The organism is Xanthomonas sp. 60, assembly GCF_011761925.1.
Genome location: NZ_JAASQW010000001.1, coordinates 566,714 through 624,384, shown reverse-complemented (window position 1 = coordinate 624,384; position 57,671 = coordinate 566,714). Strand labels below are relative to the sequence as shown.

At 67.5% G+C, this 57,671-nt stretch carries 50 protein-coding genes, 1 tRNA gene and 1 pseudogene (2 of these 52 running past the window's edge); 21 read left to right on the top strand and 31 right to left on the bottom strand.

The annotated features are described in order from the left end of the window. On the bottom strand, positions 1-2,772 hold the 5' portion of the coding sequence (gene hrpA, locus FHY09_RS02960) for an ATP-dependent RNA helicase HrpA (RefSeq protein ID WP_166923953.1). It extends 1,320 nt beyond the left edge of the window; 2,772 of the gene's 4,092 nt are visible here — the first part of the coding sequence; the start codon lies at positions 2,770-2,772; the stop codon falls past the left edge of the window. Between the two features lie 89 nt (positions 2,773-2,861). Between hrpA and FHY09_RS02955 the strand changes: the two genes are divergently transcribed. The 5 genes from FHY09_RS02955 (at position 2,862) to FHY09_RS02935 (ending at position 8,943) form a co-directional block, all read left to right on the top strand. Continuing rightward, positions 2,862-3,446: a Dps family protein gene (locus FHY09_RS02955; protein WP_166923951.1), complete on the top strand. Its 585-nt coding sequence runs from the start codon at positions 2,862-2,864 to the stop codon at positions 3,444-3,446. Between the two features lie 389 nt (positions 3,447-3,835). Then, a complete protein-coding gene (recQ, locus tag FHY09_RS02950) occupies positions 3,836-5,647 on the top strand; it encodes a DNA helicase RecQ (protein WP_166923949.1) in 1,812 nt (603 codons plus the stop codon). A gap of 78 nt (positions 5,648-5,725) precedes the next feature. Continuing rightward, positions 5,726-6,124, top strand: coding sequence for a CopL family metal-binding regulatory protein (locus FHY09_RS02945; RefSeq protein ID WP_166923947.1), 399 nt, complete (start codon positions 5,726-5,728; stop codon positions 6,122-6,124). Between the two features lie 78 nt (positions 6,125-6,202). Further along, positions 6,203-8,023 (top strand): copper resistance system multicopper oxidase, encoded by a 1,821-nt coding sequence (locus tag FHY09_RS02940; protein ID WP_166923945.1) that lies wholly within the window; start codon positions 6,203-6,205, stop codon positions 8,021-8,023. Further along, positions 8,020-8,943, top strand: a complete 924-nt coding sequence (locus FHY09_RS02935) for a copper resistance protein B (protein ID WP_166923943.1) — start codon at positions 8,020-8,022, stop codon at positions 8,941-8,943. Before FHY09_RS02940 ends, FHY09_RS02935 begins: the two co-directional genes overlap by 4 nt. A 60-nt stretch (positions 8,944-9,003) precedes the next feature. On the opposite strand, the gene FHY09_RS02930 is transcribed toward FHY09_RS02935, so the two are convergent. Then, positions 9,004-9,324, bottom strand: coding sequence for a zf-TFIIB domain-containing protein (locus tag FHY09_RS02930; protein WP_166923941.1), 321 nt, complete (start codon positions 9,322-9,324; stop codon positions 9,004-9,006). 63 nt (positions 9,325-9,387) lie between these two features. Between FHY09_RS02930 and FHY09_RS02925 the strand changes: the two genes are divergently transcribed. From FHY09_RS02925 to yghX, 3 genes are all read left to right on the top strand, one after another. Beyond that, the gene (locus tag FHY09_RS02925; RefSeq protein ID WP_166923939.1) at positions 9,388-9,627 is read left to right on the top strand and encodes a hypothetical protein; all 240 of its coding nucleotides are present in this window, start codon (positions 9,388-9,390) and stop codon (positions 9,625-9,627) included. Between the two features lie 117 nt (positions 9,628-9,744). Beyond that, on the top strand, positions 9,745-10,158 hold the full coding sequence (locus FHY09_RS02920; protein WP_166923937.1) for a response regulator: 414 nt from the start codon (positions 9,745-9,747) through the stop codon (positions 10,156-10,158). Between the two features lie 111 nt (positions 10,159-10,269). Beyond that, positions 10,270-11,157 carry a YghX family hydrolase gene (yghX, locus tag FHY09_RS02915; RefSeq protein ID WP_166923935.1) on the top strand — a complete coding sequence of 296 codons (888 nt, stop codon included), beginning with the start codon at positions 10,270-10,272 and terminating at the stop codon, positions 11,155-11,157. Positions 11,158-11,238: 81 nt separating this feature from the next. Here the strand turns inward: yghX and FHY09_RS02910 are convergent, their stop codons facing one another. From FHY09_RS02910 to aspS, 20 genes are all read right to left on the bottom strand, one after another. Beyond that, positions 11,239-11,538 (bottom strand): hypothetical protein, encoded by a 300-nt coding sequence (locus tag FHY09_RS02910; protein WP_166923933.1) that lies wholly within the window; start codon positions 11,536-11,538, stop codon positions 11,239-11,241. A gap of 179 nt (positions 11,539-11,717) precedes the next feature. Beyond that, positions 11,718-11,790 (bottom strand) — tRNA-Lys (locus tag FHY09_RS02905). A 93-nt stretch (positions 11,791-11,883) separates the two neighbouring features. Then, positions 11,884-12,549 (bottom strand): 7-cyano-7-deazaguanine synthase QueC, encoded by a 666-nt coding sequence (queC, locus tag FHY09_RS02900; protein ID WP_166923931.1) that lies wholly within the window; start codon positions 12,547-12,549, stop codon positions 11,884-11,886. A gap of 72 nt (positions 12,550-12,621) precedes the next feature. Then, positions 12,622-13,320 (bottom strand): 7-carboxy-7-deazaguanine synthase QueE, encoded by a 699-nt coding sequence (queE, locus tag FHY09_RS02895; RefSeq protein WP_166923928.1) that lies wholly within the window; start codon positions 13,318-13,320, stop codon positions 12,622-12,624. 75 nt (positions 13,321-13,395) lie between these two features. Beyond that, a complete protein-coding gene (ybgF, locus tag FHY09_RS02890) occupies positions 13,396-14,202 on the bottom strand; it encodes a tol-pal system protein YbgF (RefSeq protein ID WP_166923926.1) in 807 nt (268 codons plus the stop codon). Positions 14,203-14,205: 3 nt separating this feature from the next. Continuing rightward, a complete protein-coding gene (gene pal / locus FHY09_RS02885) occupies positions 14,206-14,721 on the bottom strand; it encodes a peptidoglycan-associated lipoprotein Pal (RefSeq protein WP_166923924.1) in 516 nt (171 codons plus the stop codon). A 62-nt stretch (positions 14,722-14,783) separates the two neighbouring features. Then, positions 14,784-16,103 (bottom strand): Tol-Pal system beta propeller repeat protein TolB, encoded by a 1,320-nt coding sequence (gene tolB, locus FHY09_RS02880; RefSeq protein WP_166923922.1) that lies wholly within the window; start codon positions 16,101-16,103, stop codon positions 14,784-14,786. A gap of 161 nt (positions 16,104-16,264) precedes the next feature. Next, positions 16,265-17,335: a cell envelope integrity protein TolA gene (gene tolA / locus FHY09_RS02875; RefSeq protein WP_166923920.1), complete on the bottom strand. Its 1,071-nt coding sequence runs from the start codon at positions 17,333-17,335 to the stop codon at positions 16,265-16,267. Beyond that, the gene (gene tolR / locus FHY09_RS02870) at positions 17,325-17,750 is read right to left on the bottom strand and encodes a protein TolR (RefSeq protein WP_166923919.1); all 426 of its coding nucleotides are present in this window, start codon (positions 17,748-17,750) and stop codon (positions 17,325-17,327) included. The genes tolA and tolR overlap by 11 nt, the downstream gene beginning before the upstream one ends. Before the next feature lie 19 nt (positions 17,751-17,769). Then, entirely contained in the window at positions 17,770-18,552 is a 783-nt protein-coding gene (gene tolQ / locus FHY09_RS02865; protein ID WP_166923916.1) for a protein TolQ, read from the bottom strand. Then, positions 18,549-19,031 (bottom strand): tol-pal system-associated acyl-CoA thioesterase, encoded by a 483-nt coding sequence (gene ybgC, locus FHY09_RS02860; RefSeq protein WP_166924371.1) that lies wholly within the window; start codon positions 19,029-19,031, stop codon positions 18,549-18,551. Before ybgC ends, tolQ begins: the two co-directional genes overlap by 4 nt. Next, the gene (ruvB, locus tag FHY09_RS02855; protein ID WP_166923914.1) at positions 19,000-20,040 is read right to left on the bottom strand and encodes a Holliday junction branch migration DNA helicase RuvB; all 1,041 of its coding nucleotides are present in this window, start codon (positions 20,038-20,040) and stop codon (positions 19,000-19,002) included. Before ruvB ends, ybgC begins: the two co-directional genes overlap by 32 nt. A gap of 548 nt (positions 20,041-20,588) precedes the next feature. Further along, positions 20,589-20,843: a hypothetical protein gene (locus tag FHY09_RS02850; protein WP_166923912.1), complete on the bottom strand. Its 255-nt coding sequence runs from the start codon at positions 20,841-20,843 to the stop codon at positions 20,589-20,591. A gap of 168 nt (positions 20,844-21,011) precedes the next feature. Beyond that, the gene (locus FHY09_RS02845) at positions 21,012-22,931 is read right to left on the bottom strand and encodes a potassium transporter Kup (RefSeq protein WP_456362684.1); all 1,920 of its coding nucleotides are present in this window, start codon (positions 22,929-22,931) and stop codon (positions 21,012-21,014) included. Positions 22,932-22,970: 39 nt separating this feature from the next. Next, positions 22,971-23,564: a Holliday junction branch migration protein RuvA gene (gene ruvA, locus FHY09_RS02840; protein WP_166923910.1), complete on the bottom strand. Its 594-nt coding sequence runs from the start codon at positions 23,562-23,564 to the stop codon at positions 22,971-22,973. A 10-nt stretch (positions 23,565-23,574) separates the two neighbouring features. After that, positions 23,575-24,096 carry a crossover junction endodeoxyribonuclease RuvC gene (gene ruvC / locus FHY09_RS02835; protein WP_166923908.1) on the bottom strand — a complete coding sequence of 174 codons (522 nt, stop codon included), beginning with the start codon at positions 24,094-24,096 and terminating at the stop codon, positions 23,575-23,577. A gap of 7 nt (positions 24,097-24,103) precedes the next feature. Then, the gene (locus FHY09_RS02830) at positions 24,104-24,835 is read right to left on the bottom strand and encodes a YebC/PmpR family DNA-binding transcriptional regulator (protein ID WP_166923906.1); all 732 of its coding nucleotides are present in this window, start codon (positions 24,833-24,835) and stop codon (positions 24,104-24,106) included. 98 nt (positions 24,836-24,933) lie between these two features. After that, a complete protein-coding gene (locus FHY09_RS02825) occupies positions 24,934-25,566 on the bottom strand; it encodes an alpha/beta fold hydrolase (protein WP_166923904.1) in 633 nt (210 codons plus the stop codon). Between the two features lie 78 nt (positions 25,567-25,644). Continuing rightward, the gene (locus FHY09_RS02820; protein WP_166923902.1) at positions 25,645-26,178 is read right to left on the bottom strand and encodes a GNAT family N-acetyltransferase; all 534 of its coding nucleotides are present in this window, start codon (positions 26,176-26,178) and stop codon (positions 25,645-25,647) included. Next, complete coding sequence (gene aspS, locus FHY09_RS02815; protein WP_166923900.1) at positions 26,178-27,929, bottom strand: aspartate--tRNA ligase; 1,752 nt, start codon at positions 27,927-27,929, stop codon at positions 26,178-26,180. Before aspS ends, FHY09_RS02820 begins: the two co-directional genes overlap by 1 nt. Positions 27,930-28,086: 157 nt before the next feature. Between aspS and FHY09_RS02810 the strand changes: the two genes are divergently transcribed. Next, on the top strand, positions 28,087-28,878 hold the full coding sequence (locus tag FHY09_RS02810; protein WP_166923898.1) for a DUF3011 domain-containing protein: 792 nt from the start codon (positions 28,087-28,089) through the stop codon (positions 28,876-28,878). Between the two features lie 13 nt (positions 28,879-28,891). Here FHY09_RS02810 and FHY09_RS02805 read toward each other — a convergent pair whose 3' ends face one another. Beyond that, the gene (locus tag FHY09_RS02805) at positions 28,892-29,515 is read right to left on the bottom strand and encodes a hypothetical protein (protein ID WP_166923896.1); all 624 of its coding nucleotides are present in this window, start codon (positions 29,513-29,515) and stop codon (positions 28,892-28,894) included. 40 nt (positions 29,516-29,555) lie between these two features. Then, positions 29,556-29,795, bottom strand: coding sequence for an FmdB family zinc ribbon protein (locus FHY09_RS02800; protein WP_166923894.1), 240 nt, complete (start codon positions 29,793-29,795; stop codon positions 29,556-29,558). 122 nt (positions 29,796-29,917) lie between these two features. On the opposite strand from FHY09_RS02800, the gene FHY09_RS02795 reads away from it, so the two are divergent. Together FHY09_RS02795 and ggpS are read left to right on the top strand one after the other, a co-directional pair. Next, complete coding sequence (locus tag FHY09_RS02795; RefSeq protein ID WP_166923892.1) at positions 29,918-31,159, top strand: MFS transporter; 1,242 nt, start codon at positions 29,918-29,920, stop codon at positions 31,157-31,159. Between the two features lie 77 nt (positions 31,160-31,236). Continuing rightward, a complete protein-coding gene (gene ggpS, locus FHY09_RS02790) occupies positions 31,237-33,483 on the top strand; it encodes a glucosylglycerol-phosphate synthase (protein ID WP_166924367.1) in 2,247 nt (748 codons plus the stop codon). A 79-nt stretch (positions 33,484-33,562) separates the two neighbouring features. Here ggpS and bla read toward each other — a convergent pair whose 3' ends face one another. Then, positions 33,563-34,459, bottom strand: a complete 897-nt coding sequence (bla, locus tag FHY09_RS02785) for a class A beta-lactamase (RefSeq protein ID WP_166923890.1) — start codon at positions 34,457-34,459, stop codon at positions 33,563-33,565. 177 nt (positions 34,460-34,636) lie between these two features. Here bla and FHY09_RS02780 point away from each other — a divergent pair, with 177 nt between their 5' ends. Further along, on the top strand, positions 34,637-35,500 hold the full coding sequence (locus FHY09_RS02780) for a LysR family transcriptional regulator (protein ID WP_166923888.1): 864 nt from the start codon (positions 34,637-34,639) through the stop codon (positions 35,498-35,500). Positions 35,501-35,544: 44 nt separating this feature from the next. Here FHY09_RS02780 and FHY09_RS02775 read toward each other — a convergent pair whose 3' ends face one another. Then, positions 35,545-37,410 carry an ABC-F family ATP-binding cassette domain-containing protein gene (locus FHY09_RS02775; RefSeq protein ID WP_166923886.1) on the bottom strand — a complete coding sequence of 622 codons (1,866 nt, stop codon included), beginning with the start codon at positions 37,408-37,410 and terminating at the stop codon, positions 35,545-35,547. A gap of 324 nt (positions 37,411-37,734) precedes the next feature. On the opposite strand from FHY09_RS02775, the gene FHY09_RS02770 reads away from it, so the two are divergent. From FHY09_RS02770 to FHY09_RS02745, 7 genes and pseudogenes are all read left to right on the top strand, one after another. Beyond that, entirely contained in the window at positions 37,735-40,116 is a 2,382-nt protein-coding gene (locus FHY09_RS02770) for a TonB-dependent receptor (protein ID WP_166923884.1), read from the top strand. Between the two features lie 282 nt (positions 40,117-40,398). Next, complete coding sequence (locus tag FHY09_RS02765) at positions 40,399-40,803, top strand: hypothetical protein (RefSeq protein WP_166923882.1); 405 nt, start codon at positions 40,399-40,401, stop codon at positions 40,801-40,803. A gap of 66 nt (positions 40,804-40,869) precedes the next feature. After that, positions 40,870-41,274, top strand: coding sequence for a hypothetical protein (locus FHY09_RS02760; protein WP_166923880.1), 405 nt, complete (start codon positions 40,870-40,872; stop codon positions 41,272-41,274). A gap of 327 nt (positions 41,275-41,601) precedes the next feature. Next, positions 41,602-41,781, top strand: a pseudogene (locus FHY09_RS16415) (XVIPCD domain-containing protein); the annotation flags it as partial. Positions 41,782-41,938: 157 nt separating this feature from the next. Continuing rightward, positions 41,939-43,642, top strand: coding sequence for a YbaL family putative K(+) efflux transporter (ybaL, locus tag FHY09_RS02755; RefSeq protein ID WP_166923878.1), 1,704 nt, complete (start codon positions 41,939-41,941; stop codon positions 43,640-43,642). A 149-nt stretch (positions 43,643-43,791) separates the two neighbouring features. Next, positions 43,792-44,904: an NAD/NADP-dependent octopine/nopaline dehydrogenase family protein gene (locus tag FHY09_RS02750; protein WP_166923876.1), complete on the top strand. Its 1,113-nt coding sequence runs from the start codon at positions 43,792-43,794 to the stop codon at positions 44,902-44,904. A gap of 604 nt (positions 44,905-45,508) precedes the next feature. After that, positions 45,509-48,055 (top strand): M13 family metallopeptidase, encoded by a 2,547-nt coding sequence (locus tag FHY09_RS02745; RefSeq protein WP_166923874.1) that lies wholly within the window; start codon positions 45,509-45,511, stop codon positions 48,053-48,055. Between the two features lie 45 nt (positions 48,056-48,100). Here the strand turns inward: FHY09_RS02745 and clpB are convergent, their stop codons facing one another. After that, on the bottom strand, positions 48,101-50,686 hold the full coding sequence (gene clpB, locus FHY09_RS02740; RefSeq protein WP_166923872.1) for an ATP-dependent chaperone ClpB: 2,586 nt from the start codon (positions 50,684-50,686) through the stop codon (positions 48,101-48,103). A 192-nt stretch (positions 50,687-50,878) separates the two neighbouring features. Between clpB and FHY09_RS02735 the strand changes: the two genes are divergently transcribed. Continuing rightward, positions 50,879-51,589, top strand: a complete 711-nt coding sequence (locus FHY09_RS02735) for a glutathione S-transferase (RefSeq protein ID WP_166923870.1) — start codon at positions 50,879-50,881, stop codon at positions 51,587-51,589. Between the two features lie 66 nt (positions 51,590-51,655). Here the strand turns inward: FHY09_RS02735 and FHY09_RS02730 are convergent, their stop codons facing one another. The 4 genes from FHY09_RS02730 to FHY09_RS02715 form a co-directional block, all read right to left on the bottom strand. Continuing rightward, a complete protein-coding gene (locus tag FHY09_RS02730) occupies positions 51,656-53,263 on the bottom strand; it encodes a hypothetical protein (RefSeq protein ID WP_166923868.1) in 1,608 nt (535 codons plus the stop codon). A 111-nt stretch (positions 53,264-53,374) separates the two neighbouring features. Continuing rightward, on the bottom strand, positions 53,375-55,093 hold the full coding sequence (locus FHY09_RS02725; protein ID WP_166923866.1) for a thiamine pyrophosphate-dependent enzyme: 1,719 nt from the start codon (positions 55,091-55,093) through the stop codon (positions 53,375-53,377). Between the two features lie 75 nt (positions 55,094-55,168). Then, the gene (locus FHY09_RS02720; RefSeq protein WP_456362683.1) at positions 55,169-56,065 is read right to left on the bottom strand and encodes an SH3 domain-containing protein; all 897 of its coding nucleotides are present in this window, start codon (positions 56,063-56,065) and stop codon (positions 55,169-55,171) included. Further along, a complete protein-coding gene (locus FHY09_RS02715; protein ID WP_166923864.1) occupies positions 56,032-56,514 on the bottom strand; it encodes a DUF3574 domain-containing protein in 483 nt (160 codons plus the stop codon). Before FHY09_RS02715 ends, FHY09_RS02720 begins: the two co-directional genes overlap by 34 nt. Positions 56,515-56,784: 270 nt before the next feature. On the opposite strand from FHY09_RS02715, the gene FHY09_RS02710 reads away from it, so the two are divergent. Then, positions 56,785-57,671, top strand: the 5' end (the start) of a protein-coding gene (locus FHY09_RS02710) for a TonB-dependent receptor (protein WP_166923862.1). It continues 1,549 nt past the right edge of the window; the window shows 887 of its 2,436 coding nt (coding positions 1-887); the start codon lies at positions 56,785-56,787; its stop codon lies beyond the right edge, outside the window.

The following is a 57,671-nucleotide window of genomic DNA, read 5'->3' as shown; positions in this document are numbered from 1 at the left end:
CCGCGCATCGCCCAGCGCGAGATACTTGGGAAAGCGGTCTTCCTCGCTGCCTTCGCCCGGCAACAGGTCGACCAGCGACCACGTCAGCCCGCGCCGTTTTTCCGGCGGCAGCGTCTTCCACCACGCTTCCAGCCCACGGGTGGAATGGATCTCGCCCGGCACACGGTCCAGGTACCAGCGCGCCTGCCAGCCTTCATCGGCCACGATCCCGGCACGGCGCAGCTTGGCTTCCTCCTCGCGCGCCTGCTCCAGCACCTTCTGGTTTTCGGCCACGAAACCGGCGCGGGTCGTGATTTCACCGGTCACCAGCGCCTGGCGCACGAAGATCTCGTGCGCTTCCATCGGCGCGATGCGACCGTAGTGGACGGGCTTTTTCGGCGCCAGCACCAGCCCGAACAGGCTGATCTGTTCCGAGGCCAGCACCTGCCCTTGCGCACGCGACCAGTGCGGATCGGAATGCCGGCGCAGCAACAGGTGCGGCAGCTCGGCGATGACCCAGTCAGGCTCGATGGCGGCATTGGTCAGTCCCCAGATTTTCTGGGTGTCCAGCAGCGTGGCGGCCAACAGCCACGGCGGCGGCCGCTTGGCCAGCGTCGAGCCGGGGAAGGGCAGGAAGCGGCGCTGTCTCGGGGCCTGGAAATCGCCCTTCTCCGTGCGGTGCCCGATCTGCGTGGGCAGCCCGGCGATCAATGCCCGGTGCAGGGCCTGATAGGCCGCCGAACGCGCGCGCTCACTGAACCCCTCGCCGGCCGGCATCCGTTCGGGACCCCGCGCGGACGCAGCAACCGGCAGGGCGGTCGGCTCGGCCGGCTTGCCTTCGCGCGCCAACCGCGCGGCACGGTGCAGCTGGCCGCGCGTGGCCTTGACCGCGGTGGCGTCGTCGCGCGCCGGCGCCGGCGCCTTGCTGCCGGCGAGCAGGGGGGCCATCGACGCGTCCATGCCTTCTTCCTGCCAGCCCAGTTCCTCGCACAGCAGGCGCAGCTGCCGGTGCAGTTCGCGCCACTCGCGCATGCGCAGGAAGCCGAGGAAATTGCGTCCGCACCAGTCGCGCAGCTTCGATTGCGTGAGGTCCTCGTGGGCCTGCCGGTAGGCATCCCAGAGGCGCAGCACCCCGACGAACTCGGACCGGCCATCAGCGAACTGCGCATGTGCCGTATCGGCCGCGCCACGCGCTTCCGGCGGTCGCTCGCGCGGGTCCTGGATGCCCAGGAACGAGGCGATCACAAGCATCGGCCGCAGGCAGCCGGCCGCCTGCGCGGCCACCAGCATGCGTGCCAGCTTGACGTCCACCGGCAGCCGCGCCATCTGCTTGCCGATGTCGGTCAGCCGCCGCTCGCCGTCCACGGCCCCGAGCTCGGCCAGCTGCTGCCAGCCATCGGCCACAGCGCGCTCGTCGGGTGATTCCAGGAAGGGGAAATCCTCGATCCGGCCCAGGCCCAGCTGCAGCATGCGCAGGATCACCCCGGACAGGCTGGAGCGGCGGATTTCCGGGTCGGTGAAAGCGGGGCGCGCCTCGAAATCCGGCTCGGCGTAGAGGCGGTAGCAGATGCCCTCGGCCACGCGGCCGCAGCGGCCCTTGCGCTGGTTCGCGCTGGCCTGCGATATCGGCTCGATATGCAGCCGATCCAGTTTCTGCCGGGGACTGTAGCGCTTCACGCGGGCGAAGCCCGGATCGACCACGTAGCGGATGCGCGGCACGGTCAGCGAGGTTTCGGCCACATTCGTGGCCAGCACGATGCGTCGGCTGGACCCCGGGTTGAACACCCGGTCCTGGTCCTGGTTGGAGAGCCGCGCGTACAGGGGCAGCACCTCGGTCTGGCGGTATTTGCGGCGCTCCAGCGCCTGGTGGGCATCACGGATCTCGCGCTCGCCCGGCAGGAAGATCAGGACGTCACCGCGCGCATCCTGGCGTGTGATTTCGTCCACCGCCGCCACGATGGCATCGTTGACCGTCCGTTCGCCCTGCGATTCGCCCTCGCCTTCCAGCGCGCGATAGCGCACCTCGACCGGGAACGTGCGCCCTTCCACGCTGATGACCGGCGCGTTGCCGAAATGCTCGGAAAAACGCCCCGTATCGATCGTGGCCGAGGTCACGATCAGTTTCAGGTCGGGACGCTTCTTCAGCAGCTGCTTGAGGTAGCCCAGCAGGAAATCGATGTTGAGGCTGCGTTCGTGCGCCTCGTCGACGATGATGGTGTCGTAACGCGAAAGCCAGCGGTCGCTGGCGATCTCCGCCAGCAGGATGCCGTCGGTCATGAACTTGATGCGGCTGTCCTCGCCGACCTTGTCGTTGAAGCGCACCTGGAAGCCGACCAGCTGCCCGAGCTCGCTGTCCAGTTCCTGCGCCACCCGCGAAGCCACCGCGCGCGCGGCGATGCGACGTGGCTGCGTGCAGCCGATCATGCCCGCTTCGCCGCGGCCGGCCGCCAGGCACAGCTTGGGCAGCTGGGTGGTCTTGCCCGAGCCGGTCTCCCCGGCGATGACCACGACCTGGTGACGGCGGATGAGATCGATGATCGATTCGGCTTCACGCGCAATCGGCAGCGCCGGGTCCAGAGTGATGGGCGGCTTCTGGTTCGCCCGCTCCTGACGGCGCTGCAGCGATGCCTGCAGGGCCTGCTCGAACGCCTGCGCCAGGGCGGCATCCTGTGGCCTGGACTGCCAGCGCGAGAGCAGACCCAGCAAGCGGCCCCGGTCGCGGGTCATCGCGCCATCGAGGGCAGCACGCTGCGCTTGCAGTCGGGACGCCGGAGTTTTTTCAATAGAGTTCATCAATCGATTCAGTTTGTTTTTTGAAGGCGACCAGTCACAAGTTCTGGTCTATCGTGAAGATCATCGCATCCATAAGGAGAAACGTCCCCATGGCAAAGACCAAGAATCCGGCCAAGAATCCGCCCAAGGCCCCGAAGGTGCCCGCCGTCAGCGACAAGCCCAGCATGCAGACGCTGGCGGACGCGGCACCTTCCGCGCCCGGTATCGATATCGGGATCAAGGAGGGCGAGCGCAAGAAGATCGCCGATGGTCTGTCGCGCTACCAGGCCGATGCATTCACCTTGTACCTGAAGACCCATAACTTCCACTGGAATGTGACCGGGTCGATGTTCAACTCGCTGCACACCATGTTCGAGACCCAATACACCGAGCAGTGGGCGGCGCTGGATGAGGTTGCCGAGCGCATCCGGGCCCTGGGCTTCAACGCGCCGGGCTCCTACCGCGAGTTCGCCGCGCTGACGTCGATTCCGGAAGAAGAAGGCCTGAGCGACAGCGCCGACTGGCGTGAAATGGTCCGCCAGCTGGTGGTCGCCAACGAAGCGGTGTGCCGCACTGCCCGCCAGGTGCTGGACGTGGCCGATGACGCCGACGACGCCCCCACCGAAGACCTGATGACCCAGCGCCTGCAGACCCACGAAAAGTACGCCTGGATGCTGCGTTCGCTCCTGCAGTAAGTGTCCGGGGGCGCAGCCCGTCCACTCGCGCATTCCTCCTGTCCCCCCGCCTTCGGCGCGCCGCAGGAGCCTCTGGCTCCTGCCCACGCACACCTCCTATCCCCTCGCCTTCGGCGCGCCGCAGGAGCCTCTGGCTCCTGCGCGCGCATTCCTCCTGTCCCCCCGCCTTCGGCGCGCCCCCTTAACAAAGGGGGCTTGCACCCGGATGGGTGGCAGGTTGGCTTTGGCTGACCGGTGGGAGGTCGCTGGGCGGGACTGTAGCGCGCTGTGGATGGCGCGGCGCAAGCGCTACACGGACATGCTTGCGGGTGGTTCCCGCCCAGCGCACCTTCCGCCTCGACTGCTCCGCTTGATCCCGCATGCATCCCCACGCGGGGTAAACTAGTGCGATGCCTTCCAGTCCTGCGCACGAGCTGCTCCGCCGCGTCTTCGGTTACAACGATTTCAGGGGCCCCCAGCGGGACATCGTCGAGCACGTCGCAGCCGGCCATGACGCCCTTGTCCTGATGCCCACGGGCGGCGGCAAATCGCTCTGCTACCAGGTGCCCGCCCTGCTGCGCGAAGGCTGCGGCATCGTCATCTCGCCGCTGATCGCGCTCATGCAGGACCAGGTCGAGGCCCTGCGCCAGGTCGGCGTGCGTGCCGAGTTCCTCAATTCCACCCTGGATGCCGAGAACGCCGCACGCGTCGAACGCGAACTGCTGGCTGGCGAGCTGGACATGCTCTACGTCGCCCCCGAGCGCCTGCTGACCGGACGCTTCCTGTCGCTGCTTTCGCGCAGCCGCATCGCCCTGTTCGCCATCGACGAGGCCCACTGCGTTTCGCAGTGGGGCCACGATTTCCGCCCCGAATACCGCCAGCTCACCGTGCTCCACGAACGCTGGCCGGACATCCCGCGCCTGGCGCTCACCGCCACCGCCGACCCGCCCACCCAGCGCGAGATCGCCGAGCGCCTGGACCTCGCGCAGGCACGTCACTTCGTCAGCTCCTTCGACCGCCCCAATATCCGTTACACCGTGGTGCAGAAGGACAACGCACGCCAGCAGCTGACCGCCTTCCTGCGGACCCACCGCGACGAAGCCGGCATCGTCTACTGCATGTCGCGCCGCAAGGTCGAGGAGACTGCCGACTACCTCAGCAGCCAGGGCTTCACCGCCCTGCCGTACCACGCCGGACTTCCTGCCGAGATCCGCGCCACCCACCAGCGCCGCTTCCTGCGCGAAGACGGCATCGTGATGTGCGCGACCATCGCCTTCGGCATGGGGATCGACAAGCCCGACGTGCGCTTCGTCGCCCACATCGATCTGCCCAAGTCCATGGAAGGCTACTACCAGGAAACCGGACGCGCCGGCCGCGACGGCGAGCCGGCCGAGGCGTGGCTGTGCTATGGCCTGGGGGACGTGGTGCTGCTCAAGCAGATGATCGAACAGGGCGAGGCCAGCGAAGAACGCAAGCAGCTGGAGCGCAACAAGCTGGACCACCTGCTCGGCTACTGCGAGTCCATGCAGTGTCGTCGCCAGGTGCTTCTGGCCGGCTTCGGCGAAACCTATCCCGAGCCCTGCGGCAACTGTGACAACTGCCTGACCCCCCCGGCCGCGTGGGATGCCACCGTCGCCGCGCAGAAAGCGCTCAGCTGTGTCTACCGCAGTGGCCAGCGCTACGGCGTGGTGCACCTGATCGACATCCTGCGCGGCAGCGAGAACGAGAAGATCCGCCAGAGCAGCCACCAGCAGCTGAGCACCTATGGCATCGGCAAGGATCTCGATGCACGCACCTGGCGCAGCGTGTTCCGCCAGCTGGTGGCTACCAGCCTGCTGGAAGTCGATACCGGCGGCCACGGCGGCCTGCGCTTGACCGATCGCAGCCGCGAGGTGCTCAAGGGCCAGCGCCAGATCAGCATGCGCCGCGAGAATCCGGCCAGCAGCGCCGCCCGCGAGCGCAGCGCGCAGCGCTCCGGCAGCGGGCTTTCGGTCCTGCCGCAGGACCTGGTGCTGTTCAATGCGCTGCGCGGCCTGCGCGGCGAACTGGCGCGCGAACAGAACGTGCCGGCGTTCGTGATCTTCCACGACAGCACGCTGCGCAACATCGCCGAGCAGCGCCCGACCACACTGGACGAGCTGGCCCGGATCGGCGGCATCGGCGGCAGCAAACTGGCCCGCTACGGCCCGCGGATCGTGGAGATCGTGCGCGAACAGGGCTGAGCAGCCCGCATGTCCCCACGCTGACCCATGGCCAGCCGGGGGCTGCACCAACGCCCTGTAACCGCTATCGTTATGCCCATGTCACTGGCCTCGACCCTGCTCCGCGTGCTGCTCATGCTCAGCCTGTTGCTCAACGGCGCCCACGCCGCGATGGCGGGCGAGTACGTGCTGCATGCCGCGCAGGAAACGGACACCGCCGCTTCGCCGCCCTGCCACGGCATGCCAACCGCGGACGGAGCGGACGCTGCGGCGTCCACCGCCCACGGGCTGACTGGCGCGCACAGCGATGCGAAGGCCGGGGACGCGCATTGCCGCATGAAAGACTGCGCCCGCGCCTGCGCGCAGCTGCCGCTGATGGGCGTGGCCGCGCTGCCCCCGCTGCACGGACCGTGGCGCACCCTGGCACCCTCCACGGCGCTTGAGGCCGACCGCCCGGCGCCGCCACTGCCGCGCGCTGTGCGCCCTCCCATCCGCTGAGTCCACGCCCCGGGCACGCGCTGCGTGCCTGCCGCCGGCACCGCCTGCGTGCCGCCGTTCCTGCGTCTGGAGTCTTCCATGAACTACCGTTCCTCCCGCGGCACGGGCACGCCTGCCCTGCCGTCGCGCCGTCATTTCGTACAGGGGCTCGCCGCCGGTGGCGTGGTCGCCGGTCTGGCCGGCCTGACCCTGCCGCTGCGTGCCCGCGCCGCAGACCCCAGCGGCCTGGCCGCCGCCCCGCGCGTGCTTGCACACGAGCACCTTGCGCTGGCCATCGGCGAGTCCGCCGTCAACTTCACCGGCCGCACGCGCCCGGCGATCACCGTCAACGGCAGCCTGCCGGCTCCCATCCTGCGCTGGCGCGAAGGCCAGACCGTGGACATCCACGTGCGCAACACGCTGGCCCATCACCCCACGTCCATCCACTGGCACGGGATCCTGCTGCCGGCGAACATGGACGGCGTGCCGGGCATGAGCTTCAACGGCATCGCCCCCGGCGAGGCCTACCACTACCGTTTCACCCTCAAGCAATCCGGCACCTACTGGTACCACAGCCACTCCATGTTCCAGGAGCAGGCCGGGTTGTATGGCGCGTTGATCATCGACCCGGCCGCGCCGCCGCCGTATGCCTTCGACCGCGAGCACGTGGTGCTGCTCTCGGACTGGACCGACCTGGATCCGGGCGCGCTGTTCCGGCGCATGAAGAAGCTTGCCGAGCATGACAATTACTACAAGCGCACCCTGCCTGATTTCCTGCGCGATGTGCGCAGCGAAGGCTGGGCGGCAGCGCTGGCCGACCGGGGCATGTGGGGGCGCATGCGGATGACCCCCACCGACATCTCCGATGTCAACGCGCACACCTATACCTACCTGATGAACGGCACCGCGCCGGCCGGCAACTGGACAGGGCTGTTCCGCAGTGGCGAGAAGGTGCTGCTGCGCTTCATCAACGGCTCGGCGATGACCTACTTCGATGTGCGCATCCCGGGCCTGAAGCTGACCGTGGTGGCCGCCGATGGCCAGTACATCCACCCGGTGAGCATCGACGAGTTCCGCATCGCACCGGCGGAAACCTTCGACGTGCTGGTGGAACCCAGTGGCCAGGACGCCTACACGATCTTCTGCCAGGACATGGGCCGGACCGGCTTCGCCGCCGGTACCCTGGCCGTGCGCCACGGGCTGCAGGCACCGCGTCCGGCGCAGGATCCCCGCCCGCTGCTGACCATGGCGGACATGGGCCATGACATGGGCGGGCACGGGTCCGGCGGGCATGCCGCGCACACCGGCCCCGCGCATGGCGCCGCATCGCCCATGGACCACGCGATGCACGCCGGGCACGCCGGGCACGCGGGCGCGGCCGGGCCCGCCGCCGCTGGCGTCCGCCACCCGGCCAGCGAGAACCGCAATCCGCTGGTGGACATGCAGAGCAGCGCCACCGATCCGCGCCTGGACGATCCGGGCATCGGACTGCGTGACAACGGCCGTGACGTGCTGACCTACGGTGCGATGCACAGCCTGTTCGAGGACCCGGATGGCCGACCGCCGGGACGCGAGATCGAGCTGCATCTCACCGGGCACATGGAGAAGTTCGCGTGGTCCTTCGACGGCATTCCCTTCGCCGGTGCCGAGCCGTTGCGGCTGAACTATGGCGAGCGCATGCGCATCGTGCTGGTCAACGACACCATGATGCAGCACCCCATCCACCTGCACGGTGTATGGAGCGACGTGGAGGATGCGCAGGGCCGGTTCCAGCTGCGCAAGCACACCGTGGACATGCCGCCCGGCACCCGCCGCAGCTATCGCGTGCGTGCCGATGCCCTGGGCCGGTGGGCCTTCCACTGCCACCTGATGTATCACATGGAAGCGGGGATGATGCGCGAAGTGAGGATCGAAGAATGAGCACGCGAACGCTCGCCTGCACCGGGCTCCTGCTGGGTACCTTCACTGTGCTGCCTGCGCTGGCCCAGTCGCACCACGCGCACGCCATGGATCATGCTGGAATGGACCACGCTGCGATGGATCACGCCGCGATGGGGCATTCCACCCGCGACCGCGCGCCCACCCCGACCGATCACAGCGCCCACGCCCCTGCGGACCCCACTCCGCCACGCGAACCCGTCCCCGCCCTCACCGATGCAGACCGCGCCGCCGCCTTCCCGGTCATCGATCACGCCGCCATGCAGCACGCCTCCGCAGTGAACAGCCTGCTGCGCGTGGAACGGTTGGAGCAGTTCGACGGGCGCCACGGCCGTGGACAGGCCTGGGAGGCCAGCGGCTGGATCGGTGGCGACATCCACCGGCTGTGGATGCGCAGCCGCGGCGAACGCGAAGCCGGCCGCACGCAGGCTTCGAATGTGGAACTGGCCTACGGGCGTGCGGTGTCGCCGTGGTGGGATGCCCTGATCGGCGTGCGCCACGATGTCCGCCCCGCGCAGTCACGCACGTGGGCCGCCATCGGCCTGCAGGGGCTGGCGCCCTACAAGTTCGAAACCTCGGCCATGCTGTACGCCGGTTCGGGCGGCCAGGTGCTGGCCGAGGCAGAGGTCGAATACGAGGTACTGCTGACCAACCGGCTGATCCTGCAGCCGGTGATCGAGGCCACGCTGGCGGCACGCGATGAACCCGAACATGGGCTCGGCCGGGGACTGGGCAAAGTGGAAGCCGGCCTGCGCCTGCGCTACGAGTTCACGCGGCGCTTCGCGCCGTACATCGGCCTCAGCCACGAACGGCTGTTCGGCGATACGGCCGACTACCACGCGGCAGCCGGCGGATCCGCCCGCGATACGCGCTGGGTCGCCGGCGTGCGGCTCTGGTTCTAGGCCGCGGGCCACGCGTGCGGGAGGGCGTCGACGGCGCCCTCCCGCAGCGGCCCCTCCGGCTCAGAAATCGAACAGGTCAGCGAGGAAGCCTTCCTTCTTCTTCTTCCGGTAGCCCTGCTCGCTGTAGCCCTGCCTGCCATGCCCCTGCGGATCGCCATGGCGCTGCCCGAGGTGGCGCGTGTCGCGATGCTGCACGGCGACCGCCGGCGGTGGCTGCGGGGCAGCGACGGGCGCGACGGCAGGCAGGCCCGAGCGTTCGATGATCTTGTCCAGCTCTCCACGGTCCAGCCACACCCCACGGCATTGCGGGCAGTAATCGATTTCGATGCCCTGGCGTTCGGACATCTGCAGGGCCTGGGTCTTGCACACGGGACACAGCATGGAACATCTCCACAAGGGGGAAGCCCACTGTACCCCGCAGCCGATGAGCCTCCGGCAACCCCGATGAGCGAAGGCACCGGCACTGGTCCGGCTCGCCACCTCAACCGGCTGGACGGCTCCACGCTGCGGTGCGGTGCGGCGCTGCACGTCTCGCTCAACCTGGCCTGGAACGTGATGCTGCTGCCCGATGCGCTCGCGCTCGGCGGGCAGAGCATCACCCTGCGGCTGGGCTCGGTGGCTCTAGCGGTGCTGCTGGTCTGGCGCTTCGTGGGACGAAAGGGTGGCCGCCCCGAGGCCGCGTAACGGAACTTCAGCGCGACCTGCACGCAGGAATCACCCCGGCCCGCTGCATACTTGCGCGCCGTCGGGTCCACCCGCCCCGACGCGCATCGTGCCGAGGGTGCCCGGAGCCAGTGTGTCATGTTGTTGTCCAAGCAGAATGTGCAGCCGCGTGTGCTGCTGATCGAAGATGCAGAAGAAACCCTGGAACTCAGCCGTCTTACGCTGGAAAGCCAGGCCTGTGAAGTGGTGGGTGTGAGTTCGGCAGAAGCTGCGCTCGGCCTGCTCAATGCCGGCGAGCGGTTCGACATGCTGTTCACCGACGTGGTCCTTGGCGGGATCAGCGGTATTGAAACGGCCAACCGTGTGCGCGACGCATTTCCACGCCTGCCGATCCTGGTCACCTCCGGCATGGAGCCGCACCGGGTGGTGCCGGAACTGCGCGCAGGCATTCACTTCCTGCCCAAGCCGTACACCATGAGCGAGCTGCTCGATGCCATCCGCCGCTGTTTCAGCGATGCGCACCGCGATCCGCCGGATCTGCGCGCCGCCTGACCCACGGCGCGACGCGGCAAGCGCCTGCCGCCGCGGCGGATGCCGGCGCCGCCACCGGGACGGACACCGGGGATGCTAGATTCAACGCACTCCCCGCTGCCGAGATCCGCCGTGACCCGACTCACCGCCAGGGATTTCCACCCCGAACTGCTCGAACTGTACGACGGCTACGTGCACGGCCGCCTCAGCCGGCGCGATTTCCTTGACCGTGCCGCAGCGTTTGCGCTGGCCGGCCTGAGCGCCACCGCCCTGCTGGCCTCGCTGAGTCCGGATTACGCACTGGCGCAACAGGTCCCGTTCACCGATCCGGACATCACCGCCGACTACATCACCTACCCCTCGCCGAACGGGCATGGCCAAGTGCGTGCGTACCAGGTCAAGCCGGCAAAATCAGCCGGGCCCGTACCCTGCGTCGTGGTGGTGCACGAGAACCGGGGCCTCAATCCCTATATCGAGGATGTGGCGCGGCGCGTGGCCAAGGCCGGTTTCGTTGCGCTGGCACCGGACGGACTGAGTTCGGTAGGCGGCTACCCGGGCAACGATGAGCGCGGACGCGAGCTGCAGAAGCAGGTCGATCCGGAAAAACTCATGAATGATTTCTTCGCCGCCATCGAATACCTGCGCGCTTCGCCCTTGGGCACGGGGAAGGTAGGCATCACCGGATTCTGCTACGGCGGCGGCGTGTCCAATGCAGCGGCCGTGGCCTACCCGGAGCTCGATGCGGCAGTACCCTTTTACGGGCGTCAGGCCAGACCGGACGATGTCCCGAAGATCAAGGCACCGCTGCTGCTGCACTTCGCCGAGACCGATGACAATGTCAATGCAACCTGGCCGGCGTACGAAGCCGCGTTGAAGGCGGCCGGGACGCGCTACGAAGCCCCTGTCTACCCGGGTACCACCCACGGCTTCCACAACGACTCCACCCCCCGCTACGACGAAGCCGCCGCCAAGCTGGCCTGGGACCGCACGCTGGCGTGGTTCCGCCGCTACCTGGCGTAAGGCTTCAGGGGGGCGTTGCCAGGCACGGTGTGGGCCGTGCCACGAGGGACGGCGGTACGGTGCTGCGCCGCCAGCAAGGGATCAGAGCGCCACGCCGGGACGGGAGCCGAGCGCGCCCATGGTGAAGGTGTAGCCCTGCTGGATCAGGAACTCGCGCATGCGCATCTCCACAGCGTGCGGGGCAGTGAGGCTGCTGGGCCCGTAGAGCGCGTAGACCACCTGGTCGCCGTCCACATCTTCGCGTCGTACCGAGCTGCCCGCCACTGCCGAAGCGGCGGCCCAGCCGGCCTGCAGCTTCTCGCGGGCGATGGATTGTCCATTGCGCAGGCGAAAGCTCAGCCAGCGGATTTCCGAAGCGTCCTGCCGTTCGTATCGTGCCATTGCGCCCAGTCCTTACGAGTGAGCCTTGACCATACGCGCATAGCATTTCATGGCGGACTGAGACGAGCGTGTGGTGAGGGGATAAACCTGCGCAGTGCGGCACTTCGTCGCGCGGTGGTAGGGGGAGACGAAGTAGGGGTTTTTGCTGGGGCGCGGGAGGCGATGTCCTCGCCGCAATGTGGGCCGTGATGGATTCGAACCATCGACCAAAAGATTAAAAGTCTTCTGCTCTACCAACTGAGCTAACGGCCCATTGCACCCTCCGGCTTTGCACCGGAGGGCGTGCATTCTAACCCGATTCCGGCGCCCAGGTGAAGGGCTGCGTGCGATTGCCGGCCGTCGCCGTCAGGCGTACAGCGTCGGATCGGCCACGCCTGCTTCCGCGAAGCCCTGCGCCCGCAGGCGGCAGGCATCGCAGTGCCCGCACGCTGCACCGGAGGCATCGGCGTTGTAGCAGGAAACCGTCAGGCCGAAGTCCACGCCCAGGCGGACCCCTTCGCTGACGATCTGCGCCTTGCTGAGGAACTGCAGCGGCGCGTGCACGGTGATGCCCGCCCCTTCCACGCCGGCCTTGGTGGCCAGGTTGGCAAGCGCCTGGAAGGCGGCGATGAATTCCGGGCGGCAATCGGGATAGCCGGAATAGTCCACGGCATTGACACCGCAGAAGATGTCATTCGCACCCAGTACCTCGGCCCACCCCAGCGCGAGGGAGAGCATGATCGTGTTGCGCGCCGGCACGTAGGTCACCGGGATGCCCTCGCCGCCCGCTTCGGGCACCTCGATGTCATCGGTCAGCGCCGAGCCGCCGATGCTGCGCAGGTCCACGTCCACGGTCTTGTGCACGATCACGCCCTGCGCCGCGGCCACGCGCGCGGCCGCCTCCAGCTCTGAGGTGTGGCGTTGGCCGTAGCGAACGCTGAGCGCGTGGACGGCAAAGCCCTGTTCCTGGGCGAGTGCGATGACGGCGGCCGAATCCATGCCGCCGGAGAGAAGCACGACTGCCTTCTTCATGGGTGAATCATCCGGTTTGGGGAAAAGTGCCAGCACGCTGTCCCGCGCCGGGGTGACGAACAACGCGGCCGCTTACCTGCCCGGCTCGTCGTTCCAGAGAATCTTGTGCAGCTGCATCTGGAAGCGCACCGGCAACCGGTCAGCGACGATCCAGTCCGCCAGCTCGCGGGCGGTGATCTCGCCCTTGCTGGGGGAGAACAGCACCATGGTGCGCTCGGCCAGACCGTGCTCGGCCACCTGCGCCTTGGCCCACTCGTAGTCCTCGCGGCTGCAGATCACGAACTTGACCTGGTCGCGCGCGGTCAGCAACGGCAGGTTTTCCATGCGGTTGCGTGCCATCTCGGCCGAGCCCGGTGTCTTCAGATCGACCACGCGCGAGACGCGCGGATCCACTTCGGACACATCCAGCGCGCCGGAGGTTTCCAGCGAGACATCGAAACCTGCTTCGCACAGCTTCTGCAGCAGGATCAGGCAGCGCTTCTGAGCGAGCGGCTCGCCACCGGTCACGCAGACATGCCGCACGCCCTGCGCGCGCACTTCCGCGACGATCGCATCGATGTCCCACCAGGTGCCACCGTGGAACGCGTACGCGGTGTCGCAGTACTGGCAGCGCAACGGGCAGCCGGTCAAGCGCACGAACACGGTCGGCCAGCCCGCCGTATCGGCCTCACCCTGCAGCGAAGTGAAGATCTCGGTGATCTTCAGGCGCGGCAGCGGCGACTGCACGATGTCGCTGGGCGTTTCGACGGCGTTGAGGGGGATGGACTTCATAACGGGGATCATCGGCTCTGAAACGAAAACAGCCGAGCAAGGCTCGGCTCTGCGGTATTCACGGCGGGCGGGCGCTCAGCGGATCTGCTGACCCAGGCGGATCGACTGCAGCCGGTCCTGTGCGGTACGTGCGGCATCCGAGCCGGGATACTGGGCCACCACCGACTCCAGCGTCTGCTGGGCCTGCTCGACCTTGCCTTCGCCGAACTGTGAAAGGCCCACCTTCAACAGGCCACCAGAGGCCTTGTCGTGGGTCGGATAGCGCGAGATCAGCTCACGGAAGCGCTCTTCGGCCATCGGGAAATTGCGGGTGGCGTAATAACTCTCGCCCAGCCAGTACAGCGCGTTCGGTGCATAGACACCGTTGGGGTACAGCTCCAGGAAACTCAGGAACAGCTGCGCCGAATCATCGAACTTGCCGGCCTTCAACGCATCGAACGCCACGTTGTAGGTGGTGCGCTCGTCGCCGCTCGCCGAGAGGCTGCCGGCATCGCCATGGACCGACGGCGGCCGCTCGGAAGTGGCCGCTGCAGGAGGTGCCGCAGGAACGGGCGGCAGGGGGGCATTCGTACCCGGGACGGCCGGCGCTGCCCCACCTTCGAGGCGGTTCAGGCGTTCGTCGAGGTCCAGGAAGGCATCCTGGTTGGCCTGTTTGAGCTGGGCATTGTCGTGCTGCAGCTGTTCGATCGTGCCCTGCATCTGCCCGACCTGCTGGCGGAGCTGGGTGATCTGGTTCAACAGGTCCTGGTTGGCCGTGTTGTTGTACAGCTGCTGCTCGATCGAGCCGACGCGGTCAGCCAGACTCTGACGCTGTGCGTGCGCCGGAGCGGCAGCCACGAGGGCTGCCGCCACGACCAGCATCGCTTTGATGCCGATGCGCATGGATTACTGCGCGGTGTAGACGATTTCGACGCGACGGTTCTGCGAGTAGCAGGACTCGGCCGACTCGGTGCAGACCGGACGCTCTTCACCGTAGGACACGACGGTCAGCTGCGAAGCCGAACCACCGTTGGCCGCCAGAGCCGAGTTCACGCCGTTGCCACGACGCTCGCCCAGGGCCTGGTTGTAAGCGCGCGAACCGCGCTCATCGGTGTGGCCCTGCAGGGTGATGCGCGAGGACGGACGGTCACGCAGGTACTTGGCGTGGCACGCCATGATGGCCTGGAACTCCGGCTTGACCGAATCCTGGTCCAGGTCGAAGTACACCACGCGCTGGCGCAGGCAGGCGTCGGTGTCCAGGTCGCCCGGGCCGTACAGGCCGGAGGTCGACGGGCCGGTCGGCTGCGTGGTCGAACCGGTGTCCACCGGAGCGGCCGGCACTTCCTTCACTTTCTTCGAGCAACCGGCCAGGACGGCCACGGACAACAGGGAAACAAGCAGAACGTTGGAGGTCTTGTTCATGGCGGTACCTAATGGCTCCTAGCCGGTGAGTGGGTTAAATCTGAGGAAATATTAACACTCTTTTATCGCTTGGTACGGTATGGACCCCACGAAGGTTCGCGTACGTCGCCATCGGCCAGAACCAGTCGCTGGCGCACGCGCGCATCGGCCGAAACGGCATACAGGACACCGCGTCCGCCTTCGCGTGCGGCGTACAGCACCATGCTCGCGTTGGGCGCGAAACTCGGGGATTCGTCCAGCGAGCCGGTGGACAGCGTGCTCCAGCGCGGCGAGCCCAGCGAGCTGTCCATCATCGCCACCTTGTAGCTGTTGCCCGAGCCCTGGGCCACGACCACCTTCTTGCCGTCATAGGACACCGACGGCTTGGCGTTGTAGTTGCCCTGGAAGGTCACGCGCTCGGCGCTGCCACCGCCCGGGGACACCTTGTAGACCTGCGGACGCCCACCGCGATCGGAGGTGAAATAGACCGCGCTGCCGTCCGGCGCCCAGGTCGGCTCGGTGTCGATGGCCAGGTGGTTGGTGAGCTGGGTCAGCTGCTTGCTGCCCAGGTCCATGACGTAGATTTCCGGGTTGCCCGAACGCGACAGGGTCAGCGCCAGCTTGCTGCCGTCCGGCGAGAAGGCCGGCGCGCTGTTGATGCCGCGGAAGCTGGTGATCAGTTCGCGGGCACCGGTGGTGATGTTCTGGATGTAGATCGCCGAGTTGCCACGTTCAAAGCTGACGTAGGCCAGACGGTTGCCATCCGGGCTCCACGACGGCGACAGCAGCGGTTCGGCCGAGCGCACCACCACCTGCGGGTTGTAGCCATCCGAATCGGCGACCATCAGCGCATAGCGCATGGCATCGCCACGGCCGCTGGCGGTCACGTAGGCGATGCGGGTCCAGAACGCGCCACGCACGCCGGTGATCTTTTCATAGATGGCATCGGCCATCTGGTGGGCGACATCGCGCATGGCGGTACCGCGCGCGGTCATCGCCAGGCCGAGCAGTCGCTCACCCTTGGGCACGTCGTACAGCTCGTACTCCACCCGGTAGGCACCGGCGCCGGCATCCATCACCCGGCCGACCACGATGTAGTTCTGCTTCAGCGCGCGCCAGGTGGGGAACTGGATGTCCGCACCGCGCGTGGGCTTTTCCACGATCTGTGCTTCAGGCAGGGTGCGGAACTGGCCGGAGCGGTCCAGGTCGCCACGGATCACAGCCGCGACGTCGGTCGAGGGGGCAGCGGCCGACCCTTCGTACGGCATGGGGATCACGGTGATCGGCGTCGCCGAGGCGCTGCCACCCACGATGTCGATTTCCAGGCCCTTCTGCTGCGCGAGCGCGGCGAAGGGAAGCAACAGGGCCGCGAACGCGACCAGCCAACGGGGCAGTTTCTTCATGGAGGGCTCAGTGTGAAAATCCACAACGATGGATAGCAGGGCGGAGGTGAATGGATTCGCAATCATGAACCACGCCGGTGTGAACGCGAAGTGGGCGCTGCATGCGGGGCCTTGACGGAGCGGCCGAGTGGCCTGCCGCCCGCCTGCCCCGCCCTGCGCCGTCAGTCCGGACGGAAGTTCAGGATCAGCTCGCGGTTGAACACGGACTCGAAACCTGCATAAGGCAGCGGCTGTGCGTTGAGCACGGCGGCTTCGATGGAGCGCTTGCCGGCCTCGTCGTACGGGCAGTTGCCGCTGACCTTCGCCGAAAGGACGCGGCCACCGCGCAGCTGGGTGATGACCACCTGGCAGCGCTGCCCGGAGGCGATGTTCTCAGGACGGATCCACGCGTCCTGCACCTTGGCCTGGATGGCGGCGGCGTATTTGGCGCTGAGGTCATCACTGGTCCCACCGGCGCCACCTGCGGCCTGTGCCGGGCTGTTGTTGGCGCTCGCGTTGGCCGCGGCGGCAGCACTGCGGGCGGCGGCGACCTGTCGCAGGCGCTGCTCGGCCAGCTTCGCTTCCTTCTCCGCCTGTTCGCGGCGACTGCGCAGTTCGGCCAGCTTCTTCTGCTTCTCCTGCTCGGCCTTGGTCTCGCTCGCCTTGCGCGCTTCCTCGGCCAGCTTCTTCTGCCGGTCCGCTTCCTGCTGCTTGGCCAGCCGGGCCTTCTGCTCGGCTTCTTCCTGGCGCTTGCGCTCGGTGAGGTCGATCTGTTCCTGGCGGCGCTTGGCTTCCTGCTCCTTCCTGGCCTTCTCCTGGGACAGGGCCAGGGCGTTGACCGCTTCCTGGTCCACCTTGTCCGGCTGGGCGATACGCTCCTGTGCCTGCGACTGCTGCGGCGTGGGGGCATCCATCGGGCGCGGCTCGGGCACCGGCTGCGGCGGCGGCACGGTGTCTTCGGGCTCCGGCTCGGTGATCGGTTCCGGCAAGGGCTCCGGCACCGGTTCGGGGAGGGTTTCCAGGCGCTCGGACTGGCGCAGCGCCTGGCGTGCAGCCGCTACGTCCGACGCGCTGGCCATCTCGGCCTGCACAGAGGGATCGCCGGCCGCCGCCTCCGTGGAGTGATCAGGCGACCACAGCCACGCCACGATGAAAACCAGCGCGACGAGCAGGTGGACGAGCACGGCAAGGCCGACCGGCCAGCCCCAGCCCGGTTCGTCGTCGCGCGGCGGCGTCATGGCATCACTTTGCATCGCTGGCCAGGCTGATTTTTTCGACCTTCGCGCGCTTGAGCGCGTCCATCGCCTCCATCACCTTCTGGTAGGCGACGGCGCGGTCGGCGGCCAGGACCACGCGCACGGCCTTGTCCTGGGCGACGATGCCACCCAGCCGGGCCTGCAGTTCGTCGGCGCCCAGCGCACGCGGTTCCTTGTCGTCGGGAAGCTTCAGGCTGAGCTGACCGTCTTCGCGCACGGACACGATGATCGGGTCCTGCTTGCTGTCCAGCGCCTTGGCCTGGGAACTGGGCAGGTCGACGTCATAGCTCAGCGTCAGCAGCGGCGCGGTGACCATGAAAATGATCAGCAGCACCAGCATGACGTCGATGTACGGCACGACGTTGATTTCGGATTTCAGCTTGCGACGCTTGCGGCGGCCGAGGCTACTCATGGCTCACTCCTCCCGGGCTTCAGTCGTCGACGCCGGTCTGGCGCTGCAGGATGGAGCTGAACTCATCGGCGAAGGTTTCGTAGCGCACCGCCATGCGCTCCACGCGCGTGGTGAAGCGGTTGTAGGCCCACACGGCGGGGATGGCGACGAACAGACCGATCGCCGTGGCGAACAGGGCTTCGGAGATGCCCGGGGCCACCGAGGCGATACCGGCCTGCTCACCGCTGTTGATCATGTCGTGCATGGTTACCATGATGCCGAACACCGTGCCGACCAGGCCCACGTAAGGCGCGGTGGAGCCGATGTTGGCCAGCAGCTCGAGATTGCGCTCCAGGCGATCGGTCTCACGGGTGTAGCTGGTACGCATGGCGCGCTGGGCGCCTTCGAGCAGCGCACGGCCATCCAGGCCGCGACGGTCGCGCAGGCGGTTGTACTCGCGGAAACCGGCTTCGAAGATGGCTTCCAGGCCGCTGACGCTGACGCTGCGGTTGCGGTCGGTCGCCGAGGCGTAGAGCTTGCCCAGGTCGGCGCCGGACCAGAAGCGGTTCTCGAAGTCGTCCGCTTCGCGCGTGGCCTGCGAGAACACGCGGGCCTTGCGGAAGATGATCACCCAGCTGATGAACGAACCTGCCAGCAGCAGCAGCACGATGAGGATCACCGGGATGCTGGCCTTGGTCATCAGCTCCCAGTAATTGATGCCGCTGCGCGAGGCCTGTACGGCGGTTTCGGCGGCTGCGTTGCTGACGTCCTCCGGCAGCGCCTCGACCACCGTGGCCTGCAGGCCCAGAAGCATTGCGATCATCGTTGTTCCTCAGTCTGCAAATCGGGATTGTTCGGGTTTTCTGTGACTAGGTGGGGCTTGAGCACGGCCATCAACGCCGCATCCATCGCGCGCGGGCGGAAGGTCTGCGCATCCAGTGCCGCGATGCGTACCCGCGCCGTCAGCAGCCGCTGGCCTTCGCGCCACACCTGCTGGGCGAAGACCATGCTGGCGCGGCGGCACTCGACCAGCGTGGCGGTGACCTCCAGCGCATCGTCCAGGCGGGCCGGCAGGATGAAATCCATCTCCATCGAGCGTACCGCGAAGACCATGCCATGCTCACCGCGCATGCGTTCCTGGCCAAAGCCCAGCCCGCGCATCCACTCGGTGCGCGCCCGTTCCATGAAAGCCACGTAGCGCGCATGGTAGACCACGCCACCGGCGTCGGTATCTTCCCAGTAAATGCGTGTCGGCCAACTGAACCGGAGCTCACTCACTGTCGGCCACTCCGGCGAACAGATCGGTCGGCGGGGCCTTGGGCTTCAGCCCGAGATGGCGATACGCACGATGGGTGGCCATGCGACCGCGCGCGGTGCGCACCAGGAAGCCCTGCTGGATCAGATACGGCTCGACGACATCCTCGAGCGTGCCGCGCTCTTCGGACAGCGCGGCCGCCATGGATTCCACGCCGACCGGGCCGCCGTCGAAGTAGTCCACCAGCGTGCGCAGGAATTGGCGGTCAAGCTCGTCGAAGCCTTCCGGATCGACCTTGAGCATGGCCATTGCGGCCTGCGCGACGTCCAGGTCGATGTGGCCGGCGGCCTTGACCTGGGCGAAATCCCGCACGCGGCGCAGCAGGCGGTTGGCGATACGCGGGGTGCCGCGCGAGCGGCGCGCGATCTCGCCAGCGCCTTCGGCGGTGCATTCGATGCCGAGGATGTGGGCCGAGCGCCGCACGATGCGGGTCAGCTCTTCCGGACTGTAGAACTCCAGGCGCTGGATGATGCCGAAGCGATCCCGCAGCGGGGCGGTGAGCAGACCGGCGCGCGTGGTGGCCCCGATCAGGGTGAAGGGCGGCAGGTCCAGCTTGATCGACCGCGCGGCAGGCCCTTCGCCGATCATGATGTCGATCTGGAAGTCTTCCATCGCCGGGTAGAGCACTTCTTCGACAACGGGCGAAAGGCGGTGGATCTCGTCGATGAACAGCACGTCGTGCGGCTGCAGGTTGGTCAGCAGGGCCGCCAGGTCGCCGGCCTTTTCGATCACCGGTCCGGAGGTCATGCGCAGGGCGACGCCGAGCTCGTTGGCGACGACATGGCTCAGGGTGGTCTTGCCAAGTCCGGGCGGCCCGAAGATCAGCACGTGGTCCAGCGCATCGCCGCGCGCCTTGGCCGCCTGGATGTAGATTTCCATCTGCTCGCGCACGGGGGCCTGGCCGAGGTAGTCGGCCATGCGCTTGGGGCGGATGCTGGCATCGGCGGCGTCATCCTCGCGGGTGGCGCCGGCGGCGATGAGGCGGTCGTCGGTCATCCAGCGATTATGCGGCAAATGGCTGCATTCGGGGGTTGCGGGCGAACGGTGAGACCCCTCGCGGGGGGGCGGTGCTGCGGCAGCTGCGCTGCGACGGGCGGGTGGGCTGCCCGGGACACGCCGCAAGTACGTCCCTGCAGGCTCCCGTTCTGCGCGCATGTCAGGGGTACGGGCGAACGGTGAGACCCCTCGCGGGGGGCGGTGCTGCGGCAGCTGCGCTGCGATGGGCGGGTGGGCTGCCCGGGACACGCCGCAAGTACGTCCCTGTAGGCTCCCGTTCGGCTCCTGCCTCACAGGGTCCCGGGCAGCCCACCCACCCGTCGCTCTGACAGTTCATCGGTGGCCGCCGCCCGCGGAGAAAGAAGGGCAAAAGCAAAAGCAAGAGCAAGAGCAAGAGCAAAAGCGGTTCTGCGCGTATGTCAGGCGTGCGGCGAACGGTGAGACCCCTCGCGGGGGGCGGTGCTGCGGCAGCTGCGCTGCGACGGGCGGGTGGGCTGCCCGGGACACGCCGCGAGTACGTCCCTGTAGGCTCCCGTTCGGCTCCTGCCTCACAGGGTCCCGGTCAGCCCACCCACCCGTCGCTCTGACAGTTCATCGGTGGCCGCCGCCCGCGGAGAAAGAAAAAAAGAAGAGCAAAAGCGAAAGCAGAAGCAGAAGCAGTCGTCTGGCACCCCGCGATGTGCCGATGCTTTCGCTTTCGCTTTTGCTTTTGCTTTTGCTTTGTTTTTTATTTTCCGTGGCTGGCGCACCGGGAAACTGTCGGAGGCCGGGCGGTTGGGCGTGGCGGGGGCGTTGAGCGCCATGGATGGCGCGAAGCGAGGCACGCAGGACGCAGCTTCTGCCGTCCCCCGCCACGCCCAGCCGCCCGGCCCATCCCCGCCTTGCCTCAGCCCGCGCCACCACGGGGGGCTTCTCCAGCCCATCCCCGCCATGCCTCAGCCCGCGCCACCACGCGGGGCTCCGCCGTTCGCCTAGATCTCCACCTGCGCGCCCAGCTCCACCAATCGGTTTCCCGGAATCCGGAAGAACCCCGTCGCCGGCGCCGCATTGCGATGCATCAGCGCGAACAGCTTGTCGCGCCAGATCGGCATGCCCCGGTTCGCCGTCGCCACGATCGTCTCGCGGCTGGCGAAGAACGTGGTGTCCATCGGATCGAAGTAGATGCCACCGTGATCGCACGAGCGCATCAGCGCCAGCGGCACGTCCGGCGTCTCCATGAAACCGAAACGCACCCGGATCCGGAAGAACTCATCGCCCACCGACTCGATCTTCAGCCGCTGCCCTTCGATGGCATACGGAACCGGCAGCGTCTCCACGTGCAGGAACACGTTGCGCTCGTGCAGCACCTTGTTGTGCTTGAGGTTGTGCATCAACGCGTGCGGCGCCACCGTCGGATCGGCCGTCAGGAACACCGCCGTGCCCGGCACGCGCACCGGCGGGGCCAGCATCAGCCCGGGCAGGAAGGTATCCAGGCGGATGCCGTCCTTGCGGATCTCATCGCGCAGCAGCGCCCTGCCCCGTCGCCACGTGCGCATCAGGGTGAACAGCACGATGCCCAGCGCCACCGGGAACCACGCGCCCTGCATCAGCTTGGCACCGTTGGCGACCACGAAGCCCACGTCGATGATGAAGAACACCACGCACATCGCAATGATCCAGTAGCGCGATTTCGGCCACAGCGCGCGCGCCACCAGGGCCAGCAGCAGCGTGTCGATCAGCATCGTCGCAGAGACCGAGATGCCGTAGGCCACGGCCAGGTTGGACGAGGTGCGGAACGCCAGCACCAGCCCGATCACCATGATCGCCAGGCCCCAGTTGATCCCGGGAATGTAGATCTGCCCGATTGTGTCATGCGAGGTGTGCTTGATCCGCATGCGGGGGATGTAGCCCAGCTGCATCGCCTGGCGCGACACCGAGAACGCCCCGGTGATGACCGACTGCGAAGCGATCACCGCCGCCATCGTGGCCAGCACGATCATCGGATACAGCGCCCACGAAGGCACCGACTCGAAGAACGGATTGCTGACCAGCTCGGGATGGTTGAGCACCAGCGCGCCCTGCCCCAGGTAGTTCAGCACCAGGCACGGCAGCACGAAGAAGTACCACGCATGGCGGATCGGCCGCGCGCCGAAATGGCCCATGTCCGCATACAGCGCCTCGCCACCGGTCACCGCCAGCACCACCGCCCCGAGGATGAACACCCCGTGCCAGCCGTGGTCCATGAAGAAGCGCACCGCCCACCACGGATTGAAGGCCTTCAGCACTTCCGGGGCGTCGACGATGTTGTAGAGCCCGATCGCCGCCAGGGAAATGAACCAGACCGAGGTGATCGGCCCGAACAGCTTGCCGATCTTCTCCGTGCCGAAGCGCTGTGCGGCGAACACCGCCAGCAACACCACGATGGTGATGGGCAGGATGAAGGCATGCAGGCCCGGGGCGGCCACCTCCAGGCCTTCCACCGCACCCAGCACCGAGATGGCCGGAGTGATCACGCCGTCGCCGAAGAACAGCGAGGCCCCGAAGATGCCGAGGATGCCGACCACATACGCCGAGCGCGATCCCCGTGCGAGCGTGCGCTGGGTGAGCGCCATGAGCGCCATGATGCCGCCCTCGCCATCGTTGTCGGCGCGCATGATGATGGTGACGTACTTCAGGGTCACCACCAGGATCAACGCCCAGAAGGCCAGCGAGAGCACACCGAGCACCGTGTCATGGTCACCGACCAGACCGTAATGGCCAGAGAACGCTTCCTTCAGCGTGTAGAGCGGGCTGGTGCCGATGTCACCGAAGACCACGCCGATGGCACCGATGACCAGCGCGATGCCACCGGCGGGCGGTGCATGGCCGTGTCCCCCGGTGGGGTTGGCGGGCGTTGCGGACGGGCTGGACATGGGGATCGGTGACTCTGCAGGACGTAGGGAAGAACGGAATCAGCGCAGCGCCGACTGCAGCGCCTTGCGGATGACCATGGCGACATCATCGCCCTCGGCGTGCGCGTCGCGGGCCATGCGCGAGGCTTCGGTCGGCTTGTACCCGAGCTGCTGCAACGCGATGGTCGCCTCGGAGACCGGATCGGTCGGGAGCACGCCACTGCCACCCGGCGCCCCCGGGCCGGTGCCGAACTGCGCGGCACGGTCACGCAGCTCCAGCACCATGCGCTCGGCCGTCTTCTTGCCGATGCCGGGAATGCGGGTCAGGGCGGTGATGTCGCCGGCCTGCACCATGCGCGCGAACTCCTCGACGGTGACGGCTGAAAGCACCGCCAAGGCGATCTTCGCACCGATGCCACTGACCTTCTGCACGTCCCGGAACAGGCGGCGCTCGCCTTCGCGCAGGAATCCGTACAGCGAAACGCTGTCTTCCTTCTGCGCGTAGTGCGTGTAGAGCACCACCTCGCGCCCGATGTCGGACAGGTCGTAGAAGGTGCTCATCGGCGCCTCGAGTTCGTAACCGACGCCATTGACATCCACCACCAGCCACGGCGGCGACTTGTAGGCCACGATCCCGCGCAGACGACCAATCATTCAAAGCTCCTCATTTGCGGCTCCAGGCCTGGCGGGCGCTGAGCCCGAGGCGGTTGGCCGTTGCCCGCACGTGGGCGTGCGTGATGGCCACGGCCAACGCATCGGCGGCGTCGGCCTGCAGCTTGGTGTTCAGGCCGAGCATGAGCCCGACCATGTGTTGGACCTGTTGTTTTTCCGCCCCGCCCCGGCCGACCACCGCCAGCTTGATCTCGCTGGCGGCGTATTCACTCACCGGCAGGTCGCGCAGCACCACGGCGGAGATCGCCGCGCCGCGCGCCTGGCCCAGCTTCAGAGCCGAATCCGGATTGCGGGCCATGAACACTTTCTCGATGGCCACTTCCTGCGGCGCGTAAGTCTGGATCATGTCGGCCAGGCCCAGCACCAACAGTTTCATCCGCTGCGGGAAATCATCCGCACCCAGCAGCACGATCGGCTGGTGGTGCACGTGGGTCACGCGGCCGGCCGCATCGACGTCGATGATGCCGACCCCGGTGCGTTGTGAACCGGGGTCGATGCCGAGGATGCGGGTCATGCAGGTCTCAGGTGTACGCGTCGGCGCCGAGATCGGCGTTGGAGTACACATCCTGCACGTCGTCGAGGTCTTCCAGCATGTCCAGCAGCTTGCGCACCTGCAGCGCGACGTCGCCTTCCACGCTGATGTCATTGTCGGCGCGGAAGGTGATCTCGGCGTGGCCCGGCACATGGCCCGCGGCACTCATCGCGTCCTTCACCGCCTGGAACGCGTCCGGCGCGGTCACCACATCGATGGCACCGTCTTCCGGATACACCACGATGTCATCGGCACCGGCCTCGATGGCGGCCTCGGTGATGGCCTCTTCGTCCGCACCGGGGGCGAAGCTGAGCACGCCCAGGCGCTTGAACATGAAGGCCACCGAGCCTTCGGTGCCCATGTTGCCGCCACACTTGCTGAACGCATGGCGGACATCGGCCACGGTGCGCACCTTGTTGTCGGTCAGGCAGTCGACGATCACCGCCACGCCACCCGGCGCGTAGCCTTCGTAGCGGATCTCTTCGTACTCCACGCCTTCCAGCTCACCGGTGGCCTTCTTGATGGCGCGTTCGATCACGTCCTTGGACATGTTCGCCGACAGCCCCTTGTCCATGGCCACGCGCAGGCGCGGGTTGTTGTTGGGGTCGCCTCCGCCACCGCGCGCGGCAACGCCGATCTCGCGGATGATCTTGGTGAAAATCTTGCCGCGCTTCGCGTCAGACGCGTTCTTGCGGCCTTCGATCGAGGGACCTCTACCCATGGGGGCTTCCGTTTGGCAGCTTCAGGAACAGGGCGCGGATTCTACCTGATCGCGCGCGCCCACCGTGTGCAGCCGCCTGCCGCGGCGCCGGCGCCGGCTCAGGCCGCGGCGCTGCCGTCCTCGGCGCTGAAGCGTCCGTGGCGGAGGAAATGCGCGGTCTGGCGCGCGGCATCGGCGGAAAACACCAGCCCGCTGTGACTGCAGCGCACCACGCAGTGATCGGCCAGGCCCGGCAGCTGCGTTTCCGACAGCGCGACGGTGCCGTCCGAATCACCGTCCAGTGCGCCGAGCAGGCTGCCCAGGCCGTGCGGCACGCAGCCGGCGATCAGGCCCACCTTCGCCGTGCCGTCCCAGTCCTGCAGCCCCTCCCGCAGCAGTTCGCCGCTGCGGCCCAGGGCGGCGGCCATGCCATGCTGGGCCAGCCGGCGCGCCGTGCCACTGCCACGCAGCGGGGAACCCAGGCAGACCACGCGCGCCACGGGCAGCTCCGGGGCCTGGCGCAGCGTCTCAAGCGCCACCAGGCCGCCCAGGCTATGACCGACCAGCGACACCTTTCCGCGACCGCGCAGATGCTGCAGCAGTAGCGGCACGGCGATCCCCGGTCCGCCCAGCACGCTGGGATACCCGAAGGATTCCACCCGGAAGCCCTGCGCGCGCAGGCGCCAGGCCAGCGGGCCGACCCAGGCGCGGGCATTCCAGATACCGTGCAGCAGCAGGACAGAGGGGGTCATGCGAACAGTTTGACGCATCCGGCACGACCGAGGGAACCGGTCCCGTGCCGGCAGCGTGGCGGATGCGTCACCCCCGCATCAGCGCGGGGCCGCATCCGCAGGACGCCGCAGGATGAACTCGAGATCGTTGATCGCACCGACCGGGAACAGGTAATCGCCGACCTTGTGGAATCCGTGCCGGGCGTACAGCCGCTGCGCGCCATGATTCTCCGACCATACCCCGAGCCACAGCGTGCGCGGGCCTTCGCGCTGCAGCCAGTCCAGCGCGGTCTGCAGCAGGCGCCCGCCCCAGCCTCCGCCCTGCTCGGCCTGCACCACGTACAGCCGCTTGATTTCGCCATCACCCGGGGCAACCTCAGGGTGCGGCAGGCCACAGGGGCCGGCAGCGACATGGCCGACGGCCACGCCATCGCGTTCCAGCAGCCAGATCGCGTACTCGGCATGACCGAGGATCACCTGCTGGCGCTCGATTGAATAGCTCTCCTCGAGGAAGCCCTGCAGGTCTGCAGGCGGGTACGAATCGCCGAAGGTTTCAGTGAACGTGAACGCGGCCAGGGACGCCACGGTGGCAGCATCCCCGGGCCCGGCGCGACGGATCCGATAGTCGGGCATCACGGCGACTTCGGCCGCACCTGGACGTGCACTTCGGCCAGCTGCGCGTCGGCGATCGGCGAGGGGGCGTCGGTCATCAGGCACTGTGCGCCGGTGGTCTTCGGGAACGGAATGACATCGCGGATGGACTCGGTGCCGGCCATCAGGGCGGCGATGCGGTCGATGCCGAAGGCGATGCCGCCGTGCGGTGGCGCACCGTAGTTCAGCGCGTCAAGCAGGAAGCCGAACTTGGCCCGGGCCTCTTCAGCGTCGATGCCGAGCAGTTCGAACACCGCACTCTGCATGTCCGGACGGTGGATGCGGATCGAACCGCCACCGATCTCGTTGCCGTTGAGCACCATGTCGTAGCCGCGCGAAACGGCGGTACGGGCGTTGGCGCGCAGATCGGCGATATCGTCCACGGCCGGTGCGGTGAAGGGGTGATGCAGGGCGACGTAGCGCTGCGCTTCCTCGTCCCACTCGAACATCGGGAAGTCGGTCACCCACAGCGGCGCCCAGCCGTCGGCGACCAGGTTGAAGTCCTTGCCGGCCTTCAGGCGCAGCGCGCCCATGAAATCGGACACCTTGTTGTAGCCACCGGCGCCGAAGAACACGATGTCGCCGTTGCCGGCGCCGACATGGGCGACCAGGGCCGCGAAAGATTCCTCGCTGAAGAACTTCTGGATCGGCGAGCTGACCTCGCCGGTGTCACCGATCTTGATGTAGGCCAGACCCTTCGCGCCGTACTTGGCGGCGTGCGCGGCGTACTCGTCGATCTGCTTGCGGCTGAGGCTGGCACCGCCCGGAATGCGCAGCGCGGCCACGCGGCCGTCGGCATCGTTGGCAGCCGCGGTGAACACCGGGAATTCGCTGGTCTTGACCAGCTCGGCCACGTCCACCAGCTCCAGCGCGATGCGCAGGTCCGGCTTGTCCGAACCGTAACGGCGCATCGCTTCAGCCCAGGTCATGCGCGGGAAGCTGGGGGCCAGATCGACCTCGACCACCTCCTTGAAGATGGCGCGGATCATATTCTCGACGAAGTCCTGCACGTCGCGCTCGCGCACGAAGGCGAATTCCATGTCCAGCTGGGTGAACTCGAGCTGGCGGTCGGCGCGCAGCGCCTCGTCGCGGAAGCAGCGTGCGATCTGGTAGTAACGGTCGAAGCCGGCCACCATCAGGATCTGCTTGAACAGCTGCGGGCTCTGCGGCAGCGCGTAGAACTCGCCCGGATGCATGCGCGCCGGCACCAGGAAGTCGCGTGCCCCTTCCGGGGTGGCCTTGGTCAGGATGGGGGTTTCGATGTCCTGGAAGCCTTCACCGTCGAGGTGGCGGCGCAGGGCCTGCACCAGCTTGATGCGGGTGCGCTGCATGCGCTGCATCTCCGGGCGGCGCAGGTCCAGGTAACGGTACTTCAGGCGGGTTTCCTCGCCCGGGTTCTCATGCGCGTGGAACGGCAGCGGGGCGGCCTTGTTGAGCACGGTGATCTGCGTGGCGATCACTTCCACCCGGCCGGTGCGCATCTTATCGTTGACCGCGTGGCGGGCGCGGACCACGCCTTCCACCTGCAGCACGTCTTCGTAACCCAGACCGGCGGCCACGGCGAACACGTCCGCGTTGTCGATCTCCACCGTCACCTGCACGATGCCCTCGTGGTCACGCAGATCGATGAAGCACACGCCGCCCTGGTTACGGGCCACGTCGGTCCAGCCGGCGAGGGTGACAGTCTGGCCGATCAGGGTCTCGTCGACCAGGCCGCAGAAGTGGGTACGCATGGGGGAAGCTCCGCTGGAGTACGCCGGCGACAGGAGGGGCCGGAAAGCCCGTTATTCTGCGGCCCAGCCCCCGTCCGGGGCAAATGGCCGGCGGTCACGCGGATTTGATGCTCCGCCGACCTATAGTCGCGCACCACCGACCGTCCGGGATGCCGTCATGAACCGTGTGCCTGCTGTGTGTCTGGTTGCCCTGCTCGCCTGCTCCGCCTCCGCCCTGCCCGCCCACGCCCAGATGGGTACCCGCGCCTATGCGCCGGAGAACCTGTCCCGGCTTTCCGGCAGTGACCGCACCCGGGTCATCAGCCAGGAATACGCTGAACAGTCCAACGGCCGCCGCATTCCCGAGGACCAGCTGCGTTTCTACCTGGACCAGGTGGATTCGGGCTGGGCGTTCTCACAGATCAAGCAGGACATCGCAACCTCCCTGCGCGGCGGCGGCGGACGCCCTGGTCCGGGCTGGAATGATCGTCCCGGCAATCGGCCCGGCAACGGGTGGGACACCCCGCCGGGCGCTGGCAACGCCGGTACGGTGCGCTGCGAGAGCCAGGACAACCGGGAGCGCACCTGCAACACCGGCTGGCGCAACGCGCGGCTGGTCCGCCAGATCAGTGGCTCGGCCTGTACCGAGGGCCAGACCTGGGGCGTGCGCAACGGCGCGATCTGGGTCACCCGGGGCTGCCGCGCGGAGTTCGTCGAAGCCCGCGGCCACGGCGGCGGCCATGGCGGCGGCTGGGGCGGCGGCGGCGGCGGCGGCGACCGCGATTATTCGGTCACCTGCAGCAGCAACGACAAGCGCCGCAGTACCTGCGCGTGGGAACAACGCCAGGGCCGGCCGGTGCTGATCCAGCAGCTCTCCGGCAGTGCCTGCCAGGAGAACCGGACCTGGGGTTACCAGGACGGCAGCGTGTGGGTCAGCAATGGCTGCCGGGCGCGGTTCGGCGTGCGCTGATCCGGCCCGCGCCTCAGCCACCCCACGGCGGGGGTGGCTCCGCCACTGTGTGGGTGAGATCGAAGACGACGCGGAAGCGGCGTCCATCCGGCCGGGTCAGTTCGTAGACGAACGCCTGGTCCGGCTCGATCTCCATCGCCCAGGTGTTGTGCGTGGACGCGTCCATCCCGGCCTTGCGGAACATGGCCACCGAATCGGTATCCACCGGGAACTCCTGGCGCTGCACGGTTCCCGGCGGCTTGCTGTCGCCGCCGTACAGCGTGATGGCATCGGGACGACCATCGGCATGCCGGTGGTCATGCTTCAGGCGCAGCCCGTTGGGCGTGCGTGTCAGCACCCAGGTCCGCGAGTGGTCATCGCCCACGTGGAACGGGATACGCAGTTCGCGGGTCGGCGTGTCGCAGCCGCGCACGTGCATGACCAGCTTCTTGCCCGCGAACGGATCGGGGCCCTCGGCCAGCGGATTGTCCTCCACCACCAGCCCCTCGTAGGCCTTGCCACAGTGCGCGGCGACCGCCGCCAGGAAGGCATCGGCGGGCGCGTTGGCGATGTCCGCCGCCGCGCTGTCAGGCTGGCCGCGGTTGCAACCGGCCAGGGCGATCAGAGTGATCAGTGAGCACGTGCGCAGGATGTCCATGGCCCAACCCTAACGGGCGGGCGCACCGCATGCAACGCAATCAGTCCGCTTTGGCCGGCGCGGCGGCCGGTGCGGCCTTCTCGGCGAGATTCTTCTTGTTGGCGCCGAAATCGGTCTCGTACCAGCCACCACCGGCCAGACGGAACGAGGGCGCGGTGATCTGCCGCATCACCGACGGTCGGCCGCACGCGGGGCAGTCGGTGGGATCGGCATCGGCGATTTTCTGCAGGCGGTCGAAGGCATGGCCGCAGTCGGTGCAGGCGAAGGCGTAGATCGGCATGAAGGACTATCAGGGCGGGAGAAAACAGGCGCGCATGTTAAGGCATTGCGAGGAGCCTTTCAGGCCCCCTGTGTTAAGGTCTTTGTCGTGTTTGCCCCCGCTTTCGTTTCCAGGTCGCGCCCATGCTGCGACTGACCGCCCTGCTGCTCGGCGTCGCCCTCCTGCTGACCGGCGGTGGCCTGCTGGGCACCCTGCTCGCCGTGCGTGGCGGACAGGAAGGTTTCAGTGCCAATGCGCTGGGCTGGGTGATGTCCGGCTATTTCGCCGGCTTCTTCATCGGTACGTTCACGGCACCCACACTGATCCGGCGCATGGGGCACAGCCGTGCATTCGCCTTCCATGCCGCGCTCGCCACGATGGCTGTGCTGCTGCACCCGCTGTGGCTGGACCCCTGGGGCTGGGGCGTGCTGCGGGTGGTCACCGGCGTGGCGCTGGTGGGCCTTTACACCATCATCGAGAGCTGGCTCAACGCCGAGCCGGATCCGCAACGGCGCAGCCGGGTGTTTTCGCTGTACATGATGATCAACCTGTCCGCGCTCGCGCTGGGCCAGGTGCTGCTGATGCTCGGCGATGCCGGGGCGGCGGCGATGTTCACGGTCACCGCGCTACTGGTCTGCGCGGCCATGCTGCCGGTCACCGCCACGCGCCTGCAGCAGCCGGACGTACCCGACGTGCCCCGCCTGAAGCTCACCCACCTTTACCGCCTGGCGCCGGTAGCCACGGTTGCCGCGGGCCTGTCCGGGCTGGCGATGGGCCCGTTCTGGGGCCTGCTGCCGGTGTATGCCGCCGAGATCGGGCTGCGTGGCAACGGCGTTCCGCTGTTCATGCTCACCGCCATCGCCGGCGGGGCGCTGCTGCAATGGCCACTGGGGCGCATCAGCGATGGCCACGACCGCCGCATCGGCCTGCTCGCGGTGAGCGTGGCGGCGGCCTTCCTGGCACTGCTCGCCGCCGCGCCGCCGCTGCAGCAACAGATGCACATGATGTTCCTGCTGGTGTTCTGTTATGGCGGGCTGGTGTTCACGCTCTACCCCTTCGCGGTGGCACACATGCTTGATTACCTGGCCAGCGAAGATCTGCTCTCCGGCTGCAGCAGCCTGCTGCTGGTGCACGGCGTGGGGGCGGCCATCGGCCCGGCGCTCGCCGGCGACTTGATGAGCCGCTTCGGCGCGCCTGCCCTGCCGCTTTATTTCGCGGTGGTGCTGGGCGCCCTGGCCGCCTTCACCGCCCTGCGCCTGCTGCTGCACGCGCGCCTGCGCACCCACCCGGCGCCGTTCCGCGCGATGCTCCGTACCACGCCCTCCGCGCTGGAACTGATGCCCGAAACCGAAACTCCCATCCACCCTGAAAAGGAAGCCCATTGACTGTTGAAGCCAAGACCCCTGCAACCGAACCCGCCACGCCCCGCAACGCGCCGCCCGCACCACCGGCGGCCCCGCAGCTGATCCTCGCCACCGATCTGGATGGCACCTTCCTCGCCGGCAGCGCCGCGCACCGCCAGCGCCTGTACCGGTTGATCGACCAGCACCCCGGCATCGCCCTCATCTTCATCACCGGCCGTGGCCTGGAAGCGGTGATGCCGCTGCTCACCGATCCGTCCATTCCCCGCCCGGACTACATCGTCTGCGACGTCGGTGCGACAGTCGTCGATGGTCACACCCTGCAGCCGCTGCAGCCGCTGCAATCGATGATCGACGCACACTGGCCCGGCGAGCAGGTCGTCGCCGAGGCGATGCGCCCGTTCACGGCGTTGCAGCGCCAGGACGTGCCGCAGGAGCGCCGCTGCTCCTATTTCTGCGACCCGGACACGCTCGCACCGCTGCGCGAGCAGATTGAATGCACCGCCCGGGGGCTCGACTGCGACGTGCTGTACTCGGCGGACCGCTACCTGGACATCCTCCCGCCGGGCACCGACAAGGGCCGTACGCTGGCGGCACTGGCGCGCGCGCTGCAGCTGCCGGTGGACCGGATCCTGGTGGCCGGTGACACGCTCAATGACCTGTCCATGTATGTCGCCGGTTTCCGCGGCGTCTGCGTGGGCCAGTCCGAGACGGCGCTGATCGAAGCGACGCTCGGCCAGGACCGCACGTTCCATGCCACCGATCCGGGGTGCGGCGGCATCCTGCAGGCGATCACCCATTTCAGCCTGCTCGATGCAAAGGATCCGCACCTGGCGGCGCCCGCGCCGGTCTCTCATGACGGAGCGCAGCTGCTGATGGTGTACCACCGCCTGCCCTTCGACGAGGCCATCGAGGACGGCAGGCTGGTACAGCGTCCGCCGCGTTCGCCGAACGGCATCATTCCCTCGCTGCTGAGCTTCTTCGAAGGCGGCCAGAAAGGCAGCTGGATCGCCTGGGGGATCGACGATCCGAAGCACCGCCCGTTCCAGACCCACCTGCCGCTCGACGATGATCGCTACCCCACCCTGCGCACCCGGCGCGTGCCGCTGAGCCGGCAGGACGTGGATATCTTCTACAAGCGTTTTTCCAAGGAAGCCTTCTGGCCGATGCTGCACGTGTTCTGGGAACGCGCGCGCTTCCGCGAAGACGACTGGCAGGTGTTCCTGAAGGTCAACCGGCGCTTTGCCGAGGCCACCGCCGACGAGGCCGCCCACGGCGCCACCGTGTGGATCCACGATTACAACCTGTGGATGGTGCCGGCCTACCTGCGGGAGCTGCGGCCGGACCTGAAAATCGCGTTCTTCCACCACACCTATTTCCCCTCGGCGGACGTCTTCAACGTCGTGCCCTGGCGCCGCGAGATCATCGGCAGCCTGCTCACCTGCGATTACATCGGCTTCCACATTCCGCGCCAGGTGGAGAATTTCGTGGACGTCGTACGCGGTGCGATGCCGGCCGAGCGCCTGGCCTGGGAGAACTGCGCGCCGCGCTTCCTCACCTACGGCTGCGCGGTGGGACTGGACACCATGACCACGCGGCTGCGCGTGGGCGACCGTGAGGTGGCACTCGGCGCGCACCCGGTGGGCACCGATCTGCGCCGCATCCAGGCCGCACTGGCACGTAGCGACGTGCGCAACGACCTCTTCAAGCTGCGCCGTGAGATCGGGGCACGCAAGCTGGTGCTTTCAGTGGAACGGCTGGACTACACCAAGGGCACGCTGGCCAAACTGGAGGCGTTTGAACGCGTGCTGGAACAGCATCCCGAACAGCTGGGCAGGGTCACGCTGCTGATGGTGTGCGTGCCGGCGGCGCGTGAGATGACGGTGTACCGCACGCTGCAGAACCAGATCGAGCAGGCGGTTGGCCGCATCAACGGGCGGTTCGCACGGCTGGACTGGACGCCGGTGCGGTTCTTCGCGCAGGCACTGCCGTTCGAACAGGTGGTGGCCCACTACGCGGCCGCGCAGGTCATGTGGATCACCCCGCTGCGCGATGGCCTGAATCTGGTTGCCAAGGAGTTCGTGGCCACCCACGGGGAGGAGGGAACCCATGGCGTACTGGTGCTGAGCGAGTTCGCCGGCGCGGCCGCGGAGCTGAAAGGCGCGGTGCTGACCAATCCGCACGATGCCGCCGACCTGGCCGCAGGGCTGATGCAGGCGCTGTCGATGCCGGACGAGGAAGCCGCCGGACGCATGCGGCAGCTGCACGGCATCGTGGCGTACTGGGACGTGGACCGTTGGGGACGCGAATTCCTGGAGGCGGTGGAAGGCAGCGGCAGAGCCGCCTAGGTCTCCGGCGTCGAACAGGCTCGACGCTGCGTGACTGCACGGTGCAGACGCAGCGGCCGAGCCTGCCCGCTCCGCGCACTCAGCCGATCAGCGCATCGGCCAGCGCTGCGACACGCGCCAGCACTGCGTCGCGCTGCTCACTGTTGACGCTCGCGCCCTGCAGGTACGCGGTGAGCACCCACGCGGTGCCACCGCCCACGGGCCACAGCACGCCAATGTCGTTGCGCGTGTCCCTGCCGTTGCTTCCGGTCTTGTCGCCTACCCGCCAACGCTCGCCCAGGCCCGCACGCAACGTGGTGTCGCCCGTTTCGTTGTCGATCAGCCAGTCTGCCAACTGCTGCCGTGACGCCGGCTTCAGCGCATCGCCCAGCACGAACCGCTGCAGGCTTGCCGCACTGGCCGACGGGCTGGTGGTATCGCGCGGATCGCCCGGCTCGAAGCGGTTGAGCTCCGGTTCGTAACGGTCACTGCGCGTCACCGCGTCCCCATGGGAACGCATGAACGCGGTGATTGCCGGCGGCCCGCCCAGGTGTCGCAGCAGCAGGTTCGCCGCCGGGTTGTCGCTGGTCACCATCGTGGTGCGGCACAGATCGCGCACGGTCAGATCCTTGCCCACGTGCCGACGGGTCGTCGGTGCATGGTCGATCAGGTCCTCTGCCCGCATCGGCAGGCGCTCGTCGAGGAAACCCGGCTGGCGCTCGGCACGGTGCAGTGCGGCGGCGGCCAGCATCCATTTGATCGTGCTGCACATCGGGAAACGCTCGTCCTGCCGGTGCCCTGCCCGCTTGCCGGTACGCGCATCAAGCAGCGTCACCCCGAGCCGCCCGCCGCTGGCCTTTTCCAGCGCGGCGAAGTCCCTGGCATCGGCGATGCCGTCCGCCGCAGGGCTTGGCGCGCTGCGAGCCAGCCCCGGGACGGCAAGCGAGGACGCCAGCGCAATGGCACTGGATTGCAGGAAATGACGGCGCGACAGCATGGGCGTTCTCCAGACGATGAGACCTTATGGTGGTCGTGTGGCAGCGGCGCGACCAGCGCAACGTTTCAGGGGAAGCCCCAACAAATTCTCATGGCTGGGTGATCGAAATCCACAAGATGTGCCCGGATGACGTGGCGCGCTACCATCCGCTATCAATCCACCTCAGGACAGCCTGGCATGTTGTCGCCCTCGCTTCCGCTCAATGCGCTGCGCGCCTTCGAGGCCGCGGCGCGTCACCAGAACCTGACCCGTGCCGCGTTGGAGCTGTGCGTGAGCCAGGCTGCCCTCAGCCACCAGATCCGCGGGCTGGAGGAGCGGCTCGGGGTCCGCCTGTTCCACCGGCTGCCCCGTGGGGTAGCGCTCACCGACGAAGGCACGGCGCTGTATCCGGTGATGAATGAGGCGTTGCACCGGATCAGCCTGGCGCTTGCCCGCCTCACCGGCAGCGGCGAGAAGGACGTGCTGACGGTGGGCGTGGTGGGCACCTTCGCCACCGGCTGGCTGCTGCCCCGGCTTGCCGATTTCGACGCGGCCCATCCCGACATCGAGCTGCGCCTGCAGACCCACAACAACCGCATCGACCTGGCCGGTGAAGGCCTGGACCTGGCGATCCGCTTCGGCGACGGCGACTGGCAGGGACAGGTATGCACCCGCGTGCTGGCCGCGCCGTTTGCGCCACTATGCGCACCGGGTCTGGCGCGCCGCCTGCGCGTGCCCAGCGACCTGACCGGGCTGCCGCTGCTGCGCTCCTACCGCAGCGACGAATGGCCGCGCTGGCTGCTGGCCGCCGGCATCAGCGGGGTGGAGGCGCGCGGGCCGATCTTCGACTCGTCGCTGACACTGGCGGCCGCCGCGGCCAGCGGTGCCGGCGTCGCGCTGCTGCCGTTGTGCATGTTCGAACAGGAACTGGCCGAAGGCCGCTTGATGCAGCCTTTCGCGCACACCGTCGAACTGGGCAGCTACTGGCTCACGCGACTGCGTTCACGCAGCGAGCGCGAGCCGGCGCGGCGCTTCGCCGCATGGCTGCAGGGGGCCGCCTGACCCGCCAAGCAGAGGCAGGCCCCTGGGTCGCAGCGCCAGGACCGTCAGCCCTCCAGCAGCGCCATCCAGGCCGCTTCGGCCTTCTCCAGTTGCGCTGCGGTCGCTTCGCGATCGCGTCCCAGCACCGCCATCCGCGTGGCATCTGCATAATTGGAGGGATCGCCCAACTGACGGTCCAGTTCGGCCAGGCTCGCTTCCAGCTCGGCCACTCTGCCCTCGGCGGCTGCAAGCTTGTGCGGATTGGCCGGCTTCTTCTGCACCACCTGCGCCACCGGCTCGGTCTTCACCGCCACCGGGGCCGCCGCCTCGGCCAGCTTGCCCTTGGTGCCCTGCGCCTGCGGGCGCGTGCGCAGCCAGGCCGCGTACTCGTCCAGGTCGCCGTCGAACGGTTCCACCACGCCATCGGCCACGCGCCAGAAGGTATCGCAGACCAGGCCGATCAGATGCCGGTCATGTGACACCATCACGATCGCGCCTTCGAAGGTGCTCAAGGCTTCGGCCAGTGCTTCGCGCATCTCAAGGTCGAGATGGTTGGTCGGCTCGTCAAGCAGCAGCACGTTCGGTTGCTGGTAGGCGATCAGGGCCAGCGCAAGCCGCGCGCGCTCGCCGCCGGAGAAGCCATCCACGGACTCGAAGGCCCGGTCGCCGGCGAAGTTCCACTTGCCGAGGAAATCGCGGAAGGACTGGTTGGGCGCATCCGGCGCGATATCGCGGAAATGCTCCATCGGCGACTGGCCTTCATGCAGCGACTCCACCGTGTGCTGGGCGAAGTAGCCGATCTTCAGGTCCGGATGCGCGGCACGCTCGCCGCTGATGGGATCCAGCTCACCCACCAGCGTCTTGACCAGCGTGGTCTTGCCGGCGCCGTTGGGGCCCAGCAGGCCGATGCGCTGGCCCGCTTCCAGCCCGAACCCCACGTCCTGCAGGATCACCGAATCGGGGCCATAACCGGCTTCCAGATGATTCAGGCGGATCAGCGAGAACGGCAGCTTGGAGGGCGGTGCGAACTCGATGCGGAATTCGCGCTCGGCGCGCACCGCTTCGGTGCCGGCCATCTTCGCCAGGCGCTTCATGCGGCTCTGGGCCTGGGCCGCCTTGGACGCGGTGGCCTTGAAGCGGTCGATGAAGCTCTGCAGATGGGCGCGCTCGTTCTGTTCCTTCTCATGCGCGATCTGTTGCTGGCGCAGCTGCTCCGAACGCTGGCGCTCGAAGTCGGTGTAGCCGCCGGTGTACAGCTTGGCGCCACCGTTGTGCAAATGCAGGGTGTGGGTGGCCACATTGTCCAGGAACTCGCGGTCATGCGAGATCAACAGCAGCGTACCGGGGTACTTGAGCAACCACTGTTCCAGCCAGTACACCGCGTCCAGGTCGAGGTGGTTGGTCGGCTCATCGAGCAGCAGCAGGTCGCTGGGCATCATCAGCGCGCGGGCCAGGTTCAGGCGCACGCGCCAGCCGCCGGAGAACGAGGACACCGCGCGGTGATGGGTATCGGCCGGGAACCCGAGGCCATGCAGCAGCTTGCCGGCGCGCGCTTCGGCATCGTAGGCCCCTACTTCGGCCATCCGGGTATGCGCCTCGGCCACGGCCTCCCAGTCCTCGCGCGCGGTCGCGGCCGCTTCTTCGGCCAGCACCGCCGCTACCACCGTGTCACCGCCCAGCACGAAGCTCAGCGCGGGATCGGGCAGGGAGGGCGTCTCCTGGGCCACGCTGGCGATGCGCACCCGGCCGGGCAGTTCGACATCGCCCTTGTCGGCTTCCAGCTCGCCCTGCACGGCGGCGAACAGGCTGGACTTGCCCGCGCCATTGCGGCCGACCACGCCGACGCGATACCCCGCGTGGAGGGTGAGATCGACGTTGGACAACAGCAGGCGCTCGCCACGGCGCAAGGCGAAATTACGGAGGGAGATCATCGAGGGGGTCCATATAACGGAATGGAATGTGCTGGTAAGCACCTTTCCTGCGACGTAATTCTAGCGTTAACGAATACTTGACGCGTCCCGGAGCGCATGACGTCCGTCACTCTCTCCTCCCACGACGCGCGCCTGCGCGACCCGGGCCTTTGCACACCACGTTCCGGTGCCGGAGCTAACTCGTTGCTGCAGCAACGATTTTTTTGACACTGCCATCACCGGCGCGTGATTAAAGATTCGTTAAACGCTGCTCGGCTCAGGACCGCCCACAACCGCGTGCCTGCCGGGGCCGACGCATCGTCACCCCCCACGGAGTTCCCCCGCATGACCCGCATCCATCGCCCGCTCGCCACCGCCGTCGCCTTGGCGCTCGCCACCGCCAGCACCGGCGCCCTCGCGCAGACCGCCAACACGCTTGACACCGTGATCGTCACCGGTACCCGTGTGGCCGACCGCACCGTCGCCGAATCGCAGTCGCCGATCGACATCATCACCCCCGAAGCGCTGCAGTCCACCGGTACCAGTGAGCTGGCCACCGCGCTGTCACGCGCCCTGCCCTCGCTGAACTTCCCGCGGCCTGCCCTGACCGACGGCACCAGCGGCATCCGCCCGGCGCAGCTGCGTGGGCTGTCGCCGGACCAGGTGCTGGTGCTGGTCGATGGCAAGCGCCGACACACCTCGGCGATGATCAACGTCAACGGCAGCATCGGCCGTGGCGCGTCGGCGGTGGACATCAACGCCATCCCGATCGCCGCCATCGAGCGCGTGGAAGTGCTGCGCGACGGTGCTTCGGCGCAGTACGGCTCGGATGCGATCGCAGGCGTGATCAACATCGTGCTCAAGGGCAGCGGCAGCGGCAGCAGCCTGGCGATCGACCACGGCCAGTACTCGGCCGGTGACGGCAACAAGAACCAGCTTTCCGGCGATACCGGCATCACCTTCGGCGACGGTCGCGGGCAGCTGCACCTGGCCGGTCAGTACAGCCAGCAGGACGAAAGCAACCGTGCCGGCCCCTACCAGGGCACCACGCCGAACACCGGCAACTTCCCGTCCGTGGGCGAGACCACCTTCGTGGTCGGCGATCCGCAGGTCGATGCCACGGCCGCATCGGCCAATGCCAGCTTCGCCTTCAGCGACAACGTCACCGGCTACGCGAACGCGCTGCTGAGCAACCGCGACATCACCTCCTTCGCGTTCTACCGCTCGCCCAACCACAGCGGCCAGAGCGCGCTGCTCGCGCAGGTCTACCCGGACGGGTACGTGCCGGAGATCAACCAGTATTCCAAGGACCGCTCGCTGGTGGCTGGCGTCAAGGGCAGCACCGGGAACGGCTGGACCTGGGACATCAGTGCCAACCACGGCGAGAACACCCTCGATTTCCACACGCGCAACAGCATCAACTACAGCCTCGGCGCGACCAGCCCGGCCAGCTTCTACGACGGCACGCTGAAGTACACCCAGGACATCTTCAACGCCGACTTCACCAAATCGCTCGATTGGGGCCTGGCCTACCCGGCCACGCTGTCCTTCGGTGCCGAGTACCGGCGCGAGACCTGGGAGCAGAATCCGGGCGAACTGAACTCGTATACCGGCAGCGGGGCGCAGGGCTTCGCCGGCTTCACCCCGGTCAACGCGGTGGATGCCGATCGCCACAACTACGCGGTGTATGCCGGCCTTGAAGCGGATCTCACCGACAAGTTCTCAGCCGGTGTGACCGGTCGCTACGAAGACTATTCGGACTTCGGCGACAAGTTCTCCGGCAAGCTTTCCGCGCGTTACGCATTCACCGAAACGCTCGCCCTGCGCGCTACCGCATCCAGCGGGTTCCGGGCCCCGTCGCTGGCCCAGCAGAGCTACCAGGCAGTCACCAGCACGATCGTCAACGGGTCGTTCGTCGAGCGCGGCACCTTCCCCGCCAACAGCCTGGCCGCCCAGGCACTGGGCTCATCGCCGCTGAAGGCCGAGACCTCCACCTCCTACAGCGTCGGCCTGGTGCTGCAGCCGGTGGACCGCCTGTACCTGACCGTCGATGCCTACCAGATCGAGATCGACGATCGCATCGCGCTGTCCTCCAACATCACCACTACCGGCAATGCCGCCGTCGCCGACCTGCTCACCGGCCTGGGCCTGCCGCAGGTCACTGCGTTCTCCTATTTCACCAACGGCCTGGATACCCGCACCCGCGGCGTGGATGCGGTGGCCAGCTACACCGTGCCGTTCACCGCCAGCAGCCTGGAGCTGACGGCGGCGTACAGCTACAACGACACCGAGGTGCAGTCCTTCGATGGCTCACCGGCGGTGTTCCAGGGCCTGGGCATCAGCCAGTCGCTGATCGGGCGCGATGAGATCGGCCGGATCGAGGACAGCTACCCGCGCGACAAATCGATCCTCAGCGGCACCTGGCGCTCGGATCACTGGGAACTGGGCCTGGCCGCCACGCGCTATGGCAGCTTCACGGTGCGCAACTCGGCTACCGCACTGCGCGACCAGACCTACGATGCGAAGTGGATCCTGGATGCCTCGGCCAGCTACAAGCCGAGCGAGAACTGGACGCTCACGCTGGGCGCGGACAACCTGCTCGATGAGTACCCCGATCGCACCGTGGACCTGCAGAACTCCACGTGGGGCATGCTGCCGTACAGCAACTATTCGCCGTTCGGGTTCAATGGCGCGTACGTGTACGGGCGCATCCGCTACACCTGGTAACGGTGGTGCTGGCAGGGCCCGGCCGGGTGCCGGGTCCTGTGCTGAGACGCGGCAAGCCGTGGAAATGAGGGGAGCGATTGAGCGAAGCGCCATCAGGCGCCTTTGATGGACCCTGCTCGACCGCCCACACAGGCCATCCAGCACATTCCGCTGCTGCCGCCCGGCGCGGTCACCCTTTTCGCTGCCGGTGAGGCCCGGTGTCTGCCTGAGAATGTGCGTCTGAACACGCACATGGCGATTGCAAGGTGCCATGATTCGAGCCATGAATGATGGAGCCGCCCTATGCAGACGCACCGCGTACCACGTCACGCGCTGATCTCAGGACTCGCCTGCGTGGCACTGGCAGTGGCGGCACTCCCGGGGTGCACAGAAGACCGCTTGAAGCCCAGCTATTCGAGATCAAGTATCGAGCCGATCGTCGCCACGAAGGTGGGCGACCACACCTTGAGGGTAGAGTTCAACGAGTTTCTCGAGAGCATGTACCACCCAGCAGGAATCAGTTACATCGTGGACGGCGACGTCATGAAAATCGTCGTTGATCGCTGCGCCATTGAAGCAGAATGCAGGACCATGCTCCGGCGCCAGGTTACCCCTGGGCCGCCGGGGCCAGCTGTACAGGACATTCCGCTGCTTGCCCCCCGCGTGGTGATGCTTTTCGCTGACGGCGAAAAACAGATTTTTCCCTGAGCATGTTCGTCTGAACATGCACATGGCGATTGCAAAATGCCTTGATTCGCGTCATGGAGCCGCACAATGCAGACGCACCGCGTACCATGTCACGCGCTGATCTCAACACTCGCCTGCATGGCACTGACAGTGGCGGCGCTCTCGGGTTGCACAGAAGGCGGCTTGAAGCCCAGCTACTCCAAATCTGATATCGATCCCGTCGTGACAACCAGGCTGTCCGGATCCGAGTTGGGAATCAGCTTCAGCAACCCGTTGGAAAGCAGCTTCCATGCAGCCGGGATGAGCTATGTCGTTTCAGGCGAGGAGATGCGAGTGACGATTGACCGGTGCCCGACCACTGGCAAATGCGACACCATGATCCCGCGTGAGATTGTTCCCGGACGCCCGAATCCCGCGACACAGGTCATTCCGTTGCTTGCACCCAGCGTCTTCATGGTCTTCTCAGATGGCGGAGAACAGATCTTTCCGTGAGGACTCAGCGTGGCGCATGATTCCACTCCAGCTATCCACAGCAGGATAAGCAGCGGCAGGCAGAGGTCATTCAACCCGTTCATCGATGGCCATGCGTGGCTTACGGTAACCAGCGACGGGCACACCTCCCATTGTGGCCGCGCGAACTGATCGAATCGATCCGCAGGGCCGAACGGCTCTAGCCCACCAGCCCGGCCCATCCCCAGCCGGCCACGGAACAGCCCCGCCGCGCCTCGAGCGCAGGATCCCTGAGCGACCTGTCCCAGTCGCTGCACCACCAGGCCATCGAAGGGGTACACCGGGTGGACGCCGCGCTGGGACGCCGCACTGGGACGCGAACCTGACACGCACAGTGAACGCTTGGCGGCCAGTCTCGCCCAGTTGGCGCGTGCGAACGGACTGGAGCGCATCGACCACGTGGTCCTCGGCAACGTGGAAGCCCAGGGCGTCCACAACGTCCTCGACGGTCGAGGCATCGCTGCAGCAGATGGCGGCCACGGATCGCCAGCACGCCGCCGTCATCCCCGGCCCCACCGACGTGCAGATCGTGGAGCAGGCACAGCACCCCGTGACGGGGTGCGCGATGGGCATCGCGGCGCTGGTTTGCCGGATCCTTCCGCATCGGTGAAAATCGGGGCATCCCCTGTTTTCCCTGCGAGTGCCGATGCATCACGACACCGACCTGATCAATATCGTTGCCGTTGGTCTCGGACTCGCCTTTATCCTGGGTGCCTTCGCCAACAAGCTGCGGCTCTCGCCGCTGGTCGGGTACCTGGTGGCCGGCGTGTGCGTAGGCCCCTTCACCCCGGGCTTCGTCGCCGACCAGGCCCTGGCCAACCAGCTCGCCGAGCTCGGCGTGATGCTGCTCATGTTCGGCGTCGGCCTGCACTTCTCGCTCAAGGATCTGATGGCGGTCAAAGCGATCGCCATCCCCGGCGCGATCGGGCAGATCGCGGTGGCCACACTGCTCGGCTGGGGCGTGTCGGCGCTGATGGGCTGGCCCACCCTGCACGGGGTCATCTTCGGTTTCTCCCTGGCCACGGCCAGCACCGTGGTGCTGCTGCGGGCCATGGAGGAGCGGCGGCTGCTGGAGACGATGCGCGGCAAGATCGCCGTGGGCTGGTTGATCGTCGAGGACCTGGCGTGCGTGCTCGCCCTGGTGATGATGCCGGTCATCGCCGGTGTGTTCGGGCCGGATGCCGCCAAGGAAAACCACAGCGTCGGCAGCGTGATGGCGCAGATCGGCTGGACCTTCGTGCAGCTCGGCCTGTTCGTGGCGGTGATGCTGGTGGTTGGCCGACGGGTGATCCCCTGGATTCTGGAGCGCGTGGCCGGCACCGGCTCGCGCGAACTGTTCACCCTGGGCGTGCTGGCCATCGCGCTGGGCGTCGCGTTCGGTTCGGCGATGCTGTTCGGCGTTTCGTTCGCGCTGGGCGCGTTCTTCGCCGGCATGCTGCTCAACGAGTCCGAACTCAGCCACAAGGCGGCCACCGACTCGCTGCCGCTGCGCGATGCGTTCGCGGTGCTGTTCTTCGTCTCGGTCGGCATGCTGTTCAATCCGATGATCATCGTCGAGCATCCGTGGCAGGTCCTTGCCACGGTGCTGATCATCATGTTCGGCAAGTCCGCCGCGGCCTTCTTCATCGTGCGCGCCTTCGGCCATCCGACCGGCACCGCGCTGACCATCTCCGCCAGCCTGGCGCAGATCGGCGAGTTCGCCTTCATCATCGCCGGGCTCGGCGTGGCACTGCAGATTCTGCCCCCGGAAGGCCAGTCGCTGGTGCTGGCCGGTGCCCTGGTGTCGATCATGCTCAATCCGCTGGTGTTCGGCCTGCTGGACCGCTGGCAGGCGCGGCAGCTTGCGCTGCAGCCGCAGGCCCTTGAACCGGACGAGGCCGTGGGGCCGTCGCGTGACCTGCATGACCATGCCATCGTGATCGGCTATGGCCGGGTGGGCAGCGAGCTCGCACACGTGCTGCGCGACAAGGGCGTGCCGGTGCTGGTGATCGATGACAACAAGGAACATGTGGAGGCCGCGCACGCGGCCGGCATCGCCGCCATCCGCGGCAGTGCGGCCGCCGACAAGGTGCTGGCCGAAGCCCATCCGGAACGTGCCAAGATCGCGGTGCTGGCCATTCCGCAGCCGCTGGAGTCCGGAGAAGCGCTGGCCAAGCTGCGTGCGATCAACCCCGGCCTGACCCTGCTCGCCCGCGCACATACCGATGCCGAGGTGCGCCACCTGCTCGAACACGGTGCCGATGGCACGGTGATGGCCGAGCGCGAACTGGCCTACTCACTGGCCGAGATGATCATGGCCACGCCGCCCTACCGCAGCATGGGGCAGGTGCCAAACATTCCGGTGGTGTAAGGGCCGGCACCACCGCGTGCAGTGTCGCCTTGCGGGAAGCAAATACCGACAGAGGTGGAGCTTGAATGCCTGCTCTCGGCGCAGCAAAGCCTGATACGTCGGTACCGACGCCATTGCAAGAATGAAGTCCTTCAACTCGGGATTTCTTGATGACGACCTGCGTTTCCATCCTGGGCACCGGCCACGTCGGGTGCGCGATCGCCGCCGACCTGGCAAACCGGGGTCATGCGGTGATGCTCTACGCGCACCCCGCCCACCGCCGTACGATGGACGGCATCGAAGCAGCCGGGGCGCTCACCGCGACCGGGGTGATGCAGACCCGGTGCCGGCCCGCCACCACCAGCGATCTGGGCACCGCGCTGGAACATGCGCAGCAGCTGATCATCGCACTGCCTGCCTACGCGCACGATGCGCTGATCGATGCCCTTTCCGCGTACGATCTTTCCCGGCATATCCTGATCTGCATCACCGGCAATTTCTTCGCGCTCGCAGCCAGCCAGCGACTGGCCCCCGGCGCCCTGGTCGAGACCAGTACATCGCCTTTCTCCGCACGGGTCTCCGGTCACACGGTGTTCGTCAAGGGCATCAAGAAAATGATGTATGCCGCCTCGCTTGCACCGCTTCCAGACACGTGGATGACCCGGGTACAGGGGCTGTTCCGCCAGCCTCTCCACTGGCTGCCGAGCGTCGCGGCCAACAGCCTGGCCTGCGCGACCGGCGTGATGCATCCCGTACCGGCGTTGATGAATGCAGGACGGATCGAAAGCACGCGGGGCGATTTCTACTTCTACCGCGAAGGCATGACGCCAGGGGTCGCCAAGGTCATGCAGGCGCTGGACGATGAGCGGCTGCAGATCGGCGCCGCACTCGGGCTGGACCTGCCATCGGCCCTGCAACTCATGAACGGATACTACGGCCGCGACGCCACGACACTCAGCGACTTCGCTTACGGCAGCCAGGAACACAACTCGGCCAAGAGTGCGCCGGAAACGCTGGCGCATCGCTATCTCCTGCAGGACGTGCCATACGTCCTGCTTCCATGGCAGGCCCTGGGCCATGCAGCCGGCGTCGCAACCCCGATCCTCGATGCCGTGGTACAGATCACAACCACACTCCATGCGCTGACGCTGCCCAGCCATGGCAGCGTACTCGGGCGGCTGGGCCTGACCGGGCTGGAGCCCGCACGACTGCGTTCGATTGTGCGGGGACGATCTGGCGCGGGCAGTCTGCGCCACGGCACTCAACCTTCGTTGCAGGCATGAGGCGCACACGACCTGCGCGGCAGGCCGTACCGGCCGCTGATGGCCGCGTTGCGCCTTTGGGGTGCTGCGCGTCAGCGCCTCCGCCTGCGCTCTGGGCGTCTGCATGCCAAGGGCATCTGCTTGGCCGGAGCGCACGTCCCGCCTGTTGATTTTCGCTCAACGTTCAAACGGGTCGCTTTCGACCCTTACCGCATACGTCTTGGTGATAGTAAATGAACGGCCTTGGAAGGTATCGATCAAGTTCATCTACTGCGAGTTCACACCATGCCCATCGACTCCCTGCAGCGCCGCGAGCGCGTTGATGCCCATCGCCGCTTCCCTGCGGCAATGGTCGCACCCTGTGCAAGCCGTGGGCGGCAGGATGCTTTGTACTGCGGCCCACGCGGCGGCCATCAAGCATGGGCGGCAGGCTCGCCGCCCGCTATCCGTTGATCGCGACACAGATCGCCGGCGCGCCGAATCCCCTCAGCCCGCGCGAGGGGTCCGTCCGACGCGCGGGCAAACGTCGTTGCCGCACGCATCAACCCTGCAGGCGCCGGAGCGTTCAGCTTGACGACCACGCGCCCTGCCCCTCCCCCGCCTCGACAGCCTCCAGGAGCTGCCCATGCCCGCCGTCAACGAATCACTCAATGCCACGCTGGGCATGCACCAGCACCGATGCCGGGGGCAGGACGCACGCTCCCGGCTGGCCCGCAACGTAGAACGCTTCGGCCCGCAACGGCGCCCCTTCGATCTGCGCAGTATCCGCAACCAGTTGATCTTCCTGCTTGCAGTCTCCTCGGGCTTCCGCTCTGCACCGACGACGCCACCGCTGCGGCTGCCGGCCGCGGCGCCACGCGCCCCGCTCGGGTCGCCGCCGCAAGCGCCCCAAGGGCTCCTGCCAGTCGCGCAGGCCTTGGAGTCCATCCCCATGGCGGATCCGGCTGACGGTGCGCCCCTGGTGCAGACGCCCGTGCTTGTCCAGGTCACCAACGCACTGGCTGACACGGCGGCCGCGACCTGCACCGTCTCGCCGCGTCGCTGCGGCACCGCGCTGTTGATGGGTGCCTGCAGCATGGCGCTCGGCGCAATCGGGGGGTGGGCTGCCGCCTCAGCCTCCAACGCCGCCGGTGCCCCGGCCCCCGGTGCACCATGCGACCCGCCCCCGCACCCGGGGCCAACGTCGGCCCGCACGACCTACCACCTCGTTGGCGATGCGTTGCCCCCTGCCGTGCGGTTCGACGCAGCGCAGCGTGACAGCGCCGTTTCGCCCTGCGACTCCCTCGGTGCCCACGTCAACGGGCGCTGGGAAGCGGCCATGGCCCTGGCCCCCAGCCGCAGCCGCCTGGGCACCTTCGAACACCTCCGCGACCGTTCGCTGCTGGTCCGCCTGCAACTGATCGAGCAGATCGCCGCACAACCGCTGCCGACGGCCGGGGAACGGCTGGTGGCCGATCTATGGGTGGGTGGCATGGATGAGGCCCGGATCGAAGCCGCCGGACGTACACCCATACAGCCCACGCTGGACGCGATCGACGCACTGGAGGACAACGCGGCCCTGTTCGGCTGGCTGACCGAGGCCACGCTGCGCGCGCGCAATCCGCTGTTCGAGTTCACCGTGCAACCGGATCAGGCCGATCCCTCGCGTCACACGGCCTACCTTGCGCAGGGCGGCCTGGGCCTGCCGGACAGCGCGTGGTACACCGACCCGGCGCATGCCCCGACAGTAGCCGCCTATCGCACGCACATCGCGCGCATGCTGACCTTGACCGGCCTGCCGCACGAGGAAGCCGTTGCCCGGGCCGCCACGGTGTTCGCCCTGGAGCAGGACCTGGCAGCGGCTTCGGTGCCTTTCCACGAACTGGCCGTCGACGATTCCGTCTACCACAACCTGGTCGATGCTGACGAGGCCGCGTCCGTGACGCCGCACATGCCGTGGGCTACGTTCTTCGCCGCGCACGGACAGCCCGCACCGGCACGGTTCTCTCTTGGCATGCCCGGGTTCTTCCAACGCGTGGACGCCCTGCTGCAGACCGTGCCGCTGCGCACCTGGAAGGACTACCTGCGGTTCCACGCCGTTGACCGGGCCGCCCCCGCGCTGTCGAGTGCCTACGCAGACGCGCACGCAGCCTTTCACGACCGGGTCCTGAAAGGCCGCAGCGGCGAGGTGCCACGCTGGGCACGCGTGCTGGACATGATCGAGCGCAGCGCAGGCGAAGCACTGGGTCCGGGCTACGTGGCGCTGGTCCATCCGCCGGAAACCGCCGCCGCCGCCAGGGCACTCATCCAGACACTGAGGGCGGCCCTGGACCGGCGGCTCGCCGATTCGGCGTTCATGGGACCCGAGGCCCGTGCGCAGGCGCGCCTGAAGGCCTCCCGCATGCGCATCGAGGTCGGCCAGCCGTCTACCTGGCACTCATGGGAGGGAGTGGACAGCACCCGCGAGGACTTCTCAGCCAGCCTGCAGGCGGCCGATGCCCATGTCCACCGACGCAACATCCAGCAGTTGCAGACACCGGTGACGACCGGGAGCTGGCGGATGACCCCGCAGACGGTCGATGCCTACCACGACATGTTGCAGAACCATATCGTCCTGCCTGCGGCGCTGCTGCAGCCGCCGTTGTTCGACCCGGAAGCCGACGCGGCGCTCAACTACGCCGGACTGGGCGTGATCCTCGGCCATGAAATGGCCCATGCTTTTGATGCCATGGGCAACCACATCGACGCCGACGGTGTGCAGCGCGACTGGCTGCCGCCCACGGATCGTGCCCGGTTTGACGCGCTGGCCTCGCGCCTTATCGAACAGTTCGACGCCTTCACCATCGGCGGCCACCGCATCGATGGTGCGTTGACACTGGACGAGAACCTCGCCGATCTGGGTGGCCTCGGCATCGCCCTGGAGGCGATGCGGCAGGCCACGGCCGGCACGCCTGATCCGATGATTGACGGCATGACGCGGGAACAGCGGTTTTTCGCCAATTTCGCTTTCACCTGGCGGTCGGTCAGCACCCCGGAGCGGCTTGTCCTCGAGTTGGCAACCAATACGCACGTTCCCGGACGGGTGCGTGCCGATGGCGCACCGTCGAACCTGCCGGACTACGCGCAGGCCTTCAACTGCACCGAAGGTCAGCCGATGGCACGCAGCCCCGCAGACCGCGTCGCCTTTCCCTGAGCCCAGGCCGGCGGGGGCTGGCCCCCGCCGGTCCGCAGGCGCTGCTCAGCCCCGGGCGAAGACGAGCTGGTTGGCGGCGGCCTCCACCTTCACCGTGTCGCCGCTGACGAATTCGCCGGCGAGGATGCGCTGGGCCAGGGGATTCTCCAGCTGCGCCTGGATCGCACGCTTCAACGGCCGCGCACCATAGATGGGATCGAAACCCACGCTGCCGAGCTGGTCGAGCGCCGCATCGGACACCTGCAGGCGCAGGCCGCGCTCGGCCAGGCGCTTCTCCAGCCCACGCATCTGGATGCGCGCGATCTGCTTGATCTGCGCCTTGTCCAGCGGGTGGAACACCACGATGTCGTCCAGCCGGTTGATGAACTCCGGGCGGAAGTGCGCCTGCACCACGCCCATCACCGCCGATTTCATCTGCAGGTAGGCTTCCGGCGAGCCGTCGCCACTCATGTCCTGGATCTGGTGTGAGCCCAGGTTGGAGGTCATCACGATGACGGTGTTGCGGAAGTCCACCGTGCGGCCCTGGCCATCGGTCAGGCGTCCATCGTCGAGTACCTGCAACAGGATGTTGAACACATCCGGATGCGCCTTTTCCACCTCGTCCAGCAGGATGATGGAATACGGCCGACGGCGCACGGCTTCGGTCAGGTAACCGCCCTCTTCATAGCCCACGTAGCCCGGAGGCGCCCCGACCAGGCGCGCCACGCTGTGCTTTTCCATGAACTCGCTCATGTCGATGCGGATCATGGCATCGGTGCTGTCGAACAGGAACTCGGCCAGCGCCTTGCACAGCTCGGTCTTGCCCACGCCGGTCGGCCCAAGGAACAGGAACGAGCCACTGGGACGGTCAGGGTCGGACAGGCCCGCGCGCGAGCGACGCACGGCATCGGAAACGGTCTTGATCGCCTCGTCCTGGCCGACCACGCGCTCGTGCAGTTCCGATTCCATGCGCAGCAGCTTCTCGCGCTCGCCTTCCAGCATGCGGTTGACCGGTATACCGGTCCAGCGCGAAACCACCTCGGCGATTTCCTCGGCGGTCACCCGGTCCTGTACCAGCTTGAAGTCGGTGGTCTCCGCCTCCTGCGCCAGCGCCAGCTGCTTTTCCAGCTGCGGCAGCTGGCCGTACTGGATCTCGCTCATGCGGCCGAAATCCTGCTTGCGCTGCGCCGCTTCAAGCTCCAGCCGGGCCTGCTCGATCTGCTCCTTGATCCGCGTCGCGCCCTGCAACGCGGCCTTCTCCGATTTCCAGATCTCGTTGAGGTCGGAGAACTCGCGCTCGAGCCCGTCGATGTCGGTTTCCAGATCGGCCAGGCGCTGCCTGGATGCCTCATCCTTCTCCTTCTTCAGCATCTCGCGCTGGATCTTGAGCTGGATCAGGCGCCGTTCCAGGCGATCCAGTTCCTCCGGCTTGGAGTCGATCTCCATGCGGATCCGCGAGGCGGCCTCGTCCATCAGGTCGATGGCCTTGTCAGGCAGCTGGCGGTCGGCGATGTAACGGTGGGACAGCGTCGCGGCGGCCACGATGGCCGGATCGGTGATCTCCACGCCATGGTGCACCGCGTACTTTTCCTTGAGCCCACGCAGGATGGCGATGGTGTCTTCCACGCTCGGCTCGCCCACCAGCACTTTCTGGAAGCGGCGTTCCAGCGCGGCGTCCTTCTCGATGTACTTGCGGTACTCATCCAACGTGGTGGCACCCACGCAATGCAGCTCGCCGCGCGCCAGCGCCGGCTTGAGCATGTTGCCGGCGTCCATCGCCCCGTCTGCCTTGCCGGCGCCGACCATCGTGTGCAGCTCGTCGATGAACAGGATCACCTGCCCGGCACTCTTGGAGAGGTCGTTGAGCACGCCTTTCAGGCGTTCCTCGAACTCACCGCGGAACTTCGCACCGGCGATCAGCGCACCCATGTCCAGCGACAGCACGCGCTTGCCACGCAGTCCCTCGGGCACTTCGTCGTTGATGATGCGCTGAGCCAGGCCTTCGACGATCGCGGTCTTGCCCACGCCCGGCTCACCGATCAGTACCGGGTTGTTCTTGGTACGCCGCTGCAGGACCTGGATGGTGCGGCGGATCTCCTCGTCGCGCCCGATCACCGGATCCAGCTTGCCGCTCTCCGCGCGCGCGGTGAGATCGATGGTGTACTTCTCCAGCGCCTGGCGCTGCTCCTCGGCGCTCTCGGACTGCACGCTTTCGCCACCGCGCAGGTTGTCGATCGCGGTCTTCAGGCGCGCGGTGTCGGCGCCCGCCGCGCGCAGCGCCATGCCCAGGCCGCCGCCATCCTCCACGGCCGCCAGCACGAACCATTCGCTGGCGATGAAGGCATCGCCATGCTGCTGCGCCAGTTTGTCGGTGTGGTTGAGCAGGCGGTTGAGATCGTTGCCGATGGACAGGTTGCCGGCCTGCCCGGAAACCTTCGGCAACGAGGCGAGCAGGTCATCCAGGCGCTCGCGCAGCACGGTCACGTTGACGCCGGCCTGTGACAGCAGCGGCCGGGTGCTGCCACCGGTCTGGTCGAACAGCGCGCTGAACACGTGCACGGGTTCGACAATGGAATTGTCGCGCCCCACCGCCAACGACTGCGCGTCGGCCAGGGCCTGCTGGAAGCGTGAAGTGAGCTTGTCCATCCGCATGTCAGTTCCTCCGATCAGAGAAGCCGGCCGCGCCGGCACTCTCCGGAGATGTGGCTGGCACGGTCGGTTTCAAGGCCGCCCGGCGTGGCCAGGGCCGTCCCGCGTGCCGACCACATTGCGTGCAGGCCACGCTCACCCTGCGCTTTTCCTCTCTTGGTGATACTGGCGCCCACCCACGCGCACGAGGTCCCCATGCACTACGAGCTCTACTACTGGACAGGCCTCCAGGGCCGCGGCGAATTCGTACGGCTGGCGCTGGAAGACGCCGGCGCGGGCTATACGGATATGGCCCGTGTACACGGCGACGCGGTCATGGACCCCTTCCTGGCCGGGACCGGAGAAGGCGGCCGGCCTTTCGCTCCGCCGTTCCTGAAGGCCGGGCGCCAGGTCGTCGGCCAGGTCGCGGCGATCCTGGATTTCCTCGGCCCCACCCTGGACCTGGTTCCCCATGCGGCCTCACGCCGGATCCAGGCCCTGCAACTGCAGCTCACCATTGCCGATCTGGTCGCCGAGGTGCACGACACCCACCATCCCATCGCCACCTCGGCGTACTACGAAGACCAGAAGGACGCCGCACTGGCCCGGGCACGGACCCTGCGCAGCGAGCGGCTGCCCAAGTTCCTCGGCTACTTCGAAGCGCTGGTGAAGGACAACGGCGGCCGGCATGCGCTGCGCGAGCATTCCTACGTCGACCTGTCGCTGTTCCAGTTGCTGGCCGGCCTGGACTACATGTTCCCGCAGCGCATGCAGGCGCTGTGGCCACAGCTGCCCCTGCTGCAGGCGCTGAAAGAACGCGTACAGGCCCGTCCACGCGTGGCCGCTTACCTGGCCTCCGAGCGCCGCCTGGCTTTCAACCGCAACGGTATTTTTCGCCATTATCCCGAGCTGGACGGGCCAGCATGAGCACCGCCGCGCAGATGGCCTGCAGGATCGGAGGGGCCGCAGGGGGCGCCCCCGTCACGGCCCCGCTCAGGGGCGCTGTTGCTCGGCTGGGGCCACCGGCTGCTTCTGCAGCGAAAGCAGGCCCAGCAGTGCCGCCAGCGCGACATACGCGCCTGCGAACTGCCAGCTGATGATGCGCGCCAGTCCGTCCAGGTGCCACGGCAGGTAGATGCCGCCGCGCGGATCGACCGAGTGGATCAGGCCGAACAGGGTCAGGCCCGCGGCGATCAGCAGCACGCCGCTGGCCCGCCGCAGCCGTCCGTCCACCATGGCCACCACCGCGGCGATCCACAGCATGGACGTGATGATGAACCCGTTGCCCAGGGTGAAGATCACCGCCAGCTCCGGCAGGCCATGCGCATCCACCCGGGTCAGCATCGCGGCCAGCTGTTCCGGCGGAATCCAGCCCGGTGCCTTGATCGCCAGCAGGTAGGCCGCCGAGGGCAGGAAGCCGAGCACCATGGCCCCGGCATGCTGGCGCGGCGTAGCCTGGAAGGCCTGCGTGGTGATATCGATGGCCACGTAGACGATGATCGGGGCAAGCACGGCCAGCGGCAGCCACTGCACCAGGCCGGAAATCACGCCGAGCATGCCGCCGATCCCCACGAACAGGCCGGTCAGCAGGGTGTAGCCGCTGCGCGCGCCCATGTGCTTGTAGGCGGGCTGTCCGATGTACGGCGTGGTCTGCGCGACGCCACCACAGACGCCGGCCACCAGCGTGGCCACGGCTTCCACCAGCAGGATGTCGCGGGTCCGGAAGTCATCACCGGCGGCACGCGCGCTCTCGGAGACATTGATGCCACCGACCACCATCAGCAGGCCGAAGGGCAGCAGCAGCGGCAGGTAGGTCACCGCTGTCGGCAGGCCGTCGAGGAAGCCGAGCGTAGGCAGTGGCAGCACGATCTGCGGGGGGGTCCAGCTCGGCACCTGGAAACCCGGTGCGCCCAGGCCCGCCAGCCCCAGCCCGTAGTACAGCAGCGTGCCGAACACAAAGGCGAGCATCACCCCCGGTCCGCGGATCGGCAGCCGGCCCTTGGCCAGCAGCACGTACAGCAGCAGCCCGAGGGTGACGAAGCCGACCAGCGGCGAACGCAGCGTTTCCAGCAGCGGCAACAGCCCCATCAGCACCAGTGCGATGCCGGCGATGGACCCCAGCAGGGAGGCGCGCGGCAGCGCGCGGGTGACCGCTTCACCGAAGAAGGAAAGCACCAGCTTGAGCACGCCCATGACCACCAGCGAGGCCATGCCCAGCTGCCAGGTGGCGATCGCCGCGGCCTGCGGGTCCAGCCCCTGCTGCTTGAAGGCCACGAAGGCCGGGCCCAGCACCAGCAGCGCCATGCCGATGCTGGTGGGTGCATCCAGTCCCAGCGGCATGGCAGTGACATCGTCGCGGCCGGTGCGTGCGGCCAGCCGCCGCGCCATCACTGTGTACAGCACGTTCCCGACCAGCACGCCCAGCGCGGTGCCGGGGAACATGCGGGTGAACACCACCTCGGCGGGAAACTGGAACATGCCGATCAGCGCCATGGCGATGAAACCGAGGATCGACAGGTTGTCGACCACCAGGCCGAAGAAACCATTGAAATCGCCGGCGACGAACCAGCGCCGCGGAGCGGCAGATGCAGGAGCGGACATGGGAGCGGGCAGAAACGGTGGGGACGCCGATGGTAGGCCCAGCGAACGCCCCGCGCCAATGATGGTTGGTCCTGAAACCGCTGCGGGCCGACGTCAACGGCCCTCGCCCGCTCAGCGTTTGAGGAAGTTGTCGGTCAGCAGGTCCTTGACGTCACCGATGCGCCCGGCGAGCACGGCCTTGGCCATGTAGCGCGCGGTGCCGGCCACCTGCCCGGCCTGCACCTGCGGCGGCATCACCAGCTCGGTCGGCGTGGTGTGCACATCCAGCAGTGCCGGGCCCGGCTGCGCCAGCAGCTCCTGAACGGCTGCGGCGAGGTCCTCGCTGCGGGTCACGGTGCGGCCGTGGAAGCCGATGACTTCGGCGAGACGCCCGAAATCCGGGTTCTTCAGCGCCGTGTAGTTGTCCAGCAGGCCACCCACCTTCTGTTCCAGCTCGACGAAATTCAGCGAGCCGTTGTTGAACACCACGATCTTGATCGGCAGGTTTTCCTGCACCGCGGTCAACAGATCGCCCATCAGCATGGTCAGTCCGCCGTCGCCGCACAGCGCCACCACCTGGCGCGTCGGGAAGGCTTTCTGGAGGCCCAGCGCCTGCGGCATCGCATTGGCCATCGTGCCGTGCAGCAGGCTCGTCAGCGTGCGACGGCGGCCATTGACGTGGATGTGGCGCAGCACCCAGACCATCGGCGAGCCACAGTCGGCGGTGAACAGCGCATCGTCGGCCGCATGCTGGTCCAGCAGCGCGGTCAGGTGCTGGGGGTGGATCAGGTCCCCTTCGCCCGGCTGCTCTTCCTCGGCACGTCGCGCCAGCGCTTTCTCGCGATGTTCGGCACATTCCTCCAGGAAACTGCGGTCCTCGCGCGGCGGCAGCATCGGCAGCAACGCCTCCAGGGTGGGGCCGATATCGCCCACCACGCCCAGCTGGACCGGGTGCCGGCGTCCCAGGTGGCTGCCATCGCGGTCCACCTGGATGATCGTGGCCTTGTCCGGGTAGTACTGGCCCCAGGCAAAGTCGGCGCCGAGCAGGAGCAGCGTGTCGCAGGTCATCACGGTGTGGAACCCGGACTCCACCCCGAAGATGCCGGTCATGCCCATGTTGAAAGGGTTGTTGGGTTCAACGAAGTCCTTGGCACGCGAGGTGTGTGCAACCGGTGCCTGCAGGCGCTGCGCCAGTTCGACCAGCGCAGCCTCCGCCCCCTGGCAGCCAGCGCCTGCGTAGATGCCGATGCGCTTGCCCTGGCCGAGCAGCTCGGCGATCCGTTCCAGTTCGACGTCGGCCGGCCGCAGGACCGGCTGCGTGCGGTGCACCGCGAACGGCGGGTCATGCTTGACCACCTGCTCGCTGATGTCCGCAGGCAGGATCACCACGGCCACGCCGCGGCGGCTGAGCGCGGCCTGGCAGGCCAGCGTCACCACCCGGCGTGCGTGCTCGGCGCTGTAGACCTGCTCGCAGAACACCGTGCAGCCTGCGTATACCGCCTTGAAATCGACTTCCTGCGGAAACTCCATGCCCAGTTCGGCGGTCACCACCTGGCTGGCGATCAAGACCATGGGCGCACGGTTGCGGTTGGCCTCGAACACGCCGTTGATGAAATGCAGGCTGCCCGGTCCGCACGAGCCCGCGCAGGCGGTGAGCTCGCCGCTGATCAGCGCATCAGCGCCGGCGGCGAAGGCTGCCACCTCCTCGTGGCGCACGTGCACCCAGTCGATGTCGCTTTCGTGGATCGCATTGGTGACATGGTTGAGGGTGTCCCCGACGATGCCGTAGCACCGTCGCACCCCCGCCTGCTGCAGGGTGTCCACAACGATGTCGGCGACGCGCTTGCTCATGACAGGAGATCCTGGTGCGGGAGAAGGCCAGAGCCTAGACCCGCCCAGGTGACACCGCCGTGGGCATGGCACCGGTTACGGCAAAGTCACCTCGATCCACCCCAGTACGGGTCCGCGGCGCGGGTTCTGGTAGCGCACCTGCAGCCAGCCGTCGCGTTCATCCAGCACGGCCACCTCATCACCGGCCACCAGATACCGGCGCGTGCGGGTGTCACCGGGCGCTGCATGCAGCGGCAGGCGTGCCGGGACCACCTGGGCGCGCAGCGGCACCAGCGGCGCACCGCTCACCGGCACGTCCAGGCCCGGGCCCAGCGCGCTTTCAAGCACGTCGCCGTTGGCCGCATAGGTCGACCACACCGCCAACGGCCCGGAATCCCCGTCGGGGTGCGCGATGGCAAGCACCTGCGCCAGCGCCTGCGGATCCAGCATGAGCACGTGCTCGGCGCGGTACAGGTACGGTCGTCCTCCGCTTACCCGGTAGACGTCGGTGTACCACATCGGCCCGCTGCGGCAGGCGCTGGCGAGGCTGCGCGTGGTTACGTCCACGGCCAGCGACCAGAACCCCTCGCAGTTCGCGTGCGGGCTGGACGGCGCCGGCCACGCCGCGAAGGCCGCGGTGGCCGGATCGAACCGATGGACGGTGACCACTTCGTTGACCTGGCCGACGCTGGCGCGCGCCACGAGCTCGGGCACGCCGTCGAAATCGACGTCTTCGGCAGACAGGCGCGGGACACTCTCATCGGCATCGGTGGGCCCCGCCAGCCACTGGGCCGGCCCGGCCGCGCCGCGCTGCACCTCGATGCCTCCACCGGCGGTGGAACGCGCCCGTATGACCGTTCCGGGGACCACCTCGAACCGCAGTCCGCTGCCATCCTGTGCCTGTACGCTGCCGCTGCACAGCGTGGCGGCGATCAGCAGCGCCGGACCCCGCCGCAGGCTCAGAACGACACCTCGACCGCCTGCTTCGACCACAGCACGGACTGATGCTTCGTCGCCGTTTTCCAGGCCAGGCGGATGGCTTCGATGTCCGCACGGCGCTGCGGGGTGTCCTCATGCAGTACCACCAGCACCTTGGTGCGCAGGCGGTTCGGTGCGGGGTCGCCACGGAACAGCCACTGGCCATAAGCGTCAAATACCGTGAGGCCATCCGGGAATCGTGGCGTCACTTCCTTGTCCAGGAACGCGCGCCACTGCGCATCGGTGACGGGATCGGCCTGCAGGCGTGTGCCGGCGCCCTGCTCCTCGCCCACGCCGAAATACAGCTCGCTGCGTACCCAGCCGCCAGCGGTGGCTGGACGCGCAGCATCGCCCTGCATCGCCGCCGTCGTGGCGGCGGTGTACGCGCTGGGCGCGTTGGAGGACAGGCTGGCGCAGCCGCTGGTGGCCAGCAGGAGCGCGAAAACAAGTGCGGAACATTTCATCGATGGCGATCTCTTCGGCGGCCGGAGTCTCCGGCGGTGGGGCGCCCGGCGCACCGGGCAGGACAGTGTAGTGCGGCCGTCCGGCATGGAAGCCGGCCGTTGCAGCGGTAACTGATGACATGACAGCGCGTCATGTGCTGATGCCAATCCGGAGATCGGACTTGCATGCCAGGTGACCTCACGCCAAGATAATATATCGCTCCATCCGGATGGATGTAAGCGAAGTCACTTATCCCCTTCCCCACGTTGCAACGCTGGAGTTTTTTCCCCATGCCCCACCGTCCGTCCCCATCGCTGCTCGGCCTTGCCATCGTGCTTGCGCTCGCCCCGGCGCTGGCCAGCGCCCAGGCGCAGAGTGCGACCAATCTCGATACGGTGATCGTCACCGGCACGCGGGCCTCGGACCGCACGGTGCTGGAGTCCACGTCACCGGTGGACGTCCTGACGGCCGAGGACATCCGCAAGGCCGGCGTGGTCAACGGCGAGCTCGGCAGCGCGCTGCAGGCCCTGCTGCCCTCCTTCAACTTCCCGCGCCAGTCCAACTCCGGCGGCGCCGACCACGTCCGTGCGGCGCAGATCCGTGGCCTGTCCCCGGACCAGGTGCTGGTGCTGGTGAACGGCAAGCGGCGCCACCACAGCGCTCTGGTGAACACCGGCAGCAAGATCGGCCGCGGCACCACGCCGGTGGATTTCAACGCCATCCCGGTCAGCGCCATCAAGCGCATCGAAGTGCTGCGCGATGGCGCCGGCGCGCTGTATGGCTCCGATGCGGTGGCCGGGGTGGTGAACGTGATCCTCGACAACGCGCCGGAGGGCGGCAGCCTGGAAGCAAGCTACGGCGCGCACCACACCGACCTCGAACCCATCGGGCGCACCCTGACCGACGGCCAGACCGGCAATTTCAGCGCCAGTGTCGGCACCGCGCTCAGCGACGAGGGCGGTTTCCTGCGCGTGGGCGTGGAATACAAGGAGCGCCGGGGCACCAACCGCGCCGGCTTCGACCAGATCCCGCCGTGGGACCAGACCCCGGGCAACCTTGCCCTGCAGGGCAAGCGCAACTATGTGCTCGGCGATGGCGCCAGCAAGGATCTCAATGGCTGGTTCAACGCCGAAGTCCCGTTCGGTGCAACCAGCACGCTGTATGCCTTCGGCACCTT

Coding starts and splice junctions, on each gene's coding strand:
- FHY09_RS02955 (WP_166923951.1), top strand. CDS start 2,862: ATGGCAAAGACCAAGAATCCGGCCAAGAATCCGCCCAAGGCCCCGAAG.
- recQ (WP_166923949.1), top strand. CDS start 3,836: ATGCCTTCCAGTCCTGCGCACGAGCTGCTCCGCCGCGTCTTCGGTTAC.
- FHY09_RS02945 (WP_166923947.1), top strand. CDS start 5,726: ATGTCACTGGCCTCGACCCTGCTCCGCGTGCTGCTCATGCTCAGCCTG.
- FHY09_RS02940 (WP_166923945.1), top strand. CDS start 6,203: ATGAACTACCGTTCCTCCCGCGGCACGGGCACGCCTGCCCTGCCGTCG.
- FHY09_RS02935 (WP_166923943.1), top strand. CDS start 8,020: ATGAGCACGCGAACGCTCGCCTGCACCGGGCTCCTGCTGGGTACCTTC.
- FHY09_RS02930 (WP_166923941.1), bottom strand. CDS start 9,324: ATGCTGTGTCCCGTGTGCAAGACCCAGGCCCTGCAGATGTCCGAACGC.
- FHY09_RS02925 (WP_166923939.1), top strand. CDS start 9,388: ATGAGCGAAGGCACCGGCACTGGTCCGGCTCGCCACCTCAACCGGCTG.
- FHY09_RS02920 (WP_166923937.1), top strand. CDS start 9,745: ATGTTGTTGTCCAAGCAGAATGTGCAGCCGCGTGTGCTGCTGATCGAA.
- FHY09_RS02910 (WP_166923933.1), bottom strand. CDS start 11,538: ATGGCACGATACGAACGGCAGGACGCTTCGGAAATCCGCTGGCTGAGC.
- queC (WP_166923931.1), bottom strand. CDS start 12,549: ATGAAGAAGGCAGTCGTGCTTCTCTCCGGCGGCATGGATTCGGCCGCC.
- queE (WP_166923928.1), bottom strand. CDS start 13,320: ATGAAGTCCATCCCCCTCAACGCCGTCGAAACGCCCAGCGACATCGTG.
- ybgF (WP_166923926.1), bottom strand. CDS start 14,202: ATGCGCATCGGCATCAAAGCGATGCTGGTCGTGGCGGCAGCCCTCGTG.
- pal (WP_166923924.1), bottom strand. CDS start 14,721: ATGAACAAGACCTCCAACGTTCTGCTTGTTTCCCTGTTGTCCGTGGCC.
- tolB (WP_166923922.1), bottom strand. CDS start 16,103: ATGAAGAAACTGCCCCGTTGGCTGGTCGCGTTCGCGGCCCTGTTGCTT.
- tolA (WP_166923920.1), bottom strand. CDS start 17,335: ATGCAAAGTGATGCCATGACGCCGCCGCGCGACGACGAACCGGGCTGG.
- tolR (WP_166923919.1), bottom strand. CDS start 17,750: ATGAGTAGCCTCGGCCGCCGCAAGCGTCGCAAGCTGAAATCCGAAATC.
- tolQ (WP_166923916.1), bottom strand. CDS start 18,552: ATGATCGCAATGCTTCTGGGCCTGCAGGCCACGGTGGTCGAGGCGCTG.
- ruvB (WP_166923914.1), bottom strand. CDS start 20,040: ATGACCGACGACCGCCTCATCGCCGCCGGCGCCACCCGCGAGGATGAC.
- FHY09_RS02850 (WP_166923912.1), bottom strand. CDS start 20,843: ATGGCGCTCAACGCCCCCGCCACGCCCAACCGCCCGGCCTCCGACAGT.
- FHY09_RS02845 (WP_456362684.1), bottom strand. CDS start 22,931: ATGTCCAGCCCGTCCGCAACGCCCGCCAACCCCACCGGGGGACACGGC.
- ruvA (WP_166923910.1), bottom strand. CDS start 23,564: ATGATTGGTCGTCTGCGCGGGATCGTGGCCTACAAGTCGCCGCCGTGG.
- ruvC (WP_166923908.1), bottom strand. CDS start 24,096: ATGACCCGCATCCTCGGCATCGACCCCGGTTCACAACGCACCGGGGTC.
- FHY09_RS02830 (WP_166923906.1), bottom strand. CDS start 24,835: ATGGGTAGAGGTCCCTCGATCGAAGGCCGCAAGAACGCGTCTGACGCG.
- FHY09_RS02825 (WP_166923904.1), bottom strand. CDS start 25,566: ATGACCCCCTCTGTCCTGCTGCTGCACGGTATCTGGAATGCCCGCGCC.
- FHY09_RS02820 (WP_166923902.1), bottom strand. CDS start 26,178: ATGCCCGACTATCGGATCCGTCGCGCCGGGCCCGGGGATGCTGCCACC.
- aspS (WP_166923900.1), bottom strand. CDS start 27,929: ATGCGTACCCACTTCTGCGGCCTGGTCGACGAGACCCTGATCGGCCAG.
- FHY09_RS02810 (WP_166923898.1), top strand. CDS start 28,087: ATGAACCGTGTGCCTGCTGTGTGTCTGGTTGCCCTGCTCGCCTGCTCC.
- FHY09_RS02805 (WP_166923896.1), bottom strand. CDS start 29,515: ATGGACATCCTGCGCACGTGCTCACTGATCACTCTGATCGCCCTGGCC.
- FHY09_RS02800 (WP_166923894.1), bottom strand. CDS start 29,795: ATGCCGATCTACGCCTTCGCCTGCACCGACTGCGGCCATGCCTTCGAC.
- FHY09_RS02795 (WP_166923892.1), top strand. CDS start 29,918: ATGCTGCGACTGACCGCCCTGCTGCTCGGCGTCGCCCTCCTGCTGACC.
- bla (WP_166923890.1), bottom strand. CDS start 34,459: ATGCTGTCGCGCCGTCATTTCCTGCAATCCAGTGCCATTGCGCTGGCG.
- FHY09_RS02780 (WP_166923888.1), top strand. CDS start 34,637: ATGTTGTCGCCCTCGCTTCCGCTCAATGCGCTGCGCGCCTTCGAGGCC.
- FHY09_RS02775 (WP_166923886.1), bottom strand. CDS start 37,410: ATGATCTCCCTCCGTAATTTCGCCTTGCGCCGTGGCGAGCGCCTGCTG.
- FHY09_RS02770 (WP_166923884.1), top strand. CDS start 37,735: ATGACCCGCATCCATCGCCCGCTCGCCACCGCCGTCGCCTTGGCGCTC.
- FHY09_RS02765 (WP_166923882.1), top strand. CDS start 40,399: ATGCAGACGCACCGCGTACCACGTCACGCGCTGATCTCAGGACTCGCC.
- FHY09_RS02760 (WP_166923880.1), top strand. CDS start 40,870: ATGCAGACGCACCGCGTACCATGTCACGCGCTGATCTCAACACTCGCC.
- ybaL (WP_166923878.1), top strand. CDS start 41,939: ATGCATCACGACACCGACCTGATCAATATCGTTGCCGTTGGTCTCGGA.
- FHY09_RS02750 (WP_166923876.1), top strand. CDS start 43,792: ATGACGACCTGCGTTTCCATCCTGGGCACCGGCCACGTCGGGTGCGCG.
- FHY09_RS02745 (WP_166923874.1), top strand. CDS start 45,509: ATGCCCGCCGTCAACGAATCACTCAATGCCACGCTGGGCATGCACCAG.
- clpB (WP_166923872.1), bottom strand. CDS start 50,686: ATGCGGATGGACAAGCTCACTTCACGCTTCCAGCAGGCCCTGGCCGAC.
- FHY09_RS02735 (WP_166923870.1), top strand. CDS start 50,879: ATGCACTACGAGCTCTACTACTGGACAGGCCTCCAGGGCCGCGGCGAA.
- FHY09_RS02730 (WP_166923868.1), bottom strand. CDS start 53,263: ATGTCCGCTCCTGCATCTGCCGCTCCGCGGCGCTGGTTCGTCGCCGGC.
- FHY09_RS02725 (WP_166923866.1), bottom strand. CDS start 55,093: ATGAGCAAGCGCGTCGCCGACATCGTTGTGGACACCCTGCAGCAGGCG.
- FHY09_RS02715 (WP_166923864.1), bottom strand. CDS start 56,514: ATGAAATGTTCCGCACTTGTTTTCGCGCTCCTGCTGGCCACCAGCGGC.